Genomic DNA, 57,671 nt, shown 5'->3' with positions numbered 1-57,671 from the left:
GTTGCAGGACGCTCAACACGCCCTGGTAAATAAAATCGTGCACCAGGCGGGATTGATGGAAACGGACCTCATGTTTAGCTGGGTGTACGTTGACATCCACTTGATGCGGATCGATTTCCAGATACAGCACAAAAGCGGGTTGTTGATCGGCTCCCAGCTTATCTTCACAGGCCTGGCGGATAGCATGGTTGATCAGCCGATCTCGCATCATCCGACCATTCACATAACAATACTGTATTTCTGCCAGTGCCGCCGTTGTGTGGTTAGGATCGGCCACCCAGCCGCGCAGCGTCAAATCACCATGCTGCCATTCAATCGCCAGCGCATTCTCCAGAAACGGCGTGCCGCAAATCGCGCCCAGCCGGCGCTCTTTCTGCCCATCCGCGGCCACTGCCCGGTACTGACGCACCACTTTGCCGTTGTGAGACAAATTAATCGTCACATCAAAACGCGCCAGCGCAATGCGGCGAATAATCTCGTCGATATGATTAAATTCAGTTTTCTCGGTGCGCATAAATTTGCGCCGCGCCGGGGTGTTGTAGAACAGATCTAACACCTCCAGTGTGGTTCCCACTGGATGCGCAGCAGGTTTTACCGTCACATCCATGTCGCGCCCTTCAGCATAGGCTTGCCAGGCCTCAGGCTGCTCTTGTGTGCGCGACGTCAGGGTTAAACGAGACACGGAGCTGATACTTGCCAGCGCTTCGCCACGAAATCCGAGGCTAACGATGGCCTCAAGATCGTCAAGCGAGGCTATTTTACTGGTGGCATGACGCGCCAGCGCCAGCGCCAGCTCGTCTTTTTTAATCCCGCAGCCGTTGTCACGAATACGGATAAGCTTCGCGCCGCCGCGCTCAATATCGATATCAATGCGCGTCGCACCGGCATCGATGCTGTTTTCCACCAGCTCTTTCACCACTGACGCAGGCCGTTCTACCACCTCGCCTGCGGCAATCTGGTTCGCCAGCTGTGGCGGTAGAACCTGAATCGGCATGGCTAATCCTTAATTTGTTAACGTGTTACCCGGCGATATGGCGCTGGCGGTTTGCGCCGGCGCGCCCTGCGGTCCGGTTTGCATCGGGTGCGCCTGGAAATAGTTACGCAATCCTTTGTATATCGCCTCAGCCAGTTGCTGCTGGTAATCATCGCTCGCCAACAGACGTTCTTCGCTGTTGTTACTGATAAAGCCGGTTTCAACCAGCACAGATGGGATATCAGGCGAACGCAGTACGCCAAGACTGGCGTGTTCCGGACGGCGCTTATGCATCGAACCAATACGTTCTAACTGGCCGATCATGCTGGTCGCCACATCATACCCGACGCGCTGCGAATGACCGAACTGCAGATCCAGTACGGCCTGGCTGAGATAAGGATCGGACTGGCTGTTTGCCAGCACATCGCCCGCGCCGCCCAACAGCTCCGATTGTTTTTCATGCTGTTCCAGCCAGCCGGCCATCTCACTGTTCGCCCGACGGTTCGACAACACCCAAACGGAAGCACCTGTGGCATCACGGTTTGGCGCGGCATCCGCGTGAATAGAAACCAGGAAATTGGCGTTTTGTTTACGTGCGACGTCTGAACGCCCCATCACCGAGATAAAGTAATCGCCATCACGGGTGAGTACGCCTTTAAACATTGGGTCATCATTGAGCAAGCTGCGCAGTTTACGCGCCACGGCAATCGTGACGTTTTTCTCACGCGTGCCGCCAGGGCCAATCGCCCCCGGATCCTGCCCGCCGTGTCCGGCATCAATGGCAATAACCACTTTTTCACCGCTGCCGGTGCTGGCGCGCGCCGCAGGTCGTGTGGAGGTATTACTGTTGGTCACCATCGTGGTGCGATCGTTCTCTGCTTTAAACGGGTTACGCGCAGGCTCGGCAGGACGAGGGGCGACAACCGGCGTTTCAACACGCTTAACAACCACTGGAGGTGGAGGCGGCGGCGGTGGCGCATCCGCTTTGATGGTAAACACAACGGTATAATTGCCGCCGTTCTGGCGTTTAACGGCTTCGGCCTTGCCGTTCTCGGTTAAATCCACCACCAGACGCAAGGACTGCGCATCTTTTGGCGTGCCGGAGCGGATAGATTTCACCAGATTATTGCCGCTAAACAGCAGCGGTAATCCCTGAATCACTCCGGTTTGTTTTATATCCAGCGCGACGGTGCGTTTCCCGTCCTGGCTCACGGCGTATTCAGGCTCGCCAATAAAGCTCAGCGTAATCCGCGCCTGTTGATTGCCATTGGAAACCTGAAGATCGGAGAGGCTGGCGGCCCCTGCCTGCGCGCACAGCAGGACCAGGGTTGCCATCAGCCAGTTTCTGATGCGATAAATCATCCCGCCACCCTTAAGGTTATTCGGCTAAACGCGCCAGCAATAATTCACCCGATGAGGAGACTGCGCTTACGCGCGCCTCTCGACCTTGCGCCTGATATTCAATGTGTATTTCGACGTCCGGGTCTGGCAGTACACCTTTACCTTGTTGCGGCCATTCCACCAGGCAGATGGCATCATTGGCAAAATAATCGCGGATCCCCATAAATTCCAGCTCCTCCGGGTCCGCAAGTCGGTATAAATCGAAGTGATATACCATCAAGTTATCGAGTGAATAGGGTTCAACCAGCGTGTAGGTGGGGCTTTTTACATTACCTTTATGACCTAACGCCTGCAGAAATCCCCGGCTGAAAGTGGTTTTACCCGCCCCCAGGTCGCCGTACAAATATATAACCGTCGCGCCGTCACAGGCTTTGGCTACCCGCAGTCCCAGGTCTAAAGTTGCCTGCTCATCAGGTAGTGGAATTACTCGATTCATCATGATAAACGTCAATCACATCAGGGTTAACAATACGCTGTAGCGTGGTAAAGAGATCTGTCGCCAGCATGCCGCGCGTACCAAAACGCGCCGCCAGCACATCCGCCGCCGCTCCGTGCGCAACACATCCCGCACATGCTGCATCATACGGGGTAAGCTTCTGTCCGAGCAATGCGCCAATAATACCGGAAAGCACATCTCCCATTCCGCCGCTGGCCATCCCTGCATTGCCGGTATCAATAATACCTAACTCAGCTTGTTCAGCAGCAACAACCGTACCCGCGCCTTTCAGCACTACCACGCCTCCGTACCGTTTTACCAGACGTTGTGCACAAAGTAAGCGATCGTCTTCAATTTCTGCAATGGAACAGCCCAGCAGTCGCGCGGCTTCACCTGGATGCGGCGTGATCACGCGATTGTGACGTTTATCGGGGTTGATTGCCAGCAGGTTCAGCGCATCCGCATCCCAGAGCATCGGTTTGCGAAAATTCTCCACTTTTTGCAGCGCTTTTTTGCCCCACTCCTGCTGACCAAGCCCTGGTCCTATCACCACAACATCCGCCCATGCCAGGCTCTCTTCCAGAGTCTGCGGCGTCAGCGCATCGACCATCAGTTCTGGTCTGGCAGTCAGAACAGGCGCAATGTTCTCACTGCGCGTCAATACTTTGACCAGCCCGGCTCCCGCACGCAACGCCGCTTCACCGGCCATACGTATTGCACCTGCCGTGCCGTGGTCGCCGCCGATAATCACCAGCCGACCGTGAGAGCCTTTGTGTGAGGTGGGCCGACGCGGCGTTAGCCAGTGCGCAAGCTGTTGAGCATCAAAACGTTGCAGCGGCGCGTTCTGCACCGCCAGCCAGTCGTCCAGCCCGAGTGCGTTAACATGCAGACGTCCGGTGACATCGCGTGCTTTACCGGTGAGCAGACCTGGCTTGAGCGCAATAAAGGTAACGGTATGCGCAGCGTTGATGACTGCCCCCGGCGCCGCCCCCGTCTGCGCCAGCAGGCCGGAGGGAATGTCGATTGCAATTGTAGGGGCTGGGTGGCTATTGGCACGTTCGATCAACGCCGGGAGAGGTTCACGCGGCGCGTTTTTTAAGCCAGTACCTGACAGCGCGTCGATAATGACGTCCACGCTGTCTGGCCAGTTAATATCAGCAGCATGAATAACGCCACCGGCGTTAAGCCAGGCGTCGTGCGCCTGCTGCGCTTCCTCGGGGAGCGGTTTATCACTCTCGTGCGCCAGCAACGTAACATTAAAACCCTGCGCTTTGGCAAGTCTTGCCACCACGTAACCATCACCGCCGTTGTTGCCGTGACCACATAGCACCAGCCAGTGTTGGGCGTTCGGATAGGCCTCGCGGGTGACCTGAAACGCCGCCTCTCCCGCCCGTTGCATCAGCTCATACAACGTCAGCCCTAAACTGTCTGCCGCCTCTCGCTCCATACGCCTGATGTCATCGGCGTGCCAGATGGAGTGTGGTATACTTGCGGGGTTTTTCTTCATTGTATGGTCCGTCATGTCAGAGCCCCTCGATCTCAATCAGTTAGCGCAAAATATTAAGCAGTGGGGGCTGGAGCTTGGCTTTCAGCAAGTCGGTATTGCCGATACCGACCTCAGCGAAGCAGAGCCCAAACTGCAGGCCTGGCTGGATAAACAATACCACGGCGAGATGGACTGGATGGCCCGTCACGGCATGATGCGCGCCCGCCCCCACGAATTATTGCCCGGTACGCTACGTGTCATCTGCGTACGTATGAACTATCTTCCTGCCAAAGCGGCCTTTGCCAGCACGTTGAAGAACCCTTCTCTGGGTTACGTCAGCCGTTACGCGCTTGGCCGCGACTACCATAAGCTGCTACGTAACCGCTTAAAAAAGCTGGGAGAGATGATTCAACAGCACTGCGTTTCGCTGAATTTTAGACCTTTTGTCGATTCTGCGCCCATTCTTGAGCGTCCTTTGGCGGAAAAAGCCGGGCTTGGCTGGACAGGTAAGCACTCACTAATCCTCAATCGCGAAGCCGGTTCATTTTTCTTCCTCGGGGAATTACTGATCGATTTACCCTTGCCGGTCGACCAACCAGCAGAAGAAGGATGCGGGAAATGCGTCGCCTGCATGACAATCTGTCCCACCGGGGCCATCGTTGAACCCTACACCGTAGATGCGCGCCGCTGTATCTCTTATCTCACTATCGAACTGGAAGGCCCGATACCGGAAGAGTTTCGTCCATTGTTGGGGAATCGAATTTACGGCTGCGATGATTGCCAGCTCATTTGCCCGTGGAACCGCTATTCACAGTTGACGACAGAGGATGACTTCAACCCGCGCAAGCAGCTTCATGCTCCGGAGTTAATAGAGCTGTTTAGCTGGAGCGAAGCGTGGTTTTTAAAAGTCACGGAGGGGTCTGCCATTCGTCGTATTGGCCACCTGCGCTGGCTGCGAAATATCGCCGTTGCGTTGGGTAATGCTCCCTGGAATGACGCTGTTATTCTCGCGCTGGAAAGTCGCAGAGGTGAGCACCCACTTCTCGACGAACACATAGACTGGGCGGTTGCTCAGCAAATCGAGAAGCGAAATGCCTGCGTAGTTGAGGTGCAGCTACCGAAGAAACAACGTTTGGTCAGGGTCATTGAGAAGGGTCTGCCGCGCGACGCTTAAGTCATCCACAGCTTGTGTATAAAAATAAAAACACATTGATATTCAAGAAGGAAAAAATCGTCAAGTGATCGCATTAACAATTTGAAATGATAATTAAGTCAATAATTTCAATTAGTTAAAATGATACTATTTACCCGGCGAAGCTTTTTGCATTCCAGGAATAATACCCGAACCTGTGGATAAGTCTGTTTACAAGAGTATGTCAATGACGAAACAAAACGTCCCCAACGCGATTATTCGTTGCGGATATTTTTATTGAGGTAAGAATTTGGAGCGGGAAACGAGACTCGAACTCGCGACCCCGACCTTGGCAAGGTCGTGCTCTACCAACTGAGCTATTCCCGCATAATCTTCGTCTTTCGAACCGCTACTGCGTTGGCTGCCTTCATTCGCCTGAGTCACTTACTTCAGTAAGCTCCTAAGGACTCATTCAGTTGCCGCCTTGTCGCAATTCGAAATACTGCGATTGGTGGTCTGTGCTTATAAGCACTTTCAAATTTTGGAGCGGGAAACGAGACTCGAACTCGCGACCCCGACCTTGGCAAGGTCGTGCTCTACCAACTGAGCTATTCCCGCTTGGGTGCGTCTGTGCTTAATAAGCACTTTCAAATTTTGGAGCGGGAAACGAGACTCGAACTCGCGACCCCGACCTTGGCAAGGTCGTGCTCTACCAACTGAGCTATTCCCGCAAATTTGTTGCTGTCGTAATTCGCATTTCTGCGTCGTTACGGGAGGCGCATTATACGAGAAATCCGTTTAGCTGCAACCCCCTTGAATACGTTTTTTTCGAAAATTCGTTCAAGTGATTACTTTACAATCAAGCTGAACAATTTAGCGTCAAAAAGCCGGTGACGCAAGCCACCGGAGAACAAAATCAAAGCTTAATAAAATGTTCGCGATAGTAAGCAAGCTCAGCAACAGATTCACGAATGTCGTCCATCGCCTGATGCGTTCCCTGCTTGGTGAAGCCAGCCAGGATCTCCGGCTTCCAACGACGCGCCAGTTCTTTGAGCGTACTAACGTCAAGATAGCGATAATGGAAATACGCCTCCAGCTCCGGCATGTATTTAAACAGGAAACGACGATCCTGGCCGATGCTGTTGCCACAGATAGGTGATTTCCCTTCCGGAACCCACTCTTTCAAAAAAGCCAGCGTGGCCAGTTCTGCTTCACGATCGCCCATGGTGCTCGCCTTCACGCGTTCCACCAGCCCGCTACCGGTGTGCGTACGTACGTTCCAGTCATCCATTAATGCCAGTTGTTCGTCGGACTGGTGCACCGCAATTGTCGGTCCTTCTGCCAGAATATTCAGGTTGGCATCCGTCACCAGCGTGGCGATCTCAATAATGCGATCGCGCTCGGGATCCAGACCTGTCATCTCCAGATCGATCCAAATCAGGTTGTTTTCATTGGCACTCATGCTATTTTCCACCCTTCAGCGTCACATTCAGTGTGACTACATTGATCTAAAATTGTGTGTATCATAAATGTTTTGCCCATCATGGGCGACCAGGAGCCAGTCCGATTGAGTAAGAATAAACTCTCCAAAGGCCAACAGCGCCGTGTGAACGCCAATCACCAGCGTCGTCTCAAAACGTCCACGGAGAAGCCCGACTACGACGACAACCTGTTTGGCGAAACCGCTGAAGGCATCGTTATCAGCCGTTTTGGCATGCATGCCGACGTAGAGTCTGCTGACGGTGAAATTCACCGCTGCAACATCCGCCGTACAATTCGCTCGCTGGTTACTGGCGATCGCGTAGTCTGGCGCCCGGGTAAAGCGGCGGCTGAAGGCGTGAATGTCAAAGGTATCGTTGAAGCGGTACACGATCGTACCTCGGTACTGACACGTCCCGACTTTTACGACGGGGTAAAACCTATTGCCGCCAACATCGACCAGATCGTTATTGTCTCAGCCATCTTACCCGAGCTGTCACTCAATATTATCGACCGATATCTGGTAGCCTGCGAAACGCTACATGTTGAACCAATTATCGTACTGAATAAGATCGATCTGCTGGATGATGAAGGCATGGCCTTCGTTAACGAACAGATGGATATCTATCGCGACATTGGCTATCGGGTGTTGATGGTATCCAGCCGTACTAAAGACGGCCTGAAACCACTTGAAGAAGCATTAACCGATCGCATCAGCATTTTTGCCGGTCAGTCGGGCGTAGGTAAATCCAGCCTGCTCAATAATCTTCTCGGCCTGCAGGAAGAGATCCTGACCAACGATGTCTCCGACAACTCCGGTCTTGGACAGCACACTACCACGGCCTCTCGCCTGTATCACTTCCCGCACGGCGGCGACGTTATCGACTCCCCTGGCGTACGTGAGTTCGGACTGTGGCATCTGGAGCCGGAACAAATCACGCATGGCTTTGTCGAATTTCATGACTACCTGGGCCATTGCAAATACCGCGACTGCAAGCATGATACCGATCCAGGCTGCGCTATCCGTGAGGCTGTAGAAAAAGGGGCCATAGCCGAAACCCGGTTTGAAAATTATCACCGCATCCTGGAAAGCATGGCGCAGGTAAAAACGCGTAAAAACTTTTCTGATACAGACAACTGACAACTAAGCTAAGCATCGCTAGAATCGTCCCCCTTTTTTCAGGATCCGGTCCACATGCCGGATCGGGAACAAATTATGGCCTGGAGGCTACCTTGTTAAACTCATTTAAGCTTTCGCTACAATACATTCTGCCGAAACTATGGCTCACTCGCCTGGCGGGTTGGGGTGCGAGCAAACGAGCGGGATGGCTGACCAAATTGGTTATCGATCTGTTCGTGAAATATTACAAGGTCGATATGAAAGAGGCGCAAAAGCCGGACACCGCCAGCTATCGCACCTTTAATGACTTCTTTGTTCGCCCGCTGCGCGACGATGCTCGCCCGATTAATACCGATCCAAACGTACTGGTCATGCCCGCTGACGGCGTGATCAACCAGTTAGGCAACATCGAAGAAGACAAATTGCTGCAGGCTAAAGGGCACAGCTATACCCTTGAAGCGCTGCTGGCTGGCAACTATCAGATGGCGGACAAATTCCGCAACGGTACGTTTGTGACTACTTACTTGTCTCCACGCGATTACCACCGTGTACACATGCCGTGTAACGGTATCCTGCGTGAAATGATGTATGTGCCGGGCGATCTCTTCTCTGTAAACATCCTGACTGCGCAAAACGTACCGAACCTGTTTGCCCGCAACGAACGCGTAATCTGTTTGTTTGATACCGAATTTGGTCCGATGGTGCAGATTCTGGTCGGCGCGACTATCGTCGGCAGCATTGAAACCACATGGGCTGGCACCATTACCCCACCGCGTGAAGGCGTCATCAAGCGCTGGACCTGGCCGGAAGGCGAAAGCGAAGGGTCGGTGGCGCTGTTGAAAGGTCAGGAAATGGGCCGCTTTAAGCTCGGTTCCACCGTCATCAACCTGTTCGCACCTGGCAAAGTTAACCTGGTTGAGCAGTTGCAGGATCTTTCCGTGACCAAAATCGGCCAACCAATGGCCATCTCGACCGAGACTTTCGTGACGCCAGAGACAGAACCGGCCCCGCTGGCGAAAGAAGAGATCGAAGCAGAACACGACGCCAGCCCGCTGGTTGACGACAAAAAAGACGAAAGTTAAACATAGGAATCGCTGCTGTGCGCCTGATTATCACTTTTCTGATGGCCTGGTGCCTCAGCCTGGGGGCGTACGCTGCGACGGCCCCCGATGCCAAACAACTCACCCAGGAACTGGAGCAGGCAAAAGCGGCAAAACCCGCTCAGCCAGAAACCGTCGAGGCGCTCCAGTCCGCGCTGAATGCCCTTGAGGAGCGGAAAGGCTCTCTCGAGCGCGCACAGCAATATCAGCAGGTTATTGATAACTTCCCCAAGCTGTCCGCAACGTTACGCGCACAGCTTAGTAACCTGCGCGATGAACCGCGCAATGCGCCAACCGGACTCACTACCGATGCATTAAACCAGGAGATCCTCCAGGTTAGCAGCCAACTGCTGGAAAAGAGTCGTCAGGCCCAGCAGGAGCAGGATCGCGCCCGGGAAATCGCCGACTCGTTAAGCCAGCTTCCTCAACAGCAAACCGATGCCCGCCGCCAGCTCAATGAGCTTGAGCGCCGCATTGGTACCGCCAACGGCAATTCCGCGCAGAATCAGGCGATGCAAGCTGAATCCGCCAAACTTAAAGCCCTGGTCGATGAACTGGAGCTGGCACAGCTTTCCGCCAATAACCGTCAGGAACTGGCGCGTATGCGCTCCGAACTGGCAGAAAAGCAGAGTCAACAACTCGACACTTACCTGCAGGCTTTGCGCAATCAACTCAACAGTCAGCGTCAGCGCGAAGCAGAGCGAGCGCTGGAAAGTACCGAACTGCTGGCGGAAAACAGCGCGGGACTGCCGGAAGGTATTGTCGATCAGTTCAAGGTTAACCGCGAGCTGTCTCAGGCCTTGAACCAACAGGCGCAACGTATGGACCTGGTCGCCTCGCAGCAGCGTCAGGCTGCCAGCCAAACGCTGCAGGTCCGCCAGGCCTTGAATACGCTGCGAGAGCAGTCTCAGTGGCTTGGGGTTTCAAATATGCTGGGAGAAGCGCTGCGCGCGCAGGTATCCCGTCTGCCGGAAATGCCCAAGCCCCAGCAGTTGGATACCGAAATGGCGCAGCTTCGCGTGCACCGTATGCGCTATGAGGATCTCCTCAACAAACAGCCGCAGCTGCGTCAGATTCATCAGGCCGATGGACAACCGCTGACCGCTGAACAGAGCAGCATTCTCAACGCCCAGCTACGCACCCAGCGCGAGCTGCTGAACTCATTGTTACAGGGCGGCGATACGCTGATCCTTGAGCTGACCAAGCTCAAAGTCTCCAACAGCCAACTGGAAGATGCGCTAAAAGAGGTCAACGAAGCAACGCACCGCTATCTGTTCTGGACGTCAGACGTCAGTCCCATCTCGCTCTCCTGGCCTGTCGACATCGTTCAGGATCTGCGGCGTTTGATCTCATTAGATACGTTTAATCAGTTGGGTAAAGCCAGCGTCATGATGCTGACCAGCAAAGAAACACTATTGCCGCTGTTCGCGGCGTTGGTGCTGGTTGGCTTTAGCCTCTCTTCGCGCAAGCACTTCACCCGTTTCCTTGAACGCTCGTCCGCGCGAGTCGGGAAAGTCACCCAGGACCATTTCTGGCTGACAATACGCACGGTATTCTGGTCAATACTCGTCGCTTCTCCGTTGCCGGTGTTATGGGCAACGCTCGGTTACGGGTTGCAGGAAGCCTGGCCTTACCCGCTGGCTGTTGCTATCGGCGATGGCGTTACCGCCACGGTGCCTATGCTATGGGCAGTAATGATTTGCGCCACCTTTGCGCGTCCCAACGGTCTGTTCATTGCCCACTTTGGCTGGCCACGTAACCGCGTCGCGAAAGCCATGCACTACTACCTGATGAGCATCGGACTGATTGTCCCGCTGATCATGGCGGTGATTATGTTTGATAATCTCAATGACCGGGAATTCTCCGCCTCACTGGGACGTCTGTGCTTTATTCTGATTTGCGGTGCGCTGGCGGTCGTGACCCTAAGCCTGAAACGCGCCGGGATACCGCTGTACCTCGATAAAGAGGGCAACAGCGATAACATGGTCAATAGTATGCTGTGGAATATGCTGATGGGCGCGCCGCTGATTGCCATTCTCGCTGCGGCAGTGGGTTATCTCGCCACATCGCAAGCCCTGCTGGCACGTCTGGAAACATCCGTGGCGATTTGGTTCTTATTACTGGTGGTGTATCACGTCATCCGCCGCTGGATGCTAATTCAGCGCCGCCGCCTTGCGTTTGACCGCGCCAAACATCGACGCGCCGAAATGCTGGCGCAACGTGCGCGGGGCGAAGAGGAACCACCTCATTCAACCAGCCTTGAAGGTACGATCGATGTAGATGAAAGCGAAGTGGATCTGGATGCAATCAGCGCGCAATCGCTGCGCCTGGTACGTTCTATTCTGATGCTTATCGCCCTGCTCTCGGTCATTGTGCTGTGGTCAGAAATTCATTCCGCTTTCGGCTTCCTAGAAAACATCTCGTTGTGGGATGTCACCTCCACGGTGCAGGGCGTGGAAAGCTTAGAACCGATAACGCTGGGCGCGGTGCTCATTGCTATTCTGGTGTTTATCATCACCACCCAGCTAGTGCGCAACCTACCCGCGTTGCTGGAGCTGGCGCTACTGCAACATCTGGATTTAACCCCCGGCACCGGTTACGCCATCACCACTATCACTAAGTATCTTCTGATGCTGATTGGCGGCCTGGTGGGCTTCTCGATGATCGGTATTGAGTGGTCCAAACTGCAATGGCTGGTGGCGGCTCTCGGTGTCGGTCTGGGCTTTGGTTTGCAGGAGATCTTCGCCAACTTTATTTCCGGCCTGATTATCCTGTTTGAAAAGCCAATCCGCATTGGCGACACGGTTACAATTCGCGATCTCACCGGTAGCGTGACGAAAATTAATACCCGTGCCACCACTATCAGCGACTGGGACCGCAAAGAGATCATCGTACCCAACAAAGCCTTTATCACCGAACAGTTTATCAACTGGTCGCTATCCGATTCGGTTACCCGTGTGGTGTTAACCATCCCGGCACCGTCGGAGGCTAACAGCGAGGAGGTTACGCAGATCCTGCTGACTGCCGCACATCGTTGCTCGCTGGTTATCGATAACCCGGCGCCAGAAGTCTTCCTGGTTGACCTGCAACAAGGAATTCAAATCTTCGAACTGCGTATTTATGCCGCTGAAATGGGGCATCGCATGCCGCTGCGCCATGAAATCCACCAGTTGATTCTGGCAGGCTTCCGCGAGCATGGTATTGATATGCCATTCCCACCGTTCCAGATGCGTCTGGAAAGTCTCGGCGGTAAGCAAACAGGCAGAACATTAAGTTCTGCAGGAAGAGGCAGTCGCCCGGCGGGAAGTTTGTAATACCTGAGTAGCCCGAACGCAGTGACGCCGAGCTACGGTGTGGGTCTTGTAGGCCTGATAAGCGTAGCGCCATCAGGCAATTCGATGCTGATTGCCGGATGGCGGCATTGCCTTATCCGGCCTACAACGGCCCAGTTTACTCTGTCACCAGAACCGGTTGACGGTCAACGCGGCGATGATAGTTCTCATAAATCGCCATCGCCAGCAGCGAGAAGAAGATCGGGCCGCCGGTCATCCACAAGGCACTGTTCCAGTCCCGGGCTTCAATTACTGGCTGGATGATGGTGAACACGTTGGCAAACGTCACCACCAGAACGACCACACCCGTTGCCAGCAGCGTCGCCGCTCGGGTTTTAAAGACAACAAACGGCCTTTCCAGACCCGGACGGGATTTAAAGAACGGAAACGCCAGCGCCAGGAACAGATACGGCAGCGTCATGGATACGTTCGCCATCAGCGTCAGTTTGTTATAGAACGCTGAAGCCGTATCGCCACCAAATGAAACCAACAGGATAAACAGGCTCACCAGCAGGCACTGTAACCACATTGCCGTCGTCGGCATCCCTACGGCATTCAGTTTGGTCATCGGCGCGGGCCACAACGCTTTCGGCGTGCCCTGAATAATCGCTTTCAGCGGTGAGTAGCTGAGGGTGAAAAAAGCGCCGGTATAGGCAAGGAACATGGAAAGCCCGGTAATACGTGCAAACCATACGCCCATCACCATCGCGGTCTCAGGGGAAAGATGCAGCGCATTACCCAACGTCATCCCGAGGCTCTTCATCAGGATATAAGTAATATTGCCGAGGTTGACCGAGCTATTGCTTAATACCTGCTGCCAGTTGGTGCTAACGCCCCATAAAAAGATGGCCAGTGAATAACCAACAGAAATGACAATAGCGGCAAAAACAATGCCTTTAGCAAAGTTCTTTTCTGGTTTTTCTGTTTTATCAACCAGTCCCCCTACAGCTTCAATTCCGCCATAAGCAAAAATGGCAAACACAACAAATGACAACATTGCCAGCCCGGACTGATATCCGGGATTAGGTGAGGAGATAAAATTAATATCCTGTGCAAAGTGGCCACCAGTTAATAACAAAATAGCGACACTCACTAACAACAGAACTAAATTAAGACACATTACGGCAATTCCGCCTACTGCCGTAATACGCGCAATCTTATTAATACCCCGGGATGCCACGCAGGTCACCAGAATCATCCAGCCGACGGCGAGCAGCCCGACAACCTGCGTAGGCTCAAGCCCTGCAATACGCCAGTGCTGCGTCATGTCTGCGCCAAACAAGAAGGTTGAAAAAGGTACCCAGACTTTCGCCGCAGTACTTACCATCCATATCACATAAGAAGAAAACCACATAAACGTGCCGATAAAGGCATAGCGCGGTCCAACGCTATTATTCATCCACGAATAGATTCCCCCCTCTTCTTTCCGATAGGCAGACCCCATTTCCGCCATCATTAAAGCAAATGGAATAAAGAATAATAATGCAGAAAATATATACCACGGTATTGCACTATACCCCATTAAATAGAATGCGGAGGGGCTATTAGCAAAACCGAAAACTGACGTAAATATCATGAGAATGAGACCTGGCAGGCTCATCTTTTTTATTGTTTGGGTCATTAAACCATCCCTTACTCTGGCAAGCGTTTAGCAAACGCCGCTCACCGGTTGGCACTGCTCTCTTTGCAGAGTTCAGCGATAAAAAAATCAACACAGAATTGATACCTAAACGATATCAAATATCCAGGTGTAAATTGTGGCTATTAGAGGGGAAATGAAAAAATATGCTACAAAGTGGCGATTAAGCCGCCACTTTGTATTGCGGAAGAGTAAGTTATGCGCGATCGACGGTAAATGCGATAACCTCGGCCAGGCTCTCTGCGCCCAGCGCCAGCATCACCAGACGGTCAACACCCAGCGCCACGCCTGAGCAATCCGGCATGCCTACTTTCAGCGCTTCCAGCAGGTTGGTATCGATAGGTTGCTGCGGTAAGCCTCGTGCGGCGCGTTTGCGGTTATCCTGTTCAAACCGCTGCTGTTGTTCACGCGCGTCGGTCAATTCATGGAAACCATTTGCCAGCTCAATACCTTTGTAATAAACCTCGAAACGTTCAGCCACGCGGTGATCTTCGGTACTGATTTGCGCCAGTGATGCCTGGCTGGCCGGGAAATGATACACAAACGTCGGTTTGTCTTTACCAATATGTGGCTCAACGCCCATCGTAAACAGCAGCTGCAGTAAGGTGTCCCGGTCTTCTTCGGTATCGGCGATATTGCTGAGATCCAATTTCGCCGCCACTTCCCGCAGTTGGGTTTTATCCGCAGACAGCGGGTCTATCTCCAGATGACGCTGGAAGGCTTGCTGGTAAGAGAGGCTTTCCGCAGGCGAACAGTCCAGCACCTGCTGGAGCAAATCATCTACCTCATTCATCAGCCGATACATATCGTAGTGCGGACGATACCACTCAAGCATGGTGAATTCAGGGTTATGATGGCGCCCCATCTCTTCATTACGGAAGCTGCGGCACAGTTGATACACCGGGCCGCACCCTGCCACCAGCAGGCGCTTCATATGGTATTCAGGGCTGGTCATTAAATAGAGATTCATCCCCTGAGAGTGTCCAGGGCCAACGAAACGTGTTTCGAACGGGAACAGATGGATGTCCGTTACCGTTGCCTGACTCATACAAGGGGTCTCAACCTCCAGCACGCCACGATCGGCAAAAAAGCGGCGAATCTCCGCTATAATTGCTGCACGTTTTAACAGATTGGGGATGGACGCGCTCGGCTGCCAGGTTGCCGTTTCGCTCATGGTTGTTTCTCCGATTTAAGACAAGGGCACGAAGTCTACTCGTATCGCGCTAACGAGACAAATTTCAGGCAGCAGTAATCAGCACTGGCAATTGGATAAAAAAAGCGACATAGGGTGGTTTAGTAATTAAATTAATCAAATTCAATGATAATTCCCCCCTGTGACACGCTAAAAAAATCGAACACGTCAAATTTCCCGCACATCCCTAAGACTATACTATTGTACCTATAAAGGAGCAGTGGAAACGCGTTCATAACCTGTTTGAAGCCGATGAAGCATCTGATTTCAGGCGGGGATGAAATAACAACAATCTGGAGGAATGTCGTGCAAACCTTTCAAGCCGATCTTGCCATTATAGGCGCCGGTGGCGCGGGATTACGTGCTGCAATTGCTGCCGCACAAGCAAATCCCAACGCTAAAATCGCACTGATCTCAAAAGTGTACCCAATGCGCAGCCATACCGTTGCTGCCGAAGGCGGCTCTGCTGCTGTCGCGCAGGATCATGACAGCTTTGACTACCATTTTCACGATACGGTAGCAGGCGGAGACTGGCTATGTGAGCAGGATGTCGTGGATTACTTTGTCCACCACTGCCCAACTGAAATGACGCAACTGGAACAATGGGGCTGCCCATGGAGCCGTCGTGAAGACGGTAGCGTCAACGTACGTCGCTTCGGCGGCATGAAAATCGAGCGTACCTGGTTTGCCGCAGATAAAACCGGCTTCCACATGTTGCATACGCTGTTCCAAACATCTTTGCAGTTCCCGCAGATTCAGCGCTTTGACGAACACTTCGTTCTGGATATCCTGGTGGACGAGGGTCATGCCCGCGGCCTGGTTGCCATGAACATGATGGAAGGCACGCTGGTGCAGATCCGTGCTAACGCAGTCGTAATGGCAACGGGCGGCGCTGGTCGTGTTTACCGTTACAATACCAACGGCGGCATCGTAACCGGCGACGGTATGGGCATGGCGCTGAGCCACGGCGTTCCGCTGCGTGATATGGAATTCGTTCAATATCACCCGACGGGTCTGCCAGGCTCCGGTATCCTGATGACAGAAGGTTGCCGTGGTGAAGGCGGTATCCTGGTCAACAAAAACGGCTACCGTTATCTGCAAGACTACGGCATGGGTCCGGAAACCCCGCTGGGCGAGCCGAAAAACAAATACATGGAACTCGGTCCGCGCGACAAAGTTTCTCAGGCTTTCTGGCACGAATGGCGCAAAGGCAACACCATTTCCACTCCGCGTGGCGATGTGGTTCACCTCGACCTGCGTCACCTCGGCGAGAAAAAACTGCTCGAACGTTTACCGTTCATCTGCGAACTGGCGAAAGCTTACGTGGGTGTCGATCCGGTTAAAGAACCGATCCCGGTACGTCCGACCGCACACTACACCATGGGCGGTATTGAAACCGATCAGCACTGTGAAACCCGCATTAAAGGTCTGTTCGCTGTCGGCGAATGTTCCTCTGTTGGTCTGCATGGCGCTAACCGTCTGGGCTCTAACTCCCTGGCGGAACTGGTGGTCTTCGGTCGTATGGCCGGTGAACAAGCTGCGGAACGCGCTGCAACGGCTGGCGCTGCAAACAGTGCCGCTCTGGATGCACAGGTTGCTGGCGTTGAAAAACGTCTGAAAGATCTGGTTAACCAGGAAGGTAACGAAAACTGGTCTAAGATCCGTGATGAAATGGGTATCTCCATGGAAGAAGGTTGCGGTATCTACCGTACGCCGGAACTGATGCAGAAAACCGTTGATAAGCTGGCTGAACTGCAGGAACGCTTCAAGCGCGTACGTATCACTGATACCTCCAGCGTCTTCAACACCGACCTGCTGTATACCATCGAACTGGGTCACGGTCTGAACGTTGCTGAATGTATGGCGCACTCCGCGCTGGCGCGTAAAGAATCCCGCGGCGCGCATCAGCGTCTGGATGAAGGCTGTACCGAGCGTGACGACGTGAACTTCCTCAAACACACCCTCGCCTTCCGCGATGCTGACGGCACGACTCGCCTGGAATACAGCGACGTGAAAATCACCACTCTGCCACCGGCTAAACGTGTTTACGGTGGCGAAGCGGAAGCAGCCGATAAGAAGGAGAAGGCGAATGGCTGAGATGAAAAACCTGAAAGTTGAGGTGGTGCGCTATAACCCGGAAACCGATACCGCGCCGCACAGTGCTTTCTACGAAGTTCCTTATGATGAAACCACGTCACTGCTGGATGCGCTGGGCTACATCAAGGATAACCTGGCACCGGACCTGAGCTACCGCTGGTCCTGCCGTATGGCAATCTGCGGCTCCTGCGGCATGATGGTCAACAATGTACCGAAACTGGCGTGCAAAACCTTCCTGCGTGATTACACAAACGGCATGAAGGTTGAAGCGCTGGGTAACTTCCCGATTGAGCGCGATCTGGTCGTCGACATGACGCACTTTATCGAAAGCCTGGAAGCGATCAAACCGTACATCATCGGTAACCCGCGTACACCGGATCAGGGTCCAAACACCCAGACTCCGGCGCAGATGGCGAAGTATCATCAGTTCTCCGGTTGCATCAACTGTGGTCTGTGCTACGCCGCGTGCCCGCAGTTCGGCCTGAACCCTGAGTTCATTGGACCGGCTGCGATTACGCTGGCGCATCGTTACAACGAAGATAGCCGCGACCACGGTAAGAAGGAGCGTATGGCTCAATTGAACAGCCCGAACGGCGTCTGGACCTGTACTTTCGTGGGCTACTGCTCCGAAGTCTGCCCGAAACACGTCGATCCGGCTGCGGCCATTCAGCAGGGTAAAGTTGAAAGTTCAAAAGACTTTCTTATCGCTACCCTGAAACCACGCTAAGGAGTGCACGATGACGACTAAACGTAAAGCCTATGTGCGGCCAATGACGTCCACCTGGTGGAAAAAGCTGCCATTTTATCGTTTTTACATGCTGCGTGAAGGCACGGCAGTCCCTGCAGTCTGGTTCAGCATTGAACTGATTATCGGTCTGTTTGCACTCAAGCATGGTGCAGAGTCCTGGATGGGCTTTGTCGCCTTTTTACAAAACCCGGTGGTGGTAATCCTTAACATTATCGCCCTGGCAGCAGCGCTGCTGCATACCAAAACCTGGTTTGAGCTGGCACCAAAAGCAGCCAACATCATCGTAAAAGACGAAAAAATGGGGCCAGAGCCGATCATCAAAGGTCTCTGGGCAGTCACTGTGGTTGCTACAGTAGTCATACTGTTTGTTGCCCTGTTCTGGTAAGGAGTCCGGAATGATTAATCCAAATCCAAAACGCTCTGACGAACCCGTATTCTGGGGCCTGTTTGGTGCAGGCGGTATGTGGAGCGCAATCATTGCGCCGGTAATGATCCTGCTGGTAGGCATTATGCTGCCGCTGGGCTTTGTTCCTGATGCTTTCAGCTATGAACGCGTACTGGCATTCGCTCAGAGCTTCATCGGACGTGCGTTTCTGTTCCTGATGATCGTTCTGCCGCTGTGGTGTGGTTTACACCGTATGCACCACGCGATGCATGACCTGAAAATCCACGTGCCGGCTGGCAAATGGGTATTCTACGGACTGGCAGCTATCCTGACCGTTGTAACGGCGATTGGTATTCTGACCATCTAAGTACATGCGTTAATTATCAGGCCCGCCATTGGCGGGCCTTTTTTATTTGTGCAGCACCCCGGTCAACCAACGGGAAAATTCACGCATCGCAGGCGTCTCCGGGCGAGATTGCAAACGCGTTATCCAGTAGCTTCCCAAATCAATCTGCGTTAAAAACGGCTGAACGATACGTTCACTGCTGAGTAAATGCGTGAACATTCTGACTGGCGCAATTGCCACACCCATTCCCGCCTGTGCAGCTTCCAACATGGTGACTGACGAATCAAACACCATCACATTGTGCGTCGGTGACGGAGGCGCCTCTCCGGCCGCCTGCATCCAAAGCGCCCATTCATCCCGCCGATACGATCGTAATAACGGAAATTTCAGGATATCCGCAGGCGTTTGAATCTGCGAAGCCAATGTTGGCGAACACAGTGGAGACATCAGCGCGCTACATAAATATTGCGCATCGGTATCGTGCCAGGCTCCCCCACCGTAGCGAATGGTATAATCCAGCCCTTCGGCGGCGGGATCCACGCGATTGTTATGGGTAGAAATATGCAAATCAATATGTGGGTAACTGCGCTTAAAATCGCTCAACAGCGGGAAAAGACAGCCGATAGCAAAGGTTCCCACTACGCCAATTTTAAGTTTTTCCTGGGTCTGTTTAGTGGCAAAACGATCCAACATCCCCGCCATACGATCGAAGGAGTCATTAAGTACAGGTAACAGACTTTCCCCTTCAGTCGTCAACATTAATCCACGAGAACCGCGCACAAAAAGCTGACAATTCAGCTGCTGCTCCAGCGATTTGACATGCTGGCTGATGGCAGAATGCGTCACGTTGAGCTCAATCGCAGCGCGGGTAAAGCTGAGATGTCTGGCCGCGGCTTCAAAAGCCCGCAGCGAGTTAAGAGGGATATAGCTACGCGTCATCATTAAGCCTGTTAGAAAAACTTATATCTGCTGCTAAATTTAACCGTTTGTCAACACGGTGCAAATCAAACACACTGATTGCGTCTGACGGGCCCGGACACCCTTTTGCTTTTAATTACGGAACTGATTTCATGATGAAAAAATCGATATGCTGCGCGCTGCTGCTGACAGCCTCTTTCTCCACGTTTGCTGCCGCAAAAACAGAACAACAAATTGCCGATATCGTTAACCGCACCATCACACCACTGATGCAGGAGCAGGCTATTCCGGGTATGGCCGTGGCGATTATCTACGAGGGGAAACCTTATTACTTTACCTGGGGTAAAGCCGATATCGCCAATAACCACCCAGTCACGCAGCAAACGCTGTTTGAGCTAGGGTCGGTCAGTAAGACGTTTAACGGCGTGTTGGGCGGCGACGCTATCGCCCGCGGCGAAATTAAGCTCAGCGATCCGGTCACGAAATACTGGCCAGAACTGACAGGCAAACAGTGGCGGGGTATCAGCCTGCTGCACTTAGCCACCTATACAGCGGGTGGCCTGCCGCTGCAGATCCCCGATGACGTTACGGATAAAGCCGCATTACTGCGCTTTTATCAAAACTGGCAACCACAATGGACTCCGGGCGCTAAGCGTCTTTACGCTAACTCCAGCATTGGTCTGTTTGGTGCGCTGGCGGTGAAATCTTCAGGTATGAGCTACGAAGAGGCAATGACCAGACGCGTCCTGCAACCATTAAAACTGGCGCATACCTGGATTACGGTTCCGCAAAGCGAACAAAAAAACTATGCCTGGGGCTATCTCGAAGGGAAGCCTTTGCACGTTTCTCCGGGACAACTTGACGCCGAAGCCTATGGCGTGAAATCCAGCGTTATCGATATGGCCCGCTGGGTTCAGGCCAACATGGACGCCAGCCACGTTCAGGAGAAAACGCTCCAGCTGGGCATTGAGCTTGCGCAGTCTCGCTACTGGCGTATTGGTGATATGTACCAGGGATTAGGCTGGGAGATGCTGAACTGGCCGCTGAAAGCTGATTCGATCATCAACGGCAGCGACAGCAAAGTGGCATTGGCAGCGCTTCCCGCCGTTGAGGTAAACCCGCCAGCACCTGCCGTGAAAGCCTCATGGGTGCATAAAACGGGATCCACAGGTGGATTTGGCAGCTACGTTGCCTTCGTTCCAGAAAAAAACCTTGGCATAGTGATGCTGGCAAACAAAAGCTATCCTAACCCTGTCCGCGTCGAGGCGGCCTGGCGCATTCTTGAAAAACTGCAATAACTGACAGAGGGGTCCGGTAAATCGGACCTCCTTTCTTGCTCTTTTTTTCCTGCTGTCATCTACACTTAACAAAAAACAGTAAGGAAAACACTATGCGCATTCTGCCCGTCGTTGCTGCAGTTACGGCTGCATTCCTGGTTGTCGCTTGCAGCTCCCCAACACCGCCGAAAGGCGTTACCGTGGTGAATAACTTTGATGCCAAACGCTATCTGGGAACATGGTATGAAATTGCGCGCTTCGACCATCGTTTCGAGCGCGGGTTGGATAAAGTGACCGCAACGTACAGCTTGCGCGACGACGGCGGCATCAACGTTATTAACAAGGGCTATAACCCTGACAGGGAGATGTGGCAGAAAACGGAAGGGAAAGCCTATTTCACCGGCGACCCAAGCACGGCCGCGCTTAAAGTATCATTCTTCGGCCCCTTCTATGGTGGGTATAACGTAATTGCACTCGACCGGGAATATCGTCACGCGCTGGTTTGCGGTCCGGATCGCGACTACCTGTGGATCCTTTCACGGACCCCAACTATTTCAGATGAAATGAAACAGCAAATGTTAGCCATCGCGACCCGGGAAGGGTTTGAGGTGAATAAGCTGATTTGGGTGAAACAGCCTGGCGCTTAGTGAGTGCTCAGCTTCAGACCAATAATGCCAGCAACGATCAGCCCAAGGCTCAGCAAACGCGCCGGGCTGGCAGATTCACCCAGCAGCAAAATCCCTGTAATGGCCGCCCCGACAGCGCCAATGCCGGTCCAGACCGCATAAGCGGTTCCTACAGGTAATGTGCGCATTGCCCAGGAGAGCATGGCAATACTGACGATCATCGCCGCAATAGTGATAATGCTTGGCGTAAGACGCGTAAAACCGTGGGTATATTTCAGGCCAATCGCCCAGACGACTTCGAGCAAACCTGCAATTAATAAAACGATCCAGGACATATCAGGCTCCAGAACAATGGGGCCGTCCCCGGTGAAAGAAGCGTTTGCAGGTCGTCCTACAAAGCTGATGTGTGAAATGGCATTTTTGCCCGGAAGAAAATGAATTTCAACCTTTTTATTCATTGCCTGCTAAAAGCAAGAATTAAGCATAATTAGCGGCGTAGTTCCCGCATTTGGCACTCATCGGAGTTCTCTATGATGAAGGGCTTTCTGAAACGGAAAGTCGATTGCCCCTCTTCTGAATGCGAAACGTTTATGCTTAAAATTTTAGTGATTGACCGGTGCCACTTTACCCGCACAGGGATAGAGGCCTTGCTTAATCATTCTGGCAGGTTCAGCTCTTCATTTCTGGTATCAGGAATCAATAATCTCCTGTTAGCAAAAGAGCATATTTTGCAATGGAAACCGCATCTGGTGATCGCGGATTTATACAGTTTTATTAGCGAGACGCACTCCAGTCCGCCAATTAACCCTTTTTTTATGAGTTGTGGCGTCATCCCACTGATTTTACTGCAATCAGCAGATAGACAGCATGCCCCCATCGCGCCCTCTCAATCTGTAGCTCATTCGGTCTTGACCAAGCACACCACGCTGAACACACTCTCCCACACAATTCAGGAAGCACTTCAGGTTCGCCCCGCATTAGAAATACCCAAAAACGCCACGCCTTTGCTTACGCCGCAGGAGGAGAAAGTATTATCAATGTGGATGGATGGTGTGAGTAACAATGCCATTGCCGCCGCACTCAGCATACATGGCAAAACGGTCTACACCTATAAGCGGAATATCCGTATGAAACTGCACCTGGGGAACCGCTTCTCGCCGTTTCTGTCACTCCCAGGGAAGGGAGATTAACGGTACGACACGACGTCGTACCGTTCTTCATTATTGCTGAGCTTTTGTCGCTGCACCAGAAATGGCGCTACCGCCTTCAGAAATATCCTGTCCTACGCCTCGTGTGGTATTACACGCGGTTAAAACGGAAGAAAGTACCAACACAGAAAAGATCGCAGCAATTGTCTTCTTAACCATAACGTCTTCCTTTTCTAGCCAATATTGTTTGTGTATAGCTACTTAATAATAGACAAGATCTGGGAGTGTGATGGATAAACAACCGTTTTTAAGACTATATGAAATGATTAGCTGGCAGCGTGAGAGATTGAATTGCCAAGATGTTTGATGTCTTCACCGAAGCCGCGCGCGGTATTGCATCCCGTCAGGAGGGTGCTGGTGAAAAGGAGTAGCATTACAAGACCGAGAAGACGTTTCATCATTCCTGCCCTGGAAAAAGTATGGCGCAGCAACCTGCGCCATAAGATCAAATGGAAGACTTATTTTACGCGAGAAACGTATTCGCCGGAGCGGGTATCCACTTTGATCACTTCGCCGATCTGTACGAACAGCGGAACTTTAACGACTGCGCCGGTAGACAGGGTAGCCGGTTTGCCGCCAGTACCAGCGGTATCGCCTTTCAGACCTGGGTCGGTTTCAACAACTTCCAGCTCAACGAAGTTCGGCGGAGTTACAGAGATCGGCTGACCGTTCCACAGGGTCACGATGCATTCAGCCTGGTCCAGCAGCCATTTAGCGTTATCGCCTACCGCTTTCTCGTCAGCAGCCAGCTGTTCGAAAGTGGTGTTATTCATAAAGTGCCAGAACTCACCGTCGCTATACAGGAAAGTCAGGTTCATGTCGGCTACGTCTGCGCCTTCAGCGGAGTCAGTAGACTTGAAGGTTTTCTCTACGCGAGTACCGGTCAGCAGGCGACGCAGCTTAACGCGCGCAAACGCCTGGCCTTTACCTGGTTTAACGAATTCGCTGGCTTCAACCGCATAAGGTTCGCCGTCCAACATGATTTTAAGACCAGCACGAAAATCGTTGCTATAGTACGTTGCCATAAGGCCCTCTGAAAATTGTTAACTGGTAGCTAAGCCACAAAATGGCGCATATTGTAACCCTAAATACCCCATCCAGAGAAGATTGGTTATCGCAACTTGCCGATGTTGTGACCGATCCCGATGAACTTCTGCATCTTTTGAATATAGACGCAGATGAAAAACTGTTGGCCGGACGCGACGCGAGACGGCTTTTCGCCCTGCGCGTGCCGCGCGCGTTTATTGCCCGCATGGAGAAAGGTAACCCGGACGATCCGCTTTTGCGTCAGGTACTTACCTCCCAGGAAGAGTTTGTTGCTGCGCCAGGTTACTCAACCGACCCGCTAGAAGAACAGCACAGTGTGGTTCCCGGTCTGCTGCATAAATATCGCAATCGGGCACTGTTGCTGGTCAAAGGCGGTTGTGCGGTGAATTGTCGCTATTGCTTCCGTCGACACTTCCCATATGCCGAAAACCAAGGCAATAAACGCAACTGGCAGGTCGCTCTCGACTACATTACCGCGCATCCTGAGCTGGATGAAATCATCTTCTCTGGTGGCGATCCGTTAATGGCCAAAGACCACGAACTGGACTGGTTGCTCACGCAACTGGAAGCCATTCCGCACATTAAACGCCTGCGTATTCACAGCCGTTTGCCGATAGTGATCCCTGCGCGCATTACCGAAGGACTGGTCGAACGTTTTGCGCGCTCCACGCTGCAGATTCTGCTGGTCAATCACATTAACCATGCCAATGAAGTTGATGAGACGTTTCGCCAGGCGATGAGTAGTCTGCGCGCCGCGGGCGTTACGCTACTCAACCAAAGCGTATTGCTGCGTGGCGTGAACGATAACGCACAAACCCTGGCTAACCTTAGCAACGCACTATTTGATGCCGGTGTGATGCCCTATTACCTGCACGTGCTGGATAAAGTACAGGGTGCCGCCCACTTTATTGTCAGCGATGATGAAGCGCGTCACATTATGCGTGAACTGCTGACACTGGTTTCCGGTTACATGGTCCCCAAACTGGCGCGTGAAATTGGCGGAGAGCCAAGTAAAACGCCGTTGGACCTGCAGTTACGCCAACAATAACCATTAGCGAGTGTCCGATTCCGGACACTCGCTATCGATCACGATTATTTAATATCCCTGCAGGTGGAGCCGCACTTTTAATATGTGCTATTTTAATTAGCGCTGTAAAATCATTCATTCGTAAATTTTATCAATAGTTTCAAATGCAGAGCATTTATAAATATATGGTTAGGGAGAACCTTTTATGGCTATAAGTATTAAGGGCGTTAATACCGGCGTTATTCGTCAAAAGAATGAATTTGTTGCTTTGGCATTAAAGATAAAAGAGCCAAGAAATAAGGAGTCGTTGTTTTTTCTTTCTCCGCTTGGGCTAAGAGACTTGCTTATTGCTCTGGAAAGCAGGCTATCCACCAAACATCAACTAAGCGAAGACAAGCGTGTGCAGTATGAGAAAGAATGCGAGAAAGCCAGCAAAAAGATGCACGAAAACATTCCGTTAATTCAGGAAGATGAGCTAAAAAATGCGGATATTAACCTTCGCATAGATTCACTGACGTTAGTGGATGATAAAGGGGAAAACTTAGCATTTTCTCTGACGCTACATGACGGGAAAAAAGATGAATTACTGGTTAATGAATTACAGATTCAGGTGTTGGCGCATGCAATTATTCATGCAATAAATAATGCTGGCATGCGGGATTTAGCGCTACGAATTACATCGCTGCTGGATTTCCTACCGCTGTACGATGTAGATTGCCAGCAAAACGACAATCTGGAATACGACTCTTATACACAACCCGAATGGAAACATAACCTGTTTAATCATTATCTGGCGATTATTTACCGCTATACGGATGATAAAGGAAAAGCCCATTTCTGTGGTTCGGTAGTAAAAACTCGCGCCGCTTCCGGCAGCAAAGAGGCCGAAGCCATTACTCGCCGCCTGCTCGATTTCAGCCCACGGCTGAAAAAACTTGCCGGTGTACCGTGCCAGGTATTTATCAGAACGTTGACGGGTGATAAGACGCAAAAGCTCAATCAGGATCAGTGCCTGCGCGCACTGCATCATTTACGCGTTCAGTCTGCACATAAGACTCAGAATGCCTGATGGCGCTGCGCTTATCAGGCCTACGATTGCATGAGTCTGTCCAGGCCACTTTATTACACAAAATCATTCAATCTGCATCGCGGCGGCAAACGAAGAAAATCCCCAGGAGCATAGATAACTATGTGACTGGGGTTTCACAGCGCAGCCAACAAAGAGGCTGGTTGAAGGATGAAGTGTAATCAGTTAGGGCACTTATAAACCTGTCCAATCATCTCACTGGCGGTAGGAACAAAGCTGGACAGCATTCCCTGCGATGGGCTGCTGACGCCATAAATCACGTTACCGCCCATTGCCGCAGCCTGGTTACGCAGATCGTTTGCTGCGCCACGCATTGAGCCGCCCTCTTCGCCGTGCTGGCCAGAAAGCCAGTTGCTTTGCTTACCGGTTGCCGTGCCTATCAGTTGGCACTCTGCGCCAGGCTTGTCTTCGACAAAGCGTACGCTTTGCCCGGCTGAACTCAGTTCGTTGCTGGAGCTACAACCCGCCATCAGTAGCGCGGCACCAACGATCCCTGCTAAATATTTCACGTGCATGTCATTCCCCATGATCAATTAGTTGGACGTTATGTCCGTAGCTGAATCATATACTAAAAAGATGACCAAAAGAAAAACCCCCGGACATTTCTGCCCAGGGGTTTCTCAATTCTGAGAGGTTCAGAACAACATGATTACATCATGCCGCCCATTCCACCCATGCCGCCCATACCACCAGCAGCACCTAAGTCAGGTGCATCGCCTTTCGGCAGGTCGGTAACCATGCACTCGGTGGTGATCATCAGACCCGCAACAGAAGCCGCGTACTGCAGAGCAGAACGAGTTACTTTGGTTGGATCCAGGATACCCATGTCGATCATGTTGCCGTATTCTTCAGTTGCAGCGTTGTAACCGTAGTTACCGTCACCGGCTTTCACGGTGTTAGCCACTACAGACGGCTCTTCGCCGCAGTTCAGTACGATTTGACGCAGTGGGGATTCCATTGCGCGCAGCGCAACTTTGATACCTACGTTCTGGTCTTCGTTCTGACCTTTCAGGCCGGCAATTTTAGACGCTACGCGAATCAGCGCAACGCCACCACCAGCAACCACGCCTTCTTCTACCGCAGCACGGGTAGCGTGCAGGGCATCTTCAACGCGGGCTTTCTTCTCTTTCATTTCAACTTCAGTCGCAGCACCAACTTTGATAACCGCAACGCCGCCTGCCAGTTTCGCTACGCGCTCCTGCAGTTTTTCACGGTCATAGTCGGAAGTTGCTTCTTCGATCTGCTGACGAATCTGAGTCACGCGACCCTGGATTGCAGCTTCGTCGCCCACGCCATCGATGATGGTGGTGGTATCTTTGTTGATAACAACGCGTTTCGCCTGGCCCAGATCTTCCAGAGTTGCTTTTTCCAGCTCCATACCGATCTCTTCAGAGATAACGGTACCACCGGTCAGGGTAGCGATATCCTGCAGCATTGCTTTACGACGATCGCCGAAGCCAGGTGCTTTAACCGCAGCGACTTTCACGATACCGCGCATGGTGTTAACAACCAGAGTTGCCAGCGCTTCGCCTTCAACATCTTCAGCGATGATCAGCAGCGGTTTGCCTGCTTTCGCTACAGCTTCCAGAACCGGCAGCATTTCGCGGATGTTGGAGATTTTCTTGTCAGCCAGCAGGATGAACGGGCTTTCCAGTTCTACTGCGCCAGTTTCCGGCTTGTTGATGAAGTAAGGAGACAGGTAGCCACGGTCGAACTGCATACCTTCAACCACGTCCAGTTCGTCCTGCAGACCGGTACCGTCTTCAACGGTGATCACGCCTTCTTTACCGACTTTGTCCATCGCTTCAGCGATCAGTTTACCTACGGTTTCGTCGGAGTTAGCGGAGATGGTACCAACCTGAGCAATAGCTTTAGAGTCGGAGCACGGTACGGACAGTGCTTTCAGTTCTTCAACAGCAGCAGCGACAGCTTTGTCGATACCACGTTTCAGATCCATCGGGTTCATGCCCGCAGCAACGGCTTTCAGGCCTTCAGTGATGATGGACTGAGCCAGTACGGTTGCGGTGGTGGTACCGTCACCTGCAGCGTCGTTCGCTTTAGAGGCAACTTCTTTCACCATCTGCGCACCCATGTTTTCGAACTTGTCTTCCAGTTCGATTTCACGTGCTACGGAAACACCATCTTTAGTGATGGTCGGTGCACCGAAAGATTTATCCAGAACTACGTTACGGCCTTTTGGACCGAGGGTAACTTTCACTGCATCTGCCAGTACGTTTACGCCGCGCAGCATTTTCACACGAGCGTCGTTACCGAATTTTACGTCTTTAGCTGCCATTTTCTCTTTCCCTTAAATTCGTATGTTCAGTGTCGTTCGCGGATTAGGCTTCAACAATTGCCAGGATGTCGCTTTCAGACATGATCAACACTTCTTCATTGTCGATCTTCTCAGATTTAACACCGTAGCCATCGTTGAAAATAACGATATCGCCGACTTTCACGTCCAGCGGCTGTACGGTACCGTTGTCCAGGATGCGACCCTTACCGACAGCGATGATTTCGCCACGAGTTGATTTACCTGCTGCAGAACCAGTCAGTACGATGCCGCCAGCAGATTTGGATTCAACTTCTTTACGTTTGACGATCACACGATCATGTAACGGACGAATACTCATTGATAGCTCTCCTTTGAGAAAGTCTTTATCAGTTATGGGTGACGCCGGCCCGTAAACGGTTTCCCGGCTAGTGACCAGAGAGATGGGGATGGGGTTTTGTGCCTTCAAGGGGGCAAGCGAAAAAAATTTTTTATCAGCAGAAAATCCCGTCAAAACGCCGACACACCTCACATTTCATAACGATTTCAGTCACGTCGTCATAAGCAAATCTGATTGTGATACCATCAAAAATCTGCGCTATAGCCCGGTCAACGGGCATAAACGGATAACAACTTATGAGTGGACTGAAACAAGAGCTGGGACTGGCTCAGGGCATTGGCCTGTTGTCGACATCATTGTTAGGTACAGGCGTTTTTGCCGTCCCCGCGCTGGCCGCACTGGTTGCGGGCAACAACAGCCTGTGGGCATGGCCGGTGCTGATTGTTTTGGTCTTTCCGGTGGCGATTGTCTTCGCCGTACTGGGTCGTCATTTCCCCAGCGCAGGCGGTGTGGCGCATTTTGTCGGCATGGCCTTTGGTTCACGACTGGAGCGCGTCACCGGATGGCTATTTTTGTCGGTCATTCCTGTCGGCTTGCCTGCGGCATTGCACATCGCCGCCGGATTCGGTCAGGCGATGTTTGGCTGGCATGACGAGCAGCTTCTGCTGGCTGAGCTGGGTACGCTGGCATTGGTTTGGTACATCGGCTCCCGCGGCGCAAGCTCAAGCGCTAATCTGCAAACGGTCATTGCCGGACTGATTGTTGCCCTCGTTGTTGCTATCTGGTGGGCGGGCGATCTGAAACCAGGTGAAATACCCTTCCCTGCAATTAGCGATATTGAACTCCCCGGTCTGTTCGCCGCGCTGTCGGTGATGTTCTGGTGTTTTGTTGGCCTCGAAGCGTTTGCTCACCTGGCGTCTGAATTCAAAAATCCGGAACGAGACTTCCCACGCGCGCTGATGATTGGCCTGCTGCTGGCTGGATCTGTTTATTGGGCATGCACCGTCGTCGTTCTCCATTTTGGTGCCTACGGCGAGCAAATGGCCGCCGCAGCATCGCTGCCAGAAATCGTCGTGCAACTGTTTGGTGTACAGGCACTGTGGGTCGCCTGCATCATTGGTTATTTGGCCTGTTTTGCCAGCCTCAACATTTATATTCAAAGTTTCGCTCGACTGGTCTGGTCGCAAGCGCAGTATAAGCCTGAGAGTTATCTGGCTCGTCTGTCCCCCCGCCACCTTCCGCGCAATGCGCTAAACGCCGTATTGGGCTGCTGCGTAGTCAGTACTCTGTGCATCTATATGCTGCAAATCAATCTCGATGCGTTAATCGTCTACGCCAACGGCATCTTTATTATGATTTATTTGCTGTGCATGTTGGCGGGTTGTCGATTACTGAAAGGGCATTACCGCGCACTGGCGGTCATTGGTGGTCTGCTGTGCCTACTACTACTGGCAATGGTCGGCTGGAAGAGTTTGTACGCGTTGATTATGCTGGCAGGGCTGTGGCTGTTTTTACCCCGCAGGCCGGATAAAGCAACGTTGACGCCATCATCCGGCCTATAAACACTTTTGCCGGATGGCGCTAACGCTTATCCGGCCTACATACTGAGGCTTAATCCCGACGATCGTCTTTATGTTCGATGCTGTCGCGCTTGTCATCCTTGCGCTGAAATTCACCATCAAAAGTCTCACCGCCACCGGTTCCGGCGCTAAAACCACCGCCAGGCATACGCGAAAAACGTAAATGTGGCAGCAGTTTCATCGTTAGATGTTTTTGCACCGGGGGTAATAAAAGAAGAAGACCGAGGAAATCGGTGAAAAAACCAGGCAGTACCAACAGCAGACCGGCGATAATCAGCGATACACTTTTGATCATTTCTGCAGCCGGACTTTCACCAGCCGCCATTTTTTGTTGCATCAGTAAAAAGTTCTTAAATCCCTGATTACGAACCAGAGACATACCGATAACCGACGTAAAAATAACCAAAATCAGCGTCATCAGGACGCCCATCACATGGGCAACCTGAATAAAAATAGATATCTCTATGTAAACATAGAGAAAAATGGCAAGTAATGGTATCCAGCGCAAAGGGATCTCCTGTTAATAACAGCCGTTTTGTTCAACTTCTGTTCGAAAAATTATGTTAATCGCATCGATTTGATATTGTGGTGGTTAGCAAAATTTCAAGTGGCTTGTACACTAATATTTAGGGTTAATCACAAAGGGGTGATCCATTTCACAGAATAATAAATAAGGGGTAAATTCCACGCTTTAAGTGATCCAGATTACGGTAGAAATCCTTAACCAGCATATGATCTCGGGTATCAGACCGATGCAGGGGATAATCGTCGGTCGAGAAACAATCGAAATCACATATATCCTGTGTGTTTAGTCAAATCATTGGCAGCTTGAAAAAGAAGGTTCACATGTTAAACAACATTCGTATCGAAGAAGACTTGTTGGGTACCAGGGAAGTTCCAGCGGACGCCTACTACGGTGTCCACACTCTGAGAGCGATTGAAAACTTCTACATTAGCAACAGCAAAATCAGCGATATTCCTGAATTTGTTCGCGGTATGGTAATGGTTAAAAAGGCAGCGGCAATGGCCAACAAAGAGCTGCAAACCATTCCTAAGAGTGTGGCAAATGCCATCATCGCGGCGTGTGATGAAGTCCTGAATAACGGAAAATGCATGGATCAGTTCCCGGTAGACGTTTACCAGGGTGGTGCGGGTACCTCCGTCAACATGAACACCAACGAAGTTCTGGCCAATATCGGTCTGGAACTGATGGGTCACCAGAAAGGTGAATATCAGTACCTGAACCCGAACGACCACGTTAACAAATGTCAGTCTACCAACGATGCATACCCAACTGGCTTCCGTATCGCTGTATACGCATCCATCATCAAACTGATTGATGCACTGAACCAGCTGCGTGAAGGCTTTGAGAAAAAAGCCGATGAATTCCAGGACATCCTGAAAATGGGTCGTACCCAGCTGCAGGATGCTGTACCGATGACTCTCGGTCAGGAATTCCGTGCTTTCAGCGTACTGCTGAAAGAAGAAGTGAAAAACATTGGGCGTACCGCTGAGCTGCTGCTGGAAGTTAACCTCGGCGCAACAGCAATCGGTACTGGTCTGAACACGCCGAAAGAGTACTCTCCGCTGGCAGTACAGAAACTGGCTGAAGTCACTGGCTTCGCCTGTGTTCCGGCAGAAGACCTGATTGAAGCAACTTCTGACTGTGGCGCATACGTTATGGTGCACGGCGCACTGAAACGTCTGGCTGTGAAGATGTCCAAAATCTGTAACGACCTGCGTTTGCTCTCCTCTGGTCCGCGTGCGGGTCTGAACGAGATCAACCTGCCGGAACTGCAGGCTGGGTCTTCTATCATGCCAGCTAAAGTGAACCCGGTTGTTCCGGAAGTCGTAAACCAGGTTTGCTTCAAAGTCATCGGTAACGACATCACTGTCACCATGGCATCTGAAGCTGGTCAGCTGCAGCTGAACGTAATGGAGCCGGTCATTGGTCAGGCAATGTTTGAATCCATTCACATTCTGAGCAACGCTTGCTACAACCTGCTGGAAAAATGCGTTAGTGGTATCACTGCTAACAAAGAAGTCTGTGAAGCGTTTGTATTCAACTCCATCGGCATCGTTACTTACCTCAACCCGTTCATCGGTCACCACAACGGCGACATCGTCGGTAAAATTTGTGCCGAAACTGGTAAGAGCGTACGTGAAGTTGTCCTGGAACGCGGTCTGTTGACCGAGTCTGAACTGGACGATATCTTCTCTGCACAGAACCTGATGCACCCTGCTTATAAAGCAAAACGTTATACTGATGAAAGCGAACAGTAATCGTGTAGGGTAGTACCGGAGAAGGCACGTCATGATGACGTGCCTTTTTTCTTACTCGAAGTTACTTAAAAACAACAATTTAATATCAACTTGTTAAACAACAAGGAAGGCTAATATGATAGTTTTAGAACTTATCATCGTTTTGCTGGCAATCTTTTTAGGTGCCAGACTTGGGGGTATCGGTATTGGATTTGCAGGTGGGCTGGGTGTTCTGGTTCTTGCCGCTATCGGCGTAAAACCAGGTAATATTCCGTTCGATGTTATTTCCATTATCATGGCGGTTATCGCTGCTATCTCTGCCATGCAGATTGCCGGTGGTCTGGACTACCTGGTTCACCAAACTGAAAAACTGCTGCGTAAGAACCCGAAATACATCACGATCCTTGCACCTATCGTGACCTATTTCCTGACTATCTTTGCCGGTACTGGCAACATCTCTCTGGCAACGCTGCCAGTTATCGCTGAAGTTGCGAAGGAACAAGGTATCAAGCCTTGCCGTCCGCTCTCTACCGCAGTGGTTTCTGCACAGATTGCGATTACGGCTTCTCCAATCTCCGCAGCCGTGGTTTACATGTCTTCCGTCATGGAAGGTCATGGCATCAGCTACATTCACCTGCTGTCCGTGGTCATTCCGTCCACCCTGCTGGCCGTTCTGGTGATGTCCTTCCTGATCACCGCACTGTTCAACTCCAAACTGTCTGACGACCCGATTTATCGTAAGCGTCTGGAAGAAGGCCTGGTTGAACTGCGCGGTGAAAGACAAGTTGAAATCAAAGCTGGCGCGAAAACCTCCGTTTGGTTGTTCCTGCTGGGCGTGGTTTGCGTAGTTGTATACGCCATCATCAACAGCCCAAGCCTTGGCCTGGTCGCTAAACCGCTGATGAACACCACCAACGCAATCCTGATCATCATGCTGAGCGTCGCGACGCTGACCACGATCGTCTGCCGCGTTGAAACTGACTCTATCCTGAACTCCAGCACCTTCAAAGCCGGTATGAGCGCCTGTATTTGTATCCTGGGTGTTGCATGGCTGGGTGATACCTTCGTATCTCACAACATTGACTGGATCAAAGATACTGCAGGTAGCGTAATTCAGGGTCATCCGTGGCTGCTGGCGGTCATCTTCTTCTTTGCTTCCGCGCTGCTGTACTCTCAGGCTGCAACCGCTAAAGCACTGATGCCGATGGCTCTGGCTCTGAACGTTTCCCCACTGACGGCTGTTGCATCTTTCGCCGCTGTTTCTGGTCTGTTCATTCTGCCAACCTACCCAACTCTGGTTGCGGCGGTTCAAATGGATGACACCGGTACAACTCGCATCGGTAAATTCGTCTTTAACCATCCGTTCTTCATCCCAGGTACTCTGGGTGTGGTTCTGGCTGTCTGCTTCGGCTTCTTGCTGGGCAGCTTCATGCTGTAAGACTTTACTGCAGGGTGCCTTCGCGCCCTGCAGTTCCTCCTCCCCCCCCGCTTTAGCTAACATCCTTCCCTCGTCCGTTGTATAGTGACCATTCTTTTGCTGGTTACTCTGTTCTTTCGAGGTGTTTATGCTTGATGTAAAGAGTCAGGATATTTCCATCCCCGATACCGTTGTGGTGCTCTGTACCGCCCCGGATGAAGCAACCGCCCAGGATCTCGCCGCCAAAGTGCTGGCGGAAAAGCTGGCTGCCTGCGTGACCCTGCTACCCGGTGCGACCTCCCTCTACTATTGGGAAGGCAAACTGGAACAGGAATATGAAGTGCAGATGATTTTAAAAACCACCGTCACACACCAGCAAGCCCTTCTCGATTGCCTGAAGTCACATCATCCGTATCAAACGCCTGAACTTCTGGTTTTACCCGTCACTCACGGAGACTTTGATTACCGCTCATGGCTCAACGCATCCTTACGCTGATCCTGCTGCTGTGCAGCACATCTACCTTTGCTGGATTATTTGACGCGCCTGGCCGCTCGCAGTTTGTACCTGCCGATCGGGCGTTTGTTTTTGATTTTCAGCAAAACCAACACGATCTGAACCTCACATGGCAGGTTAAAGATGGCTATTATCTGTATCGCAAACAGATAAGCATTACGCCATCTCAGGCCGATATTGCCGAGATAAAACTGCCGCCAGGCGTCTGGCATGAAGATGAGTTTTACGGCAAAAGTGAGATTTACCGTAAACAGCTGACTATCCCGATCACGGTCAATCAGGCTAAGTCTGGCGCAACATTAACGATCACATACCAGGGCTGCGCCGACGCCGGATTTTGCTATCCACCAGAAACAAAAACGGTGCCATTAAGTGAAGTGTCTGCCGGTGCCGCGGCCTCCCCTGCGCCAGCCCCAGCCACTACAGATCCGCAAGAGAAACCGCAGCCCACGGCCCAACTTCCCTTTTCCGCACTGTGGGCATTGCTGATTGGAATTGGTATCGCGTTTACGCCTTGCGTACTGCCGATGTATCCGCTGATTTCCGGAATCGTACTGGGTGGCAAACAACGCTTATCAACCGGACGGGCACTGCTGCTGACGTTTATCTATGTCCAGGGGATGGCGCTCACCTATACCGCCCTGGGTCTGGTTGTTGCTGCCGCCGGTTTACAGTTCCAGGCTGCGCTTCAGCATCCCTACGTCCTGATTGGCCTTGCCGTCATCTTTACGCTGCTGGCTCTGTCGATGTTTGGCCTGTTCACACTGCAACTGCCTTCATCGCTGCAAACGCGCCTCACGCTAATGAGTAACCGCCAGCAAGGCGGAGCTCCCGGCAGCGTCTTTGCGATGGGGGCGATTGCTGGCCTCATCTGTTCTCCTTGCACAACGGCCCCGCTAAGCGCGATTTTGCTGTATATCGCTCAGAGCGGGAACATGTGGCTGGGAGGCGGCACGCTGTATCTGTACGCGCTGGGGATGGGATTACCTCTGATGCTGATTACCGTATTTGGCAATCGCCTGTTGCCTAAAAGCGGCCCATGGATGGAACATGTCAAAACCGCTTTTGGCTTTGTCATTCTGGCGCTTCCCGTCTTCTTACTCGAACGTATCGTTGGTGACGAGTGGGGCGTTCGCTTATGGTCACTGTTAGGCGTCGCGTTCTTTGGCTGGGCGTTCATTACCAGCCTGCAGGCAAAGCACGCCTGGATGCGTATCGTGCAGATTGTCCTGTTAGCCGCAGCACTGGTATGCGTGCGTCCACTGCAAGACTGGACGTTCGGCGCGCCGCATACTCAACCCCAGGCACACCTTAACTTCACGCCGGTGGCATCGGTAGATGCGTTAAATCAAGCGCTGGAGCAAGCTAAAGGCAGGCCAGTCATGCTGGATCTGTATGCCGACTGGTGTGTAGCCTGTAAGGAATTTGAAAAGTACACGTTCAGTAATCCGCAGGTTCAGCAAGCGCTAGGCAACACGGTGCTGTTGCAAGCGGATGTGACAGCAAACAATGCCCAGGATGTCGCTCTGCTGAAACATCTACAGGTTTTAGGTTTGCCGACTATCTTGTTCTTTGATGCCGAGGGAAAAGAGCATCCGGAGGCCCGGGTAACGGGTTTTATGGATGCCGCTACCTTCAGCGCACATTTGCGCGATCGCCAACCGTGAGCGACACTTGCAACAGGAAATACGGAGGAGAATACCGTGCAACGTGAAGATGTCCTGGGAGAAGCCCTGAAATTACTTGAGGTGCAAGGGATAGCCAATACCACGCTGGAAATGGTGGCCGAACGTATCGATTATCCTCTGGATGAACTGCAGCGCTTTTGGCCCGATAAAGAGGCCATTCTGTACGATGCGCTACGTTACCTCAGCCAGCGGGTGGATATCTGGCGGCGTCAGCTTTTGCTGGATGACACCCTGAGCGCTGAGCAGAAATTACTGGCGCGCTACACCGCACTGTCCGAATGCGTGAGCAATAATCGCTATCCCGGCTGTCTGTTCATCGCCGCCTGTACGTTTTACCCTGATCCCGGGCATCCGATCCATCAGTTAGCCGATCAGCAAAAAAAGGCAGCACATGACTTCACCCATGAACTGCTCACGACGCTGGAAGTTGACGACCCGGCAATGGTCGCCAAACAGATGGAACTGGTGCTGGAAGGCTGCCTGAGCCGCATGCTGGTTAATCGTAGTCATGCTGATGTCGAAACGGCACACCACCTGGCTGAAGATATCTTACGCTTTGCCCAGTGCCGAATGGGCGGTGCGCTGACCTAAGCGAGCATTATCTGTTTTAGCCGCATCTGTCGGGAAGATTTGTGCAAACTTCAGGCATAACCATGCAAATTGCCGCAATATTAAGCGGTTGAACAATGTTTCCAGAAATTTGATTGACTGACAGACGTGAATACGGTTTAATGCGCCCCGTTGCCCGGATAGCTCAGTCGGTAGAGCAGGGGATTGAAAATCCCCGTGTCCTTGGTTCGATTCCGAGTCCGGGCACCAATATTCATAAGGCCTCGCTGCAAAGCGGGGCTTTTTTCTTTTCTGGCTACGGTAGATTTCTGGTCGTTGCAACACGTTATTTGTTTGCTGGATTTCTCGCCATTTTCGCAGATGTTCGTTACTTTTAGACACCTCAACATCTTCTGATGTATTTTTTTCTTACCTCACAGCTACGGTCTCTCTACGGTCCTCTACGGTTCCTTTCTCTCAGATCATTCATAATGAAGTAGAAAACACGGGGGAAACGGGGAATTATCATTCTGCCTTAATCCGCTGTCCTTAACGTGATTTTGTCGCGGGGAATAAGGTGGGGAAATCCCCAATAGCAAGCGGGGAAACTTGGCAGCATACACTCTCCACCATTCACATGGGGATCTTCACCAGTCCGTCCACCTGCAACAAGCTCTTTTTTCCCTTTCACTTCTTACCTTTTCAGAATCCCCCGTTCTCCACGCCATCATAAAATGATTTATCCGTAAGCTAAACGTACTGGACTGTTAAACCTGAGTGTCCGCTGTGAGCGAAGAGGGGAAATTTGACAAACGGATGTACGAATTGAGGAAAGATAAGGTTTTTACCACAACACTTTTGCCGAACGATGTTATGGTTGAGACTACTCACGCAACCTTAACCACGGTGGTGCCTATAAATGAGATGGCGTCTACTCAGTACAACTCTACTTCTATCCTGCGCCATCTATCCAGGCAAAGGTATCGCTGATCAGTGCGAAAAGCTGGATAAGGAGGGGCTTCTAATATATCAGCAGTTTAAGAAATCCAAGATGTGTAAGGATTCGACTATCAACGCTGGATGGACCGACTGTTTATTTAAAGCCTACGGCACTAATATTCTTCTTTCTGGTGCAATAGGAACAACCATCGACGAACGCACCACGGGAATGTTGGGTAGCGGATTCTATGTCCTCTCTGTTGATGAACGTGCCAAGGTTAGAACGTTTATTGATCGGAAATTGGGTCTTCTATTGAGGGTGGACGGGAAAGACAACGTTGAAAAGTCTGGATGCATTTACAACGAGGTGTTCATAACACTTGATGCTCGGGTACTGGATCCAGGTGAATTTAATAAGTTGACCATGGGGATTGAGTAGCATCAAGAGGCATCAGGTAAGATTGGGGTGATGACTGCTATTTTGAACTCCATCATGTTCTTAATATCCGCTTCTGGCACTAAGCGGACCGCCTGAAACGCCCTAAAGCCTGCCATGAGCGAGGAGCCGAAACTGGCCTAGATCATACTTGAACGTTCTCTGGAAATTCTATATAAGCAAATAGTTTTGTTAAGCCGGATGCTTACATTCAAAAGAAGTAATAACGTGAGCGCGATGCAGCAGTCATGATTATCATGGTGTTATTTTCATGTATTTATCCTGAAAACGCGATGTATAATTACAAGGCCATTTAAGCTTCTGAAACGGAGTGGACAAACTAAGGAAGGTGCGAATAAGCAGGTCATTTCTTCCCAAGCTGACTCGCTGATTAAAATTTCGCGGATCTGGGCCGATTTTTTTCCCGCAAACACATCGAATCAGCCTATTTAGGCTATTTTTTCCACCATTTCTGGCGTTATTTCCGGTTTTTACTGAGATCTCTCCCACTGACGTATCATTTGGTCCACCCGAAACAGGTTGGCCAGGGTGAATAACATCGCCAGTTGGTTATCGTTTTTCAGCAGCCCCTTGTATCTGGCTTTCACGAAGCCGAACTGCCGCTTGATGATGCGAAACGGGTGCTCCACCCTGGCACGGATGCTGGCTTTCATGTATTCGATGTTGATGGCCGTTTTGTTCTTGCGCGGATGCTGCTTCAAGGTTTTTACCCTGCCGGGACGCTCGGCGATCAGCCAGTCCACATCCACCTCGGCCAGCTCCTCGCGCTGTGGCGCTCCTTGGTAGCCGGCATCGGCTGAGACAAATTGCTCCTCTCCATGCAGCAGATTACCCAGCTGATTGAGGTCATGCTCGTTGGCCGCGGTGGTGACTAGGCTGTGGGTCAGGCCACTCTTGGCATCGACACCAATGTGGGCCTTCATGCCAAAGTGCCACTGATTGCCTTTCTTGGTCTGATGCATCTCCGGATCGCGTTGCTGCTCTTTGTTCTTGGTAGAGCTGGGTGCCTCAATGATGGTGGCATCCACCAAAGTGCCTTGGGTCATCATGACGCCTGCTTCGGCCAGCCAGCGATTGATGGTCTTGAACAATTGACGGGCCAGTTGATGCTGCTCGAGCAGGTGGCGGAAATTCATGATGGTGGTGCGATCCGGCAGGGCGCTATCCAGGGATAATCGGGCAAACAGGCGCATGGAGGCGATTTCGTACAGGGCATCTTCCATGGCACCGTCGCTCAGGTTGTACCAATGCTGCATGCAGTGAATACGCAGCATGGTCTCCAGCGGATAGGGCCGTCGGCCATTGCCCGCCTTGGGATAAAACGGCTCGATGACAGCGGTCATATTCTGCCATGGCAGAATCTGCTCCATGCGGGAGAGGAAAATCTCTTTTCGGGTCTGACGGCGCTTAGTGCTGAATTCACTATCGGCGAAGGTGAGTTGATGGCTCATGATGTCCCTCTGGGATGCGCTCCGGATGAATATGATGATCTCATATCAGGAACTTGTTCGCACCTTCCCAAGGTATGCTCGCTCCCTGGTCTTGAGTTCAGGTCTAAATCTTGTGAGTGAAAATTAAACACTCATACGTCCACCCAGTTTTATTTACTGTGTTGTTAGCCAATATATTGGATACTATGCCCAAGTGACTCAACTCTGAATTCTGTATCTTGAAGTCACTTGGAGATATGGCAATAGTGCATTATTGAAGGAAATAGGTAATGAGTAAAAAAATGACCATGGCTGAGATTTCAAGGCAGCTTGGAATTTCAACAATGACTGTGTCGCGTTACTTTAATGGCGGTTATGTCTCGGAAGAGAACCGCCTTAAAATTGATGCCATCGTCAAAGAGAGTCATTACACGCCTAATATATTTGCTCGCTCCATTCGTAGCCAATCCAATATTATTGGTTTCATCGCGCCTCGTATTGAGTCATATACGACCAGTTTAGTGATTAAAGGGGCGCTGGCTGCTGCCAATGAATCACAAGTACGAATGCTGTTTCATGCCACAGGGTTTAACCATGAGTCAGAATGCCAAGCTGTGAGAGAGTTTAACGGCTTAAATGCATTGGGCACGATTATTATTGCGTCAAAGCACAGTGTCGAAGAGACTTTTTATCGAACCTTAGACAATGTGGTATTTATTGGCAAAAATACCCCCACCATTGCTGTTTATATTACCCCGATCATGCAGCGATTAAAGCCCTCGTCTCCCACACCATCACTCAGTTAAAACAGCAGCAGGCACCGCTGGCTGCCGTACATTATATTTATGATGAGCGTATGCTTTCTAGCCGCACTAAGTTGATGCAAGCCACTATTACCGACACCGTCCCTGAGTTGAATTTATCACTACAAGCCCTAGCCAACTCGGAGGACAAAGCTGGCTATCAGGCCGTTCAATTACAGCCTAATCATGTCTACTTTTGTGCCACCGATAATATTGCCATTCGTTTATATCGTCGCGCCAAAGAACAGCAACTCAAGATCGGTCATAACGTATGGATTGTAGGCATGGGTGACTATGACTACAGCGATTTGTTAGTCCCGAGCCTGACGACTGTCGCTTTTAACTACTATCAAGTGGGCTACCAAGCTGTCAAAAAATTGCTCAAGCGCGATTTCAGTTCTGTTGAAGGCACATTCGACATAAAGATGAGAGAAAGCTCACAATTCCTCTGAAATTGTGTTGAGTCCAAATCGGTTCTACTTAACTATATGTGTTAACGATAACGCATATAGTATAACCGATGACACTCGCTCCTAATATGCACTCAAAACCACTCGCGTGGTGGAAGAAAGCAACCGCCTACCAAATTTATCCCCGTAGTTTTTATGATACAAACCAGGACGGTATTGGTGACATCAATGGCATCATTGCTAAGCTCGATTATCTTGCTGATTTGGGCATTGATTTAATATGGATTTGCCCATTCTATGCATCACCTAATGATGATAACGGGTACGATATTAGTGACTATCAAGCGATTCATCCTGACTTTGGAACCCTTGAGGATGTGGATGAACTAATCAGTGCTGCTCATAAACGTGGCATTCGCATTATTATGGATTTAGTGATCAACCACACTAGCGACGAGCACCCATGGTTCATTGAATCTCGAGATAACAAAAATAGCCCTAAGCGCGATTGGTATATTTGGCGTGATGGTTGTGAGCCTACCGCTGAAAAACCGACTTGCGACCCAAACAACTGGGAAAGTATTTTTCATGGCAGTGCATGGGAATATGATAAAAAAACTGCACAGTACTACTTGCACCTATTTTCAAAAAAACAACCTGATCTGAATTGGGAAAATCCTGAAGTTAAACAAACACTATTTAAAATGATTTATTGGTGGTTGGAGCGTGGTATTGATGGCTTCCGTGTGGATGCAATTAGCCATATTCAGAAACAACCAGGTTTACCTTCTTTACCCAATCCAAAGGGTGAAAAGTATGTCTCTTCGTTTGATTATCATATGAATGTGGCAGGGATTGAAAAACATCTGCATGAGTTAAAAGAGCAGGCGTTTGATCCCTTTAACATAGTGACAGTTGGTGAGGCTAATGGGGTGACTGCCGACAATGCATTACTTTGGGTTGCCGAAGCGACCGAACACGATCAAGGCGGTGTTTTCAACATGATTTTTCAGTTTGAACACATGAAGCTATGGTCGGAAGAAAAAAGCAACGTGCCTTTAGATCTAGTGGAGTTCAAACGCATTTTATCGCGTTGGCAAGATGCATTAGAAGGTAAAGGCTGGAATGCGCTTTATTTAGAAAACCACGATCAAGCTCGTAGCATTGATACTTTTGCCGACCCTACCTCTAGGTATGCCAGTGCTACCGCGTTAGCGAGTTGTTATTTCTTGATGAAAGGAACTCCGTTTATTTATCAGGGCCAAGAGATTGGTATGGTAAATCATCAGTTTACTTCTCTTGATGAATTTAATGATGTGTCTGCTAGAAATTTAATTCAAAAGCTATCTCAACAAGGTCAAAGCGATGCAGACATCTTAGCCTTGTTAAATCAAGTATCTCGCGACCACAGTCGCTTGCCAATGCAATGGAATGCGCAGGATTTTGCCGGTTTTTCTGAGGTGCAACCTTGGTTCTCCGTCAATCAACAGTACGCAGATATCAATGTTGAGCAACAACAGAATGATCCAAATTCGATTTTGAGTTTCTATAAGCAGCTGATTGCTCTGCGTAAGTCAAATGTAAGTTTAGTGGTTGGCCGCTATCAATTGCTGCTACCTAACGACCCTAATATCTATGCTTATCAACGTGTTGCACAAGATATGACATGGACCATTATTACCAATTTAAGTCCACAAGAGAGCATCGTTGATATCGACCGCATGCAATTAGGCGAGTTAATGCTTGATAATCAGAATATCAACAATGAACACGTTCGCTCAGATTTTATAGCGACGCAAATTGCCCCACCTTATGCTGCGTATATATTTGCAAGAAAGCACTAAATTATATTTATCGCAGGGCCTTGATAAGGCTACCCTGCATTTAAACCAAGGAATCATTTATGAGTCAGTTACTATCTTTTGATTTTTGGCAACGATTTGGGAAATCCCTTATCGTTGTTATCGCGGTGATGCCAGCCGCTGGTATCATGATATCACTCGGTAAAGTTGTCGCAATGTATGCCGGTGGTATTGGTGCCATTGAAACACTAGGCGCTATTATGGAAAACATAGGCTGGGGGATCATAGTTAATCTTCACCTATTATTTGCTGTCGCTATTGGTGGATCATGGGCTAAAGAACGTGCAGGAGGAGCATTTGCCGCGCTGATCGCCTTCATCTTAATTAACCGTATCACTGGGGTTATATTAGGCGTGGATAACGCTATGCTCAGTGATCCCGAGGCGGTTGTGATGAGCCTATTTGGTTCTGAGCTACCTGTCTCTCAATTCTTCACTAATATTTTGGGTGCTCCTGCTCTAAATATGGGTGTGTTTATCGGTATTATGTCTGGCTATTTAGGTGCCAACTTATTTAACCGTTATCATGACTTCGCTCGCTTACCTCAGGCATTAGCATTTTTCAACGGTAAGCGTTTTGTACCTTTTGTTGTTATTTTCTATTCGATGATTATTGCGTTTGCTTTATCAATCGTATGGCCTTTAATTCAAGGTGCGCTTAATGATTTTGGTCAATGGATTGCAACCTCTAAAGACACTGCGCCGATCACTGCTCCTTTCTTGTATGGTACGTTAGAGCGCTTATTACTGCCATTTGGTTTACACCACACTTTAACTATTCCAATGAATTACACCGAGTTGGGTGGTACTTATGAGCTTTTAACAGGGGTGAATGCGGGGGCAAGTGTTTACGGTCAAGATCCACTATGGCTAGCTTGGGTTAGCGATTTAAATAATCTTAAATTAAGCGATCCGACAACTTACCAACATCTATTAGATACGGTGCATCCAGCACGTTTTAAAGCGGGCCAAGTTATTATCGCAGCGTCTTCATTGATTGGTATTGGACTTGCGATGTATCACTGTGTTGATAGTGATAAGCGTGCACAATACAAGCCAATGTTTTTATCTGCGTGTCTTGCTGTGTTATTAACCGGTGTGACAGAGCCTATTGAATTCATGTTTATGTTTATTGCTCCTGTTTTGTATGTTGCGCATGCGGTATTAACAGGGATTGCATTTGCGTTGGTCGATGTGATGGACCTACGTATACATGCCTTTGGTTTGATTGAGTTACTCACTCGTATACCTATGATGGTTTCAGCGGGAATCGGTGGTGATTTGGTTCGCTTCGCATTGGTTTCTATTGTTTTCTTTGGTGTTAACTATGGATTATTCCGTGTGCTCATTGTCAAATTTAAATTGCCAACACCGGGCCGTATGGGTAACTACCTCGATGAAAGTTCAGAATCCATGTCAGAAGATGAGAAGATGGACATTATTATTCAGAATTTAGGTGGCCGTGCCAATATTGCTGAGATTGATGCTTGTATGACTCGCTTGCGCATTACAGTTAATGACCCGCAGTTGGTTGCTGAATATGCATTATGGAAGCCGACAGGAGCACTTGGTGCTGTAATTAAAGAACAGGGAGTACAAGTTATTTATGGTCCAGGAGTGGATGTCATTAAATCTAGATTAGTTGAGAAGTTTTCAGCACAACCTGAGTAATTCATTCTCTACCCTAGATAAAATAACCTCGAGAAACGCAGCCTTGAGCTGCGTTTAACTCGCTACAATGAATAAGTGAATAATAAATGAAGTTAATGACGCTAAATACCCATAGTTGGCAAGAAGAGAAACAACTAGAAAAGTTGGATGTGGTAGCGCAAGCCATTATCGAGCAAGGGTGCGATGTCGTTGCATTACAGGAAGTGAATCAACATCAAAATAGCCCGGCTGTTGATGCCAATATATTAACTAATCACACCGTGCTCGCTGATAACTATGGATATTTATTACAGAAAAAACTCATGGAATACGGCTATCACTACCAACTTACATGGGATTTCGTTCATCAAAGTTATGACGTATATCAAGAGGGACTGGCATTCTTGACGCGACTGCCGATTGTCGAGCATGAGGTCATTGACCTAAGTGATAACTATGATGTGAACTTTTGGAAACATAGGCGAGCAGTGCGTATTAAGGTCACTTCTCAACGAGGTGATTTCAATCTTTATAATTGTCATTGCGGCTGGTGGAGTGACTCAGAGAGCTCATTTGAGGACCAGTTCAACAGAATAAAGGCAACATTATCAACAGAGTTGAGCTTTCTATTAGGCGATTTCAACAACCCAAGCCATATACGCAATGAAGGTTATGATTATGTATTACAGTGCGGTTTGATAGATTGTTATGAAATAGCAGAAATAAAAGACTCCGGAACTACTGTAATTAAAAATATTGACGGTTGGGAACAAAATAGCCAAGCGCTACGCATTGATTTGGTTCTTAGTAATCAACCGATGGTTGTAAAGCAGCATCAGGTGATTTTTAATAACGATTTTTATCCGGTTGTATCGGATCACTTTGGGGTTCTGGTGGAAGTAGACATTATTTAATGTTTATTCATAGACTAAACCTTAAGCAATACTGGACTTTTAATTACGTGACTTTGCAATACCTGTAGTTATTCAGGACTTTCTAATTTAGTAAAGGCGCTGACACGTTTTTGTCCCAAAACTGTGTTACAAAATCCACAACACCAAATTTTGAAGAGCCCCTTAGAGAGGGGCTAGTTGAGGGGAGCCCAGTTTGACCTGCCCCCACGATTAGATACAACACTCAGTTAGTAACGTCGGAATCTTCATTCTCAGAATGACCCTTTCTCCAGCCCGCTGCAAATTCAGACGGTGTCTGATAATTCAGCGTGGAGTGCGGGCGGCATTCGTTATAATCCTGCCGCCAGTCATTAATAATTTTCCTGGCATGAACGATATCGCTGAACCAGTGCTCATTCAAACATTCATCGCGAAATCGTCCGTTAAAGCTCTCAATAAATCCGTTCTGCGTTGGCTTGCCCGGCTGGATTAAGCGCAACTCAACACCATGCTCAAAGGCCCATTGATCCAGTGCACGGCAAGTGAACTCCGGCCCCTGGTCAGTTCTTATCGTCGCCGGATAGCCTCGAAACAGTGCAATGCTGTCCAGAATACGCGTGACCTGAACGCCTGAAATCCCAAAGGCAACAGTGACCGTCAGGCATTCCTTTGTGAAATCATCGACGCAGGTAAGACACTTGATCCTGCGACCGGTGGAAAGTGCGTCCATGACGAAATCCATCGACCAGGTCAGATTGGGCGCCGCCGGACGGAGCAGCGGCAGACGTTCTGTTGCCAGCCCTTTACGACGTCTTCTGCGTTTTACGCCCAGGCCACTGAGGTGATAAAGCCGGTACACGCGCTTATGATTAACATGAAGCCCTTCACGGCGCAGCAACTGCCAAATACGACGGTAGCCAAAACGCCTGCGCTCCAGTGCCAGCTCAGTGATGCGCCCTGATAAATGCGCATCAGCAGCCGGACGGTGAGCCTCATAGCGGCAGGTCGACAGGGATAAACCTGTAAGCCTGCAGGCACGACGTTGCGACAGACCGGTCGCATCACACATCAACATCACGGCTTCCCGCTTCTGGTCTGTCGTCAGTACTTTCGCCCAAGAGCCACCTGAAGCGCCTCTTTATCCAGCATGGCTTCGGCAAGCAGCTTCTTGAGTCTGGTGTTCTCTTCCTCAAGCGACTTCAGGCGCTTAACTTCAGGCACCTCCATACCGCCATACTTCTTACGCCAGGTGTAAAACGTGGCATCGGAAATGGCATGCTTGCGGCAGAGTTCACGGGCGGGTACCCCAGCTTCGGCTTCGCGGAGAATACTGATGATCTGTTCGTCGGAAAAACGCTTCTTCATGGGGATGTCCTCATGTGGCTTATGAAGACATTACTAACATCGGGGTGTACTAATCAACGGGGAGCAGGTCACGCTTCCCAACCCGTTATTTCATCGTGCCAAACTGTTTGTTCTTCAGTGCATATAGTCGGTCGAACTCAGCATAGGGCTCTCCCGTTTCAGCTGCGTGCCGGGTTTTAGCGTCCAGAAGGCCGGGCAAAGGGATTCCATGACTCAGTGAGTGGTAAAGATCATAACCACTGACACAGATAACACGCTTCCCTTTACCAAAAGCCGTCAGACCTTCAGGCGTAAACCCCATCCAACTGATAAAAACACCGCGTGTCCAGGTTGCCTTGGTACTGAGCTTTCCTTCAAATACATGGAGATCGGCAGCCGACGTTCTTTTCTGATGCCACTTTGCCTCTATCAGGTAAAATTCATCATTCAGTCGGAAACTTCCGTCAATCTGTTCGCCTGTGTTTCGGAAAGACGAACGGGGAGCGAGCTTAAAGATACTGAACAGTTCAGCAAGCCAGGCTTCAAACCGAAAACCACGTGGATGTGGCGGCAGAGATTTCATCTCGTTCATTTCAGCGATAAGTGAAGGCCAGTCAACACCATGCCATGCCTGGACAGGCTTTACGCCTTTGGCTTCATCGGTGCCAGCGTTTTCTAAGCGGGAAATCAGTGCAAGATAGTCATTACGGCTTTGTTCAGCCTGTTCAGGCATGGATTCCGTTTTATACTGCCAGACAGCGCCAAGAACCCGCAGAGCGGTCTCACGATCAGCCTGTTTCAGCAAGCATCTAACTCGTTTGGCCTTTGACGTCCCCTCTTCCTGATAACGTTCATCATCAATATCAATGTTTAGTTCTTCATCAAAAAAAGCAGACAAGGTGCGGTTAGAGAAATCAAGTATCCAGCCAGGATCGCTCTCAAACACGAGATTAAACAGCCTCAAATCCTGCATTTTCAGTTTCACGCCTACCTCCTTTTTTTCACAGTATAACGGGATGAAAGTGGAGGAGGAAATGAGTCAGCACCTGTACACCAGCATTAGCGTGTCCCGCTATTGGCAGAACGCGGCCAAACTAACTGAGCAGAAGGTCCACTGTGAGCGAGGAGCGGACGTTGGCAGCTATTGTTGATCTCGCGATGTTTTTTTTTAAAATAGCATGCCGAATAAAATCAGCTCTTTTCAGGCGGCCAAATTCAGTGTGCCACTTCAGTTCAATGAAGAGGAACTTCCGTATACTCTTTACGAAGTTAATACAACATGGCGCAATCGTTCAGAAGGAAAAACGGAGAAACGTTGTTTTCTTTATTTCTGGGCAAATGACACTGAAAACGATTACCGTCGTTACATTCGAGTATTTGATGAATGTGAAAAAAATCTGATGCAATTAGTAAGTTAAAGAAAAAACACAATATTAACTAATTAACGCCCATAAAATAAGCGCCTCTACGGGCGCTTTTCTTTGTGAGGGAGGTACTTAATTTATCACCCCCGGAGGATCCTGTTCAGGAAGTACCTTTTAACTTCGGGTTTAAGGAGAGAACTGAACTCCCACGCAAGTGCATAGCCTCCATCACCGCCTGCTTCATTTTCGAAACCACAAGTCTGGAAATAGCTGACGTGATTATCCAATAGGTATTCATGCACCTCGACAAAAAAATCCTCGAAATTTACATCGTAATAACACTCTGACAGGCGTTGTGACTCCATGTGACGCGCCCGCTTTGTCTGACCGTTTTCGGCGCAGAACACACCATCGAGATAGTTTATAGCGCTTTTTTCAATGCTTTTGAGCTGTGCTTCCGTTGTGCTTTGCTGGCACTGAAAGGCGCAGAACAGGTAGAAATTAGGGTTGTTGGTGCCGTATGAGCGGGATGTTAAATCGCCCATCGTAATTCCTACTTTCGCAAAGCCGAGGTCTCGGCTGTCAGCACCCACGTAAAACCATTTGTTGGGAGACTCAAAGTTCAACTTATCACGTTCCATGACTGCTGCCATTTTATAGTCGTCATCAGGAATTTGCAGGTCGTACATCTGTTGTGGCTTTTTCATGGTTCCCTCTATGCATTGTTGTTTGAAGTCTAATCAAAGTAAAAAACTGCCTGATATAACAAAATTTAAATCAGCGCAGGAAGGTGCCAACGATCACCAGATCGTCAACGGGTTTGCGCGCCAGCCAGATGTAACCCTGGCGGTCGAAGCGCTCCCAGATTTGCTCAAAGGTCTAGCCAGGTGGCTGGGCGCACTGGTTATGTCAAACCGACGGGCCATGAACTGGTCCGGGAAGTCTATGGGATTATCGTAGACCGTCCAAAGTTCAAGATTTGTCGATGTGTCAGTTACCATTCTGCTTCGAACTCGCCTTCGCGCAGTTCGCACTTGCCCTCAATAATTTCCCACGCATGAGTCATGCCCATATTCATCAACTCAATGGTACGCTCGCGGTCATCGGAATAAGCGCCAACAAATATGACGTATTCCAATTTAGGTTCTCCAAATTCAGGCGAGCAGCCGAAATCATGGAAAGCAGCTTGCCATTGAGTACCTTCTTCATCTGGCATATGGAAAAGTTGCATAGGGCGTTCACCTGGTTCGAACTCAATAAAGCTCGCTGAACCAGCCGGGGAAGTGAGCACCCGAGCATGGCCATCAAAAAAATAATTGCTGGCGCTTCTCAATCCTTCCACATAAAACAACCGGCCATCTGATAGTTGTTTCAAGACCAGATACACCTCACGTCGCTGAATACTCATTATTATTCCTGTGGTTATGGGCATTGAAGGATATTAAGTATGCCCATGCGTAAACCTGGGAGAAAGCAAAAGAGGTATAGCCTGCAGAAGAAATTTTCATTTATTTGACCGATGCCCCGATCTCGATCATTTTGGCCACAACCTTGTCCAGTTTCACGTTACTCAGCGTCAACGTCGCCAAGCATTGGCGCCAGGGCGATCACATCCACGTCATTATTGCGGGTAGGCAAGAGTGTTCACGTGAGTCGTCTGGCAGGTCGAGTCGTGGAGTGACACTACAAAATGCATTGATGCGGAAACATCTGACAGAACAATCGAAAACTTGACCTGCTCCCTTATTGTTTGATTCAGGGTAAATTAAGCAACTTCCGCTCCCGGCAAAGAGCGGGCGAACTCATCGAGCATAAAGTCCGCTGTGAGCGAAAAGCGGACGCCCGCATAGCGTAAACAGGCGTCTGATATTTTGATATGGATTGATGACTTAACCCCTTCCCCGCTTCGTCAATGACTTTCTCGTCATTATCTTTGGTAAATGATCCTTTTGCCTTTCCGGTAGAATACTCAGCATTATTTCTGAAGAGCGGCAAAGACGAGTGCCTTGCCATGAGTTCACCATAATTTCATCTGCGCCCGTGCGGCGAACCAGATCCCTGAGCCCGTCACGGACGACCTCCGGTTTGCCCCATACGGATTCACGCAGCTGATAATATTTTGCGGTCAGTTCATCAGCGGTATCACTAGTCATTGCCCGTGAGCGGGTCATGGGGGCCATAACGACGCGGTTTACCAGGTCAGTATCACCGGTCTGAAACGGGGTAAATAATTTTTCCATTTTTATCTCCTTTGCTGGAGGAAATATGATGGTCTCAGCTACGGAATAAAAAAACAGTAGTCTGTTCCGAACTGAGTAGACATAATTTCTACATTTAGTGTTCTCCTGGTATTAAACCGAAATATTTGATTGTAGGCGATGTCTTACGTAGAGATAAAGCCTGCTGCAAAAGTGATGAAGACTCAGTATGTTCTCTTCTAATACAAAGCAGACGCCCATTCTCATGCAGACGCTTTGTTCTTGTCTCGCTAGCAACCAAATCGCTTGCTCCACAACTATGATTGCTTATTAGCGTTTTCATCAAAAAACAAATCAAAATAAATTGATTTTATGAATTCTCTATCGGAGTCTATATGGTCAGCGCGATTTGCATGCTCTAATGTTTCAATTGCCAGAGTGTGCGCGGCATCAGCAAACATCTCAGGCCAACCCGTACTCAGCATAGATAGCCCTTTGAGCACTCTTATCTGAATCTCTCTCATACTGGCACCATCGCGTGCGACAGGTGAGAAAAAGTCTTCCAGGAGATCGTTGTTCTGAAGTGGCGCAACGTGTACTGAAGGATAGGTCACTTCAATTTCATGAGACTTATTCTGCGCGTAAGCAGAAAGTATACGAACACCTCTGCCAATGACATCGATTGCGGTTCCAGGATCGTTCACTGCGGGTGAAAGGGCTCTGCAGGCTATTTCGGCCATGACGCTAAGACAAAATCGGGGATCCTGAGCAAATGAACGCACATCCGAGACAATGATCGTCTCAAGTAAATCGGCGCAGATTGATGACTCCTGGCCCTGACTCAGGTACAAAGCTGGCATGGACGGATGAATGAAACTGCCTGGTTGCGCCACAAGGTATACATGACGAGGATCATTGGCCAGCAGCTTGCTGAGTTTCTCCATATCAATATATTCAACATAGCCAATCTTCTTCGGATAAACTGCAACCGTTCCTTTCGGCTGTTCATAGCTCTCAAGCCATGGATATCCGCCGAGACAGGGATTTCTGGCTCTCGCAATAAATGTTTCGATGGCCGCCTGTTCTACTTTTGCTGTTGTCTCACCGACCCTCCCCAGAGAGGTCAAATGCTGTATCCAACGAAGCAATGTGATGAGGATGAGGGCAATGACAACGAGTGTGACAATGAATAAAATGACTCTTCCCCTTTCTCCGTAGGCTCCCATATTGAGGGCAATAATTCCTACCAGACTGAAGAGAAAGGAACCAATGAAGGTGGCCAGTACATTTTGTGTGGTTACGTCTTCCACAACTAAACGCGTTGCTCTGGGAGTAACATTAGTAGTGGCTGAACCGTAGGCTGTGACCATGATACTCAGCGAAAATGTGGTCACTGCCAGCATACTCGATGCCAGTATGTTCAGAATGTTATCAACTGCTTCCGCACCAACCTTCACTGAAACCGACTCAGGAATCATTGATTTAAAAAGAATAGATAAAAGAGCCGTTATTATCGCGACAATTGCGAATAACGTAGCTCTGAACCAGAGTTTCTTAAATGTTTGCTTCAGAATCCATTGCCAGCGTGAAATCATTCTGCATTCCCTCGTATTGCGGTCGGGATAAATAATTGCCGCCCCCTAGGACGGCATTTTGCTATCAACGAACCAGGTGCAGGAAGTGCAGGTGTTTTTCGTACTGGTCCAGTATGTCATTAATCAACTGTTCCTGATTCCAGCCCATCACATCATAATTTTGACCGCCTTCTTTGAGATAAACCTCAGCGCGATAATATCGATGTTGGTCAGTCTGCTGCTCATCATTATCCATTGCGGCGAGCGCGAAGGTGGGTGAGCTATACCCGCGAAGCCTCACTTCATATATAAAATTCAGCTCGTTGCCCAAATCCACTTCAAGACGAATACGATCGTCGGCTGCGTCACTAATGTGGCTTATCGTCCCCTGCTTGTTCAGTTCTTCCTGAACCAGCGTCATGGCAGGCTGGATAATGTCGTCCATAAAACGTTTCACAAGAGATCGTTTCGGCAGATACGCGATATTGCGTAACCTTCTCTGCCAGGGAATTGGGTTACGTGCAGCCGTAGGAGCAATAGTCGCCATGCTCAGGCTTTCACGCTTAGTCAAATCTCGACGCAGGGCTTTTAACAGCCCGTATATGGATATCAGCAAGATCACGGAGAAGGGTAATGCACTTGCTATTGTCACCGTTTGCAGCGCGCTCAGCCCTCCCGCAAGGAGAAGCGCAATTGCAACAACTCCCATGAGCGATGCCCAGAAGATTCGCTGCCAGACGGGTGTGTTTGCCACCCCACCTGATGCCAGAGTATCTACAACCATTGCCCCCGAGTCAGCAGATGTGACAAAGAAGACGATGACCATAGCCATTGCAATAAATGACAGCACGGAGGAGAACGGGAAATGCTCCAGGAAATTGAACAAGGCCAGCGAGACATCCTGTTGGACGGTATTGGCGAGATCGGTCGCCCCCTGGTTCATAATGAGATAGATTGCGCTGTTACCAAACACCGTCATCCACATGAGCGTAAAGCCGGCCGGAACAAACAGCACACCGGTGACAAATTCGCGAATGGTTCGGCCGCGTGAGACCCGTGCGATAAACATCCCCACAAATGGCGACCATGAAAGCCACCATCCCCAGTACAGTAATGTCCAGCCCCCCAGCCAGTTGCTCGACTTAGGTTCATATGCGTAAAGATTGAACGTTTTACTCACCAGTTCCGAAAGATAACCGCCGGTATTTTCCACAAATGACTTCAGCAGAAGCACAGTTGGCCCCAGACACAGGACCAGCGCCAGGAGCAACAACGCGAGGCCCAAATTGAGCTCAGACAGGATACGTATTCCCTTGTCTAGGCCGGTCACCACAGAAATCGTCGCTAACCCCGTGATGGCCACGATCAGAATGACCTGCACCGTTTCATTAATGGGCACCCCGAATAGGTGGTTCAAACCGGCATTCACCTGCAAAACACCGTAACCCAGCGATGTTGCAACGCCAAAGACCGTACCTATAACGGCAAAAATATCAACCGCATGGCCTATAGGTCCGTATATGCGATCGCCAATAATGGGATAGAGTGCAGAACGCAGCGTTAAAGGTAGACCGTGGCGGTAACTGAAAAAGGCCAGAATCAGCGCTACAATGGCATATATTGCCCAGGCATGCAGACCCCAGTGGAAGAAGGTCAGCCGCATTGCTTCCTTCGCTGCCGCAACAGTCTCTGGGGCGCCAACGGGAGGTGAGAGATAATGCATCACCGGTTCAGCAACGCCAAAGAACATCAGGCCGATCCCCATCCCTGCCGAAAAAAGCATCGCAAACCAGGAGTGATAGCTGAAATCAGGTTGCGCATGGTCCGGACCCAGCTTGATATCACCGTAGCGTGAGAGTCCCAGAAACGTGACACTCAATAAAATCAGGGCCACAGCAAGGATGTAGAACCAGCTTGCATTCGTGAAGATTTGTTGCTGAAGTAGTTTGAAATTTTTGTCAGCAACATCCGGGAATGCAGCGGCAAAAGCGACAAGAAGAAAAATTAACAAAGCAGATGTAAAGAATACAGCTTTGTTAATCTGGCTGTGAGACTTCTTTGGGATTGTTTCATTTTCACTCATAATCATTTATTCCATTGATTTAAATCCGTATTGGATAATGCTTACCACCTCTTACAGAGTAGCAAAATTCAACTGACTATGCGGCGTGAATCGAGCACATGGTGTGATGAGTGCCGATACAAATCATCCTATAATCGAAGGAGTTCTTTGTTAATCAGCCTGCCACTTCTTGGGTATTTAATTTGCATATTCTGTACCAGAGCTGGGATATACGTTAAGTGAAGTATATTAGACACGAATTACCAGCTTCTGCTTTTGGCACATAGCCGCCCCACATACAGGCAACGCTACTGGTCCTTATGGCATGTAATTATACCCGACTGAAACACATATTATTTCTGTGAACACTTCCCCAACGGCAATCTTTCCCCTTAAGACCAGAATCAGACCGTAAAGCCTGCTCTTTCTGCATTTCCCGTCTTAATTCATACCATGTGGCACCAGCATTCCCTTCGCCATGCCAGAAAATCAACTCAACCATAAAAAGCGCCGTGCCGGGGATGGGTCAACCCTGACGTTCTTTACACCAGTCACAGGAGGTAATATGTCCAGCCCGAAACGCTTCCGTTTTACTAATCAGCTCATTAAATCCCTGCCCCCTAACACATCCGATGCACGCAGTACCGATGCCGAATACAGCGACACCGAGATTTCCGGCCTCAAGTGTCTGGTCAGCAGAAGAGAAGGTCGTAAAAAGTTTTTGCTACGCTACCTTTATCATGGACGAAAACGCGCCATCGCCATTGGTCACTGGCCTGAAGTGGACGTCAATCTTGCTCGTCAGATTGCCATAGAACACAAACGTTCCCTTGCCACCGGCACTGACCCTAAGCAGGAGCGTGAAAACAAGAGAATGGAGCTGACGTTCGATGAACTCTTTAATCAGCATTATCTGCCATGGGCAAAATCCGCTAAACGCAGTTGGGGAAAGGATGTTCAGCGCTACCGCGATCATATCCGTCCCGCCATTGGTCAGAGGCTGCTGAGCGATATCACACCAGCGAGCATTCTGCGCCTTCAGCAGACGTTAAGTACTTCCCTGTCAGCGGCTACCTGTAACCGTGTCATCGTACTCATTAAAGCCGTCTTTACATGGGCCGGAAGGCAAAGCATGACCTCTGTTCATCCGGCAAGGGTGGTACAGCTACTCAGGGAGAACAACGCCCGACAGCGTTATTTTACCGAGGACGAAATTCGTCGTATTTTTCTCTCCGCCGATAACGATACCAGCCCTGTAGCTGCCCGCTATGTCAAACTGCTGTTACTGACCGGCCTTCGTCGTGATGAGCTGCGTCTGGCTAAGTGGGAGCATGTTGACCCGGTTAAACGCACCCTGTGGCTCCCGGAAACCAAGAATGGCTATGGACGGATTGTTCACCTTAACTCACTGGCGATGGACGTAATCAGAACGCTGCCAACGCAGCGGGGAAATCCGTGGTTGTTTATTGGTAAAAAACAGGGAATGCCGCTGAGTAACCCGGTTAAAGCCTTTCAGCGTATCGTGCGTCGGGCGGGAATTTTCGACAAGGAAGTGTGTATTCATACCTGCCGCCATTCGGTTGCCGCCCTCATCGTGTCCTACGGCGGAACACTGTATGACGTTCAGGCTCAACTGGGGCACCGCAGCAGTCAGTCTTCACAACGGTATGCGCATCTTCATCCTCAGCGCTTACAGAACACCAGTCAGTTACTGGCGGAAAGGATAACGGCTCAGCTACCGTCCTTGTGATAACAGAAAAGCAGAGGCAAGTGCCCCTGCTTTTTTTTTACTGTTCAGCCATCAGTCAGAACGGGATGGCCCCATATTCTTCATCCGGCACCCGGTTATCATCAAATCTGTTATAGAGTTCACGTGCTCGTTCACGCGCGACGTTAACGGGCATACGTGGAAATGTGCCGAGGGGTTCATAATAGCAGGCCCCTTGAAGCGTATAACGAGCCAGGAATTTAATCTTACCGTTGGCAATGACGGCCCGGAGCGCCGGCTCACTGCCATCGAAGATTTCACGAGAAATGTCGTGATACAGGCACTCCGCCAGTGTGTTAACCAGAGCGTAATCATTGAATGAGGTTTTTTCTTCATTTTCGCTGCTGATAGCGTGAGGAAAACCGTCATAGTACTGGTCTGATTCAAAAATCATACATCACCTTCTATTCGTTGTTATTCAGTCAAAATGGTTTTATTCAGGGTTAAAATTCGGTCATCACATTGCATTTCAGAAACGCTTTTTTGACCTGGTAGTAAGACTGCGCCATCGTCTTCAGCGCTCTTTTTTTATAGTGTCCGGCACTTTCGCCAAGCAGATAACCGGAACGCTCTAACGGTCTGGCCACATCAACGGTCTTAAGTCCCTTTTCAGAACAGAGCTTTTCAAACACCGATTCATAAATCAGGAAGTCGCCGGTTTTGTAATGGACGAATCCCCACATATCTCCCGGGCATCGGGCATGTTCGTCACGCAGGGTGATAAAGTGCCTGCTGCTTTTTGTCACCAGCGTCAGCTGAAGCTCCTCCAGCATGTTACGCACCGGGTTATACTGATTCTGGTTATCATCCAGCCAGCGTCGTGCAGCGGACATAACGGATTCAGCCACCGCATCGCTTTCGAAAGGTAAAAGGCCATATTTCAGCGCCTTCTCTCCTGCCAGCCATACCAGCGCAAATCTTTTCAGTCCGCGCCGCTGAACGCGGGTAATATCACGCCCCTCATCCCTCAGGGCCTCTTCCAGTGCGTTACAGCAATCATCTGTCTGTTCCTGGAGCCAGGATGAAAACTCTGCGTAGGTGCGAAGACCGCCAGCCGTATTTTTCCCGGATAACAGTTTGCCGATAAATGCAGGCCCGGCATGACCATAAGCCTCTGCCAGCCCCGTCTTCAGTGCATCTGCACGGGCACGTGTTTCTGATACCGGTTCATCCGGTTTTTGAGCATCCTCAGGCAACAGTTCCATACTGATGGCCCTGTGCTCCTGCCCTCCCTGTAACACGGCTTTCTGTTCAGCCAGCTTTTCGGAGATTGACATCTCACCGGTGGAGAGAATAAACATGCGCCATTTAAACGGCTCATCTGCCGTCAGGCCACGGTTCAGGCGCTCTTTTGCCGTACCTGACGTAATGTTGTAAAGCAGTGAGGAAAGTTGCTTATGATTACTCGCACCCAGTTCATCGACGCAGGCGACCAGACCGGAATAGTCAGCGAGAAGGCGCTCCATCGCGTTAGGCGTGGTATTCCAGCGAATAATATTTACATTCCCCCCACTACCCGGCTCGCTGCCATCACCATGGACCGATGCAGCCAGCATCAGGAGAAGCGTTTTACCGGTGGTGGATACGCCGTGAAAATGAAACATGCCCACATCCATACCGGCAGGAACCAGAAGCATCGAAGCAAAGGACGCACTCAGCGCAAAGGTCTGCGCCCAGCCATGGGCATTTTCCCGGATGAGGTTAATCCACTCCTCCAGAGCCCCGCCTTTGTGCAGTCCGGGACGCACGCGGAATCCCGGCAGCAGATAATCAAACCCGGTCAGAGAGGTCACAACGGGCTCATGACCATGTAAAAAGGCCATATCCTCCGAAACGAATCCCATTGCATCTGCCATCAGATAGACAGGCAGCGGTAAACTCCGGCAGCTCTGAATAAAACGGTCAAAAAGAGCAAGCTGCTGTGGAGAGGGGCCAACACAAAATCCACGACCTGCCAGTCTGCCCATAACCTGAGCACCACCCTGAACAATATCCTCAAAGCTCACCTGGGCCTTAACATACTTACCCAGCCCGTTACCGGTCATCAGGCTGATCCCAAGACCGGACTCCTTATCTTTTCCACAAAACAGGGCGACAGGCACAACTGGCGTGGTGCAAACCTGCACAGGTTTCTGTCCACCGATGTAGAAAAGGCCATCAGCCGTATTCACATAATGCCGTGGCAGCCCATCACCAATACCGAGTGAAGCGATATCATCTTCACCGACCTCAGTGTTTTC

Annotated in this window: 52 protein-coding genes, 4 tRNA genes and 1 pseudogene (2 of these 57 running past the window's edge); 27 read left to right on the top strand and 30 right to left on the bottom strand. The window is 50.2% G+C overall.

Annotated elements, in window-relative coordinates; translation table 11 throughout:
- The 4 genes in view from mutL to nnr are tightly spaced (at most 16 nt apart) and all read right to left on the bottom strand, a layout consistent with a single transcriptional unit that may run on beyond the window.
- On the bottom strand, positions 1 to 994 hold the 5' portion of the coding sequence (gene mutL / locus E6P06_RS06250) for a DNA mismatch repair endonuclease MutL (RefSeq protein WP_003844967.1). Its footprint begins 872 nt before the window's first position; the window shows 994 of its 1,866 coding nt (coding positions 1-994); its start codon is at positions 992 to 994; its stop codon lies beyond the left edge, outside the window.
- A 9-nt stretch (positions 995 to 1,003) separates the two neighbouring features.
- On the bottom strand, positions 1,004 to 2,335 hold the full coding sequence (gene amiB, locus E6P06_RS06245; protein WP_016149446.1) for an N-acetylmuramoyl-L-alanine amidase AmiB: 1,332 nt from the start codon (positions 2,333 to 2,335) through the stop codon (positions 1,004 to 1,006).
- A gap of 16 nt (positions 2,336 to 2,351) precedes the next feature.
- Positions 2,352 to 2,813, bottom strand: a complete 462-nt coding sequence (gene tsaE / locus E6P06_RS06240; protein ID WP_003025570.1) for a tRNA (adenosine(37)-N6)-threonylcarbamoyltransferase complex ATPase subunit type 1 TsaE — start codon at positions 2,811 to 2,813, stop codon at positions 2,352 to 2,354.
- Positions 2,785 to 4,332, bottom strand: coding sequence for a bifunctional ADP-dependent NAD(P)H-hydrate dehydratase/NAD(P)H-hydrate epimerase (nnr, locus tag E6P06_RS06235; RefSeq protein WP_139935041.1), 1,548 nt, complete (start codon positions 4,330 to 4,332; stop codon positions 2,785 to 2,787). Before nnr ends, tsaE begins: the two co-directional genes overlap by 29 nt.
- Between nnr and queG the strand changes: the two genes are divergently transcribed.
- Complete coding sequence (gene queG, locus E6P06_RS06230; protein ID WP_044699183.1) at positions 4,331 to 5,470, top strand: tRNA epoxyqueuosine(34) reductase QueG; 1,140 nt, start codon at positions 4,331 to 4,333, stop codon at positions 5,468 to 5,470. The two genes, nnr and queG, sit on opposite strands and share 2 nt — an antisense overlap.
- Positions 5,471 to 5,739: 269 nt before the next feature.
- Here queG and E6P06_RS06225 read toward each other — a convergent pair.
- The 4 genes from E6P06_RS06225 to orn form a co-directional block, all read right to left on the bottom strand.
- Positions 5,740 to 5,815, bottom strand: a tRNA-Gly gene (locus E6P06_RS06225).
- Positions 5,816 to 5,970: 155 nt separating this feature from the next.
- Positions 5,971 to 6,046: transfer RNA gene (locus tag E6P06_RS06220), tRNA-Gly, on the bottom strand.
- A 37-nt stretch (positions 6,047 to 6,083) separates the two neighbouring features.
- Positions 6,084 to 6,159: transfer RNA gene (locus E6P06_RS06215), tRNA-Gly, on the bottom strand.
- Positions 6,160 to 6,344: 185 nt separating this feature from the next.
- Positions 6,345 to 6,890, bottom strand: coding sequence for an oligoribonuclease (gene orn, locus E6P06_RS06210; protein WP_003839477.1), 546 nt, complete (start codon positions 6,888 to 6,890; stop codon positions 6,345 to 6,347).
- A 105-nt stretch (positions 6,891 to 6,995) separates the two neighbouring features.
- On the opposite strand from orn, the gene rsgA reads away from it, so the two are divergent.
- The 3 genes from rsgA (at position 6,996) to mscM (ending at position 12,441) form a co-directional block, all read left to right on the top strand.
- On the top strand, positions 6,996 to 8,048 hold the full coding sequence (rsgA, locus tag E6P06_RS06205) for a small ribosomal subunit biogenesis GTPase RsgA (RefSeq protein WP_003025561.1): 1,053 nt from the start codon (positions 6,996 to 6,998) through the stop codon (positions 8,046 to 8,048).
- A 92-nt stretch (positions 8,049 to 8,140) separates the two neighbouring features.
- Positions 8,141 to 9,109: an archaetidylserine decarboxylase gene (asd, locus tag E6P06_RS06200; protein ID WP_003844975.1), complete on the top strand. Its 969-nt coding sequence runs from the start codon at positions 8,141 to 8,143 to the stop codon at positions 9,107 to 9,109.
- Positions 9,110 to 9,126: 17 nt separating this feature from the next.
- Positions 9,127 to 12,441: a miniconductance mechanosensitive channel MscM gene (gene mscM, locus E6P06_RS06195; RefSeq protein ID WP_110249121.1), complete on the top strand. Its 3,315-nt coding sequence runs from the start codon at positions 9,127 to 9,129 to the stop codon at positions 12,439 to 12,441.
- A 136-nt stretch (positions 12,442 to 12,577) separates the two neighbouring features.
- On the opposite strand, the gene yjeM is transcribed toward mscM, so the two are convergent.
- Both yjeM and epmA read right to left on the bottom strand, forming a co-directional pair.
- Positions 12,578 to 14,080: a glutamate/gamma-aminobutyrate family transporter YjeM gene (yjeM, locus tag E6P06_RS06190; protein ID WP_139935040.1), complete on the bottom strand. Its 1,503-nt coding sequence runs from the start codon at positions 14,078 to 14,080 to the stop codon at positions 12,578 to 12,580.
- Between the two features lie 214 nt (positions 14,081 to 14,294).
- Positions 14,295 to 15,272, bottom strand: a complete 978-nt coding sequence (gene epmA, locus E6P06_RS06185) for an elongation factor P--(R)-beta-lysine ligase (protein WP_003830517.1) — start codon at positions 15,270 to 15,272, stop codon at positions 14,295 to 14,297.
- A 324-nt stretch (positions 15,273 to 15,596) separates the two neighbouring features.
- On the opposite strand from epmA, the gene frdA reads away from it, so the two are divergent.
- The 4 genes from frdA to frdD are packed head-to-tail and all read left to right on the top strand — an operon-like array spanning position 15,597 to position 18,887.
- Positions 15,597 to 17,387 carry a fumarate reductase (quinol) flavoprotein subunit gene (gene frdA, locus E6P06_RS06180; protein ID WP_003025543.1) on the top strand — a complete coding sequence of 597 codons (1,791 nt, stop codon included), beginning with the start codon at positions 15,597 to 15,599 and terminating at the stop codon, positions 17,385 to 17,387.
- Positions 17,380 to 18,114: a fumarate reductase iron-sulfur protein gene (gene frdB, locus E6P06_RS06175; protein ID WP_003025540.1), complete on the top strand. Its 735-nt coding sequence runs from the start codon at positions 17,380 to 17,382 to the stop codon at positions 18,112 to 18,114. Before frdA ends, frdB begins: the two co-directional genes overlap by 8 nt.
- A 10-nt stretch (positions 18,115 to 18,124) precedes the next feature.
- Entirely contained in the window at positions 18,125 to 18,520 is a 396-nt protein-coding gene (gene frdC, locus E6P06_RS06170; protein ID WP_003025537.1) for a fumarate reductase subunit FrdC, read from the top strand.
- 10 nt (positions 18,521 to 18,530) lie between these two features.
- Entirely contained in the window at positions 18,531 to 18,887 is a 357-nt protein-coding gene (gene frdD / locus E6P06_RS06165; RefSeq protein ID WP_003025535.1) for a fumarate reductase subunit FrdD, read from the top strand.
- A 42-nt stretch (positions 18,888 to 18,929) separates the two neighbouring features.
- Here the strand turns inward: frdD and ampR are convergent, their stop codons facing one another.
- Positions 18,930 to 19,805 carry a LysR family transcriptional regulator AmpR gene (gene ampR / locus E6P06_RS06160; protein ID WP_016149439.1) on the bottom strand — a complete coding sequence of 292 codons (876 nt, stop codon included), beginning with the start codon at positions 19,803 to 19,805 and terminating at the stop codon, positions 18,930 to 18,932.
- A 131-nt stretch (positions 19,806 to 19,936) separates the two neighbouring features.
- Here ampR and E6P06_RS06155 point away from each other — a divergent pair, with 131 nt between their 5' ends.
- Together E6P06_RS06155 and E6P06_RS06150 are read left to right on the top strand one after the other, a co-directional pair.
- Positions 19,937 to 21,082: a class C beta-lactamase CMY-85 gene (locus tag E6P06_RS06155; RefSeq protein WP_063859877.1), complete on the top strand. Its 1,146-nt coding sequence runs from the start codon at positions 19,937 to 19,939 to the stop codon at positions 21,080 to 21,082.
- Positions 21,083 to 21,174: 92 nt separating this feature from the next.
- Positions 21,175 to 21,708 (top strand): lipocalin family protein, encoded by a 534-nt coding sequence (locus E6P06_RS06150; RefSeq protein WP_003025522.1) that lies wholly within the window; start codon positions 21,175 to 21,177, stop codon positions 21,706 to 21,708.
- Here the strand turns inward: E6P06_RS06150 and sugE are convergent.
- Positions 21,705 to 22,022 (bottom strand): quaternary ammonium compound efflux SMR transporter SugE, encoded by a 318-nt coding sequence (sugE, locus tag E6P06_RS06145; protein ID WP_000118520.1) that lies wholly within the window; start codon positions 22,020 to 22,022, stop codon positions 21,705 to 21,707. The genes E6P06_RS06150 and sugE overlap by 4 nt on opposite strands.
- A gap of 255 nt (positions 22,023 to 22,277) precedes the next feature.
- Between sugE and E6P06_RS06140 the strand changes: the two genes are divergently transcribed.
- Entirely contained in the window at positions 22,278 to 22,877 is a 600-nt protein-coding gene (locus E6P06_RS06140; RefSeq protein ID WP_003025485.1) for a helix-turn-helix transcriptional regulator, read from the top strand.
- 30 nt (positions 22,878 to 22,907) lie between these two features.
- Here E6P06_RS06140 and ecnB read toward each other — a convergent pair whose 3' ends face one another.
- The 3 genes from ecnB to efp form a co-directional block, all read right to left on the bottom strand.
- A complete protein-coding gene (ecnB, locus tag E6P06_RS06135) occupies positions 22,908 to 23,054 on the bottom strand; it encodes a lipoprotein toxin entericidin B (RefSeq protein WP_003025482.1) in 147 nt (48 codons plus the stop codon).
- Between the two features lie 107 nt (positions 23,055 to 23,161).
- Positions 23,162 to 23,296 carry a lipoprotein antitoxin entericidin A gene (gene ecnA / locus E6P06_RS06130; protein ID WP_003830568.1) on the bottom strand — a complete coding sequence of 45 codons (135 nt, stop codon included), beginning with the start codon at positions 23,294 to 23,296 and terminating at the stop codon, positions 23,162 to 23,164.
- A gap of 57 nt (positions 23,297 to 23,353) precedes the next feature.
- Positions 23,354 to 23,920: an elongation factor P gene (gene efp, locus E6P06_RS06125; protein WP_003025478.1), complete on the bottom strand. Its 567-nt coding sequence runs from the start codon at positions 23,918 to 23,920 to the stop codon at positions 23,354 to 23,356.
- Between the two features lie 41 nt (positions 23,921 to 23,961).
- Between efp and epmB the strand changes: the two genes are divergently transcribed.
- Positions 23,962 to 24,990 carry an EF-P beta-lysylation protein EpmB gene (epmB, locus tag E6P06_RS06120; protein ID WP_139935039.1) on the top strand — a complete coding sequence of 343 codons (1,029 nt, stop codon included), beginning with the start codon at positions 23,962 to 23,964 and terminating at the stop codon, positions 24,988 to 24,990.
- Between the two features lie 184 nt (positions 24,991 to 25,174).
- Positions 25,175 to 26,038, top strand: a complete 864-nt coding sequence (gene yjeJ / locus E6P06_RS06115) for a YjeJ family protein (protein ID WP_087879107.1) — start codon at positions 25,175 to 25,177, stop codon at positions 26,036 to 26,038.
- 179 nt (positions 26,039 to 26,217) lie between these two features.
- Here yjeJ and E6P06_RS06110 read toward each other — a convergent pair whose 3' ends face one another.
- The 3 genes from E6P06_RS06110 to E6P06_RS06100 all read right to left on the bottom strand — a co-directional run bounded on the left by E6P06_RS06110 (position 26,218) and on the right by E6P06_RS06100 (position 28,689).
- A complete protein-coding gene (locus E6P06_RS06110; RefSeq protein WP_003025468.1) occupies positions 26,218 to 26,571 on the bottom strand; it encodes a DUF4156 domain-containing protein in 354 nt (117 codons plus the stop codon).
- Between the two features lie 134 nt (positions 26,572 to 26,705).
- Positions 26,706 to 28,352: a chaperonin GroEL gene (gene groL / locus E6P06_RS06105; protein ID WP_003025464.1), complete on the bottom strand. Its 1,647-nt coding sequence runs from the start codon at positions 28,350 to 28,352 to the stop codon at positions 26,706 to 26,708.
- Between the two features lie 43 nt (positions 28,353 to 28,395).
- Positions 28,396 to 28,689 (bottom strand): co-chaperone GroES, encoded by a 294-nt coding sequence (locus E6P06_RS06100; protein ID WP_000027827.1) that lies wholly within the window; start codon positions 28,687 to 28,689, stop codon positions 28,396 to 28,398.
- 275 nt (positions 28,690 to 28,964) lie between these two features.
- Here E6P06_RS06100 and yjeH point away from each other — a divergent pair, with 275 nt between their 5' ends.
- Entirely contained in the window at positions 28,965 to 30,230 is a 1,266-nt protein-coding gene (gene yjeH / locus E6P06_RS06095; RefSeq protein ID WP_003844990.1) for an L-methionine/branched-chain amino acid transporter, read from the top strand.
- Positions 30,231 to 30,279: 49 nt separating this feature from the next.
- Here the strand turns inward: yjeH and E6P06_RS06090 are convergent, their stop codons facing one another.
- Positions 30,280 to 30,756, bottom strand: a complete 477-nt coding sequence (locus tag E6P06_RS06090) for an FxsA family protein (protein WP_003025457.1) — start codon at positions 30,754 to 30,756, stop codon at positions 30,280 to 30,282.
- Between the two features lie 338 nt (positions 30,757 to 31,094).
- Here E6P06_RS06090 and aspA point away from each other — a divergent pair, with 338 nt between their 5' ends.
- The 7 genes from aspA to E6P06_RS06055 all read left to right on the top strand — a co-directional run bounded on the left by aspA (position 31,095) and on the right by E6P06_RS06055 (position 38,056).
- Positions 31,095 to 32,531 carry an aspartate ammonia-lyase gene (gene aspA / locus E6P06_RS06085; RefSeq protein WP_003025452.1) on the top strand — a complete coding sequence of 479 codons (1,437 nt, stop codon included), beginning with the start codon at positions 31,095 to 31,097 and terminating at the stop codon, positions 32,529 to 32,531.
- Between the two features lie 115 nt (positions 32,532 to 32,646).
- A complete protein-coding gene (dcuA, locus tag E6P06_RS06080) occupies positions 32,647 to 33,948 on the top strand; it encodes an anaerobic C4-dicarboxylate transporter DcuA (RefSeq protein ID WP_003025449.1) in 1,302 nt (433 codons plus the stop codon).
- A 127-nt stretch (positions 33,949 to 34,075) separates the two neighbouring features.
- Entirely contained in the window at positions 34,076 to 34,423 is a 348-nt protein-coding gene (gene cutA, locus E6P06_RS06075; protein ID WP_003025447.1) for a divalent cation tolerance protein CutA, read from the top strand.
- Positions 34,399 to 36,108 carry a protein-disulfide reductase DsbD gene (locus E6P06_RS06070; RefSeq protein WP_121540680.1) on the top strand — a complete coding sequence of 570 codons (1,710 nt, stop codon included), beginning with the start codon at positions 34,399 to 34,401 and terminating at the stop codon, positions 36,106 to 36,108. Before cutA ends, E6P06_RS06070 begins: the two co-directional genes overlap by 25 nt.
- Positions 36,109 to 36,144: 36 nt before the next feature.
- The gene (locus E6P06_RS06065; protein ID WP_003025441.1) at positions 36,145 to 36,720 is read left to right on the top strand and encodes a transcriptional regulator; all 576 of its coding nucleotides are present in this window, start codon (positions 36,145 to 36,147) and stop codon (positions 36,718 to 36,720) included.
- Positions 36,721 to 36,872: 152 nt separating this feature from the next.
- Positions 36,873 to 36,948, top strand: a tRNA-Phe gene (locus E6P06_RS06060).
- A gap of 649 nt (positions 36,949 to 37,597) precedes the next feature.
- Positions 37,598 to 38,056 (top strand): hypothetical protein, encoded by a 459-nt coding sequence (locus E6P06_RS06055; protein WP_045268678.1) that lies wholly within the window; start codon positions 37,598 to 37,600, stop codon positions 38,054 to 38,056.
- A 252-nt stretch (positions 38,057 to 38,308) separates the two neighbouring features.
- Here E6P06_RS06055 and E6P06_RS28200 read toward each other — a convergent pair whose 3' ends face one another.
- Together E6P06_RS28200 and E6P06_RS06050 are read right to left on the bottom strand one after the other, a co-directional pair.
- Positions 38,309 to 38,563, bottom strand: a complete 255-nt coding sequence (locus E6P06_RS28200; protein WP_306419344.1) for a hypothetical protein — start codon at positions 38,561 to 38,563, stop codon at positions 38,309 to 38,311.
- The gene (locus tag E6P06_RS06050) at positions 38,545 to 39,525 is read right to left on the bottom strand and encodes an IS5-like element ISKpn26 family transposase (RefSeq protein WP_000019450.1); all 981 of its coding nucleotides are present in this window, start codon (positions 39,523 to 39,525) and stop codon (positions 38,545 to 38,547) included. The genes E6P06_RS28200 and E6P06_RS06050 overlap by 19 nt, the downstream gene beginning before the upstream one ends.
- A gap of 269 nt (positions 39,526 to 39,794) precedes the next feature.
- Between E6P06_RS06050 and E6P06_RS27920 the strand changes: the two genes are divergently transcribed.
- The 5 genes from E6P06_RS27920 (at position 39,795) to E6P06_RS06030 (ending at position 45,142) form a co-directional block, all read left to right on the top strand.
- Positions 39,795 to 40,310 carry a LacI family DNA-binding transcriptional regulator gene (locus E6P06_RS27920; RefSeq protein WP_246862893.1) on the top strand — a complete coding sequence of 172 codons (516 nt, stop codon included), beginning with the start codon at positions 39,795 to 39,797 and terminating at the stop codon, positions 40,308 to 40,310.
- A 50-nt stretch (positions 40,311 to 40,360) separates the two neighbouring features.
- Positions 40,361 to 40,759 (top strand): substrate-binding domain-containing protein, encoded by a 399-nt coding sequence (locus tag E6P06_RS27915; RefSeq protein ID WP_246862892.1) that lies wholly within the window; start codon positions 40,361 to 40,363, stop codon positions 40,757 to 40,759.
- A gap of 68 nt (positions 40,760 to 40,827) precedes the next feature.
- Entirely contained in the window at positions 40,828 to 42,561 is a 1,734-nt protein-coding gene (locus E6P06_RS06040; protein WP_045332107.1) for an alpha-glucosidase, read from the top strand.
- 59 nt (positions 42,562 to 42,620) lie between these two features.
- A complete protein-coding gene (locus E6P06_RS06035) occupies positions 42,621 to 44,249 on the top strand; it encodes a PTS transporter subunit IIBC (protein ID WP_045332109.1) in 1,629 nt (542 codons plus the stop codon).
- An 86-nt stretch (positions 44,250 to 44,335) separates the two neighbouring features.
- Positions 44,336 to 45,142: an endonuclease/exonuclease/phosphatase family protein gene (locus E6P06_RS06030; protein WP_045332110.1), complete on the top strand. Its 807-nt coding sequence runs from the start codon at positions 44,336 to 44,338 to the stop codon at positions 45,140 to 45,142.
- 223 nt (positions 45,143 to 45,365) lie between these two features.
- Here E6P06_RS06030 and E6P06_RS06025 read toward each other — a convergent pair.
- The 7 genes and pseudogenes from E6P06_RS06025 to E6P06_RS05985 all read right to left on the bottom strand — a co-directional run bounded on the left by E6P06_RS06025 (position 45,366) and on the right by E6P06_RS05985 (position 53,684).
- A protein-coding gene (locus E6P06_RS06025; protein WP_085950818.1) for an IS3-like element ISSen4 family transposase occupies positions 45,366 to 46,486 on the bottom strand; the annotation gives its coding sequence in 2 pieces (ribosomal slippage) (positions 45,366 to 46,228 and positions 46,228 to 46,486; 1,122 coding nt in all).
- A gap of 85 nt (positions 46,487 to 46,571) precedes the next feature.
- Complete coding sequence (locus E6P06_RS06020; protein WP_042111475.1) at positions 46,572 to 47,450, bottom strand: restriction endonuclease; 879 nt, start codon at positions 47,448 to 47,450, stop codon at positions 46,572 to 46,574.
- A gap of 519 nt (positions 47,451 to 47,969) precedes the next feature.
- Positions 47,970 to 48,536 carry a hypothetical protein gene (locus tag E6P06_RS06015; RefSeq protein WP_042111470.1) on the bottom strand — a complete coding sequence of 189 codons (567 nt, stop codon included), beginning with the start codon at positions 48,534 to 48,536 and terminating at the stop codon, positions 47,970 to 47,972.
- A 287-nt stretch (positions 48,537 to 48,823) separates the two neighbouring features.
- A complete protein-coding gene (locus E6P06_RS06005; protein WP_042111466.1) occupies positions 48,824 to 49,237 on the bottom strand; it encodes a hypothetical protein in 414 nt (137 codons plus the stop codon).
- Between the two features lie 688 nt (positions 49,238 to 49,925).
- Positions 49,926 to 50,069, bottom strand: a pseudogene (locus tag E6P06_RS28195) (morphinone reductase); the annotation flags it as partial.
- A gap of 275 nt (positions 50,070 to 50,344) precedes the next feature.
- A complete protein-coding gene (locus E6P06_RS05995; protein WP_003036928.1) occupies positions 50,345 to 51,622 on the bottom strand; it encodes a DUF2254 domain-containing protein in 1,278 nt (425 codons plus the stop codon).
- Between the two features lie 64 nt (positions 51,623 to 51,686).
- The gene (locus tag E6P06_RS05985) at positions 51,687 to 53,684 is read right to left on the bottom strand and encodes a choline BCCT transporter BetT (RefSeq protein WP_016245729.1); all 1,998 of its coding nucleotides are present in this window, start codon (positions 53,682 to 53,684) and stop codon (positions 51,687 to 51,689) included.
- 544 nt (positions 53,685 to 54,228) lie between these two features.
- Here E6P06_RS05985 and E6P06_RS05980 point away from each other — a divergent pair.
- Positions 54,229 to 55,413: a site-specific integrase gene (locus E6P06_RS05980; RefSeq protein ID WP_045332297.1), complete on the top strand. Its 1,185-nt coding sequence runs from the start codon at positions 54,229 to 54,231 to the stop codon at positions 55,411 to 55,413.
- A 55-nt stretch (positions 55,414 to 55,468) separates the two neighbouring features.
- On the opposite strand, the gene E6P06_RS05975 is transcribed toward E6P06_RS05980, so the two are convergent.
- Both E6P06_RS05975 and E6P06_RS05970 read right to left on the bottom strand, forming a co-directional pair.
- On the bottom strand, positions 55,469 to 55,825 hold the full coding sequence (locus E6P06_RS05975; RefSeq protein ID WP_053520772.1) for an Arm DNA-binding domain-containing protein: 357 nt from the start codon (positions 55,823 to 55,825) through the stop codon (positions 55,469 to 55,471).
- 49 nt (positions 55,826 to 55,874) lie between these two features.
- Positions 55,875 to 57,671, bottom strand: partial view of a DUF927 domain-containing protein gene (locus E6P06_RS05970; protein WP_103015402.1) — the 3' portion only. 117 nt of this gene lie beyond the right edge of the window; 1,797 of the gene's 1,914 nt are visible here — the last part of the coding sequence; the start codon falls outside the window, past its right edge; it ends in the stop codon at positions 55,875 to 55,877.

The organism is Citrobacter sp. CF971 (assembly GCF_006385635.1).
GTDB lineage: Bacteria > Pseudomonadota > Gammaproteobacteria > Enterobacterales > Enterobacteriaceae > Citrobacter > Citrobacter freundii.
This window is presented reverse-complemented; position numbering and strand designations above follow the sequence as displayed.

Coding starts and splice junctions, on each gene's coding strand:
- amiB (WP_016149446.1), bottom strand. CDS start 2,335: ATGATTTATCGCATCAGAAACTGGCTGATGGCAACCCTGGTCCTGCTG.
- tsaE (WP_003025570.1), bottom strand. CDS start 2,813: ATGATGAATCGAGTAATTCCACTACCTGATGAGCAGGCAACTTTAGAC.
- queG (WP_044699183.1), top strand. CDS start 4,331: ATGTCAGAGCCCCTCGATCTCAATCAGTTAGCGCAAAATATTAAGCAG.
- nnr (WP_139935041.1), bottom strand. CDS start 4,332: ATGACGGACCATACAATGAAGAAAAACCCCGCAAGTATACCACACTCC.
- orn (WP_003839477.1), bottom strand. CDS start 6,890: ATGAGTGCCAATGAAAACAACCTGATTTGGATCGATCTGGAGATGACA.
- yjeM (WP_139935040.1), bottom strand. CDS start 14,080: ATGACCCAAACAATAAAAAAGATGAGCCTGCCAGGTCTCATTCTCATG.
- epmA (WP_003830517.1), bottom strand. CDS start 15,272: ATGAGCGAAACGGCAACCTGGCAGCCGAGCGCGTCCATCCCCAATCTG.
- frdB (WP_003025540.1), top strand. CDS start 17,380: ATGGCTGAGATGAAAAACCTGAAAGTTGAGGTGGTGCGCTATAACCCG.
- frdC (WP_003025537.1), top strand. CDS start 18,125: ATGACGACTAAACGTAAAGCCTATGTGCGGCCAATGACGTCCACCTGG.
- frdD (WP_003025535.1), top strand. CDS start 18,531: ATGATTAATCCAAATCCAAAACGCTCTGACGAACCCGTATTCTGGGGC.
- ampR (WP_016149439.1), bottom strand. CDS start 19,805: ATGACGCGTAGCTATATCCCTCTTAACTCGCTGCGGGCTTTTGAAGCC.
- E6P06_RS06155 (WP_063859877.1), top strand. CDS start 19,937: ATGATGAAAAAATCGATATGCTGCGCGCTGCTGCTGACAGCCTCTTTC.
- E6P06_RS06150 (WP_003025522.1), top strand. CDS start 21,175: ATGCGCATTCTGCCCGTCGTTGCTGCAGTTACGGCTGCATTCCTGGTT.
- sugE (WP_000118520.1), bottom strand. CDS start 22,022: ATGTCCTGGATCGTTTTATTAATTGCAGGTTTGCTCGAAGTCGTCTGG.
- E6P06_RS06140 (WP_003025485.1), top strand. CDS start 22,278: ATGCTTAAAATTTTAGTGATTGACCGGTGCCACTTTACCCGCACAGGG.
- ecnB (WP_003025482.1), bottom strand. CDS start 23,054: ATGGTTAAGAAGACAATTGCTGCGATCTTTTCTGTGTTGGTACTTTCT.
- ecnA (WP_003830568.1), bottom strand. CDS start 23,296: ATGATGAAACGTCTTCTCGGTCTTGTAATGCTACTCCTTTTCACCAGC.
- efp (WP_003025478.1), bottom strand. CDS start 23,920: ATGGCAACGTACTATAGCAACGATTTTCGTGCTGGTCTTAAAATCATG.
- epmB (WP_139935039.1), top strand. CDS start 23,962: ATGGCGCATATTGTAACCCTAAATACCCCATCCAGAGAAGATTGGTTA.
- yjeJ (WP_087879107.1), top strand. CDS start 25,175: ATGGCTATAAGTATTAAGGGCGTTAATACCGGCGTTATTCGTCAAAAG.
- E6P06_RS06110 (WP_003025468.1), bottom strand. CDS start 26,571: ATGCACGTGAAATATTTAGCAGGGATCGTTGGTGCCGCGCTACTGATG.
- groL (WP_003025464.1), bottom strand. CDS start 28,352: ATGGCAGCTAAAGACGTAAAATTCGGTAACGACGCTCGTGTGAAAATG.
- E6P06_RS06100 (WP_000027827.1), bottom strand. CDS start 28,689: ATGAGTATTCGTCCGTTACATGATCGTGTGATCGTCAAACGTAAAGAA.
- yjeH (WP_003844990.1), top strand. CDS start 28,965: ATGAGTGGACTGAAACAAGAGCTGGGACTGGCTCAGGGCATTGGCCTG.
- aspA (WP_003025452.1), top strand. CDS start 31,095: ATGTTAAACAACATTCGTATCGAAGAAGACTTGTTGGGTACCAGGGAA.
- dcuA (WP_003025449.1), top strand. CDS start 32,647: ATGATAGTTTTAGAACTTATCATCGTTTTGCTGGCAATCTTTTTAGGT.
- cutA (WP_003025447.1), top strand. CDS start 34,076: ATGCTTGATGTAAAGAGTCAGGATATTTCCATCCCCGATACCGTTGTG.
- E6P06_RS06070 (WP_121540680.1), top strand. CDS start 34,399: ATGGCTCAACGCATCCTTACGCTGATCCTGCTGCTGTGCAGCACATCT.
- E6P06_RS06055 (WP_045268678.1), top strand. CDS start 37,598: ATGAGATGGCGTCTACTCAGTACAACTCTACTTCTATCCTGCGCCATC.
- E6P06_RS06050 (WP_000019450.1), bottom strand. CDS start 39,525: ATGAGCCATCAACTCACCTTCGCCGATAGTGAATTCAGCACTAAGCGC.
- E6P06_RS27920 (WP_246862893.1), top strand. CDS start 39,795: ATGAGTAAAAAAATGACCATGGCTGAGATTTCAAGGCAGCTTGGAATT.
- E6P06_RS27915 (WP_246862892.1), top strand. CDS start 40,361: ATGCTTTCTAGCCGCACTAAGTTGATGCAAGCCACTATTACCGACACC.
- E6P06_RS06040 (WP_045332107.1), top strand. CDS start 40,828: ATGACACTCGCTCCTAATATGCACTCAAAACCACTCGCGTGGTGGAAG.
- E6P06_RS06035 (WP_045332109.1), top strand. CDS start 42,621: ATGAGTCAGTTACTATCTTTTGATTTTTGGCAACGATTTGGGAAATCC.
- E6P06_RS06030 (WP_045332110.1), top strand. CDS start 44,336: ATGAAGTTAATGACGCTAAATACCCATAGTTGGCAAGAAGAGAAACAA.
- E6P06_RS06015 (WP_042111470.1), bottom strand. CDS start 48,536: ATGAAAAAGCCACAACAGATGTACGACCTGCAAATTCCTGATGACGAC.
- E6P06_RS06005 (WP_042111466.1), bottom strand. CDS start 49,237: ATGAGTATTCAGCGACGTGAGGTGTATCTGGTCTTGAAACAACTATCA.
- E6P06_RS05995 (WP_003036928.1), bottom strand. CDS start 51,622: ATGATTTCACGCTGGCAATGGATTCTGAAGCAAACATTTAAGAAACTC.
- E6P06_RS05985 (WP_016245729.1), bottom strand. CDS start 53,684: ATGAGTGAAAATGAAACAATCCCAAAGAAGTCTCACAGCCAGATTAAC.
- E6P06_RS05980 (WP_045332297.1), top strand. CDS start 54,229: ATGTCCAGCCCGAAACGCTTCCGTTTTACTAATCAGCTCATTAAATCC.
- E6P06_RS05975 (WP_053520772.1), bottom strand. CDS start 55,825: ATGATTTTTGAATCAGACCAGTACTATGACGGTTTTCCTCACGCTATC.